We start from the raw sequence: 57,671 nt of genomic DNA, 5'->3' as shown, positions 1-57,671 counted from the left end.
GTCGTTATTATTCATAAAGAAATCGATAAACCCGCCGACAGGCTGAGGTATTACCCAAACGTCTTTTACCGTTACACTTTTTCCGTTTTGATATTTATGGTTTCCCATTAATAACTCGCGCATTCTTGCTTTGTCTTGTGCATAGTTATTGACGGGTAATCCAGATACCAGTAAATCAATATTTTCCTCGCTCATATAAGCCAATGCCCCTCTATACAGGGCAAGATATTGCGGCGTATCGATATAATTAGTTTGCAGGTGTGCAATTCGGTCGTCTCTGGCCGATAACGTGTCAATACTATCTTTACCTACCAAGTAAATACTTTCCCCACTTTCGACTTCGATTAAATCCCTTTTTGTCATTACGCTCGCGCCCCGATCGATACCGGTATGAGCCTTTGCTATAGAAGGAAAATGGCTACACAGCATCTCTTCGTTATCTGTCTCACCGTGGCAAATCTTCACGTTGCCATAACCCACATCGACCGCCTTAACCTTCATTTTGTATACCTCTGTTGATTTCTACTGTTCATTAAGCGCATTTAAGTGACTTAATGGCCTTTCGAATGCCGATGATGGGTACCCTTAAGTTTCTTTAGGCGCTATAGCCTGCACGGGCTCCAAGTGCTTTCAGGTTGATTGGCAGGCCTTTACGTCTCGCCAAGTGCCTTTTTGTGCTCTCGCGGTCCGTGTAATTCGTAAGTCAAAAAGTCCTTGACTCCCCCTTGATGAACTCAAAAGCCCACCAAGTCATTTGAAAGCCCTTCAAGTCACTTGAGAGAACTTTGCCAGAAGCAGAGGCGCTGCATCGGATCGAAAGAGATCGAAAAAGAGCGTCTTTTGATTTTGGATGGTGAGGGGCGTTGACAATGGATTGAATGCCAGTGCAGAATGAAGATTCGTTGATGGGTTTACTGCAACAGGACGCACTAACCCGACAAGAACTGCGACGATCGCAGTATAAAAAGCTTCGAGATCACCCGGACAGCTACGGCGGCAAGGAAGTCACCGGGACTACGGTTTCAGCACAGGCTGAGCTAACTTTCTCCATTTTCTGGGAAACTAATCCAGAAAATCATCGCACCCAAGTTGTGCCTTTTGTCTGCCGCTGAGTGGTCAATCATCCGGCAAAAATGCCTTTTTCTGTAATACAGACCCGCAAATGATCGATCCGTAAGACGGCGATTTCACGGGCGTTTCCCTCTGGTTCCGGGTTGACGAGATCAAGACGTACTCGCAGACGTAACCAATAAAACCATCTAAAGCCGGTCAAAATTTTTTCCCCCGGTCTTTTTTTTAAAACATAGACACTTTAGTCTTAGCCAAAACCGCGCCAGAGTTTCTTTCAAGAACAATGGCTTATCCACTCCAACGCCTCCAGTTCTCAATAGGAAAAGTTGGGGTTGCTTTCAAAATTCACGTTGAAATCGTTCAGAACCAGGCAGCGCCTGTCCATAGAAAATGTATGGCCAGCCCGAGTGACACCCACCTGCTAGACATTTTTTCAGCATATTTTTCGCTTCGCGCGGCGAATTCAGAAGTAGCGCATTGACGTTTGTTTTTCTACACCCTGCTGGGAGGCCAGTCCCAAGCACCTTATGCTCACCGTCGAGAGAAGTGTGTCCGTAGAAAAAGAGGCGTTGGGGAAATCTATTGCGGATTTCTCCATCGGAGCCGGTTATGCCTGCTCTCGACGTAAAAGATATTTAGGACGACCCGGCTCCACCCCAGAACGACCGCTTACGACTGTTCCGGCGTGGGGCTGAATCACAACAATTTGATGTATTGATTTTCCAAGAGGAATCTATGAATGAACAACTGACACCGTTTAGCCAAGAAGACGCTCTTAATCCCCGTTGCCTTTGTAGTAAAGGGAGTAACAGCAAATGACAGATCATGTGGTCTTTTGCTGATGGGCACAGCCTTGTGAAGCCATAAAATGAACAAAACACTTCTGCGTCATAAAACCCGCCTTCATCCGCTGTTCAAGTATGGCGAAACTGAAATCACGCGTGCCTGTTCAGAAGATACCAATACACAAAAACGGCTTATTAACCAATGGCTGAATTTTTGTACTTGGTCGATTACCAAGGATGGTGATCAGATTGAGACGATTAGATCGGTGACGCGTGAACAAATTATCCGTTACGGACAGTATCTAAAATCCGAGTTCGACAACGGAAGATTTGCAAGCACATCGAGCGCGACGAGTTACTTGTCCGGCATAAATACCGTGATGAAATTGATTCATGCTGATTGGGGAAAAGTCAGTGCCGTTAAAGAATGTGGTTTGGAGCCTTTATCCCATATTCCAAACAAGAAACCGGAGCTAGACAAAAATGGCTTGCCGGATATTGAAAGCCTTGCCGGCTATTTACTCGAACTTCAATCTGCATTGGGAGTGGTTATTCGCGAGGCCTTGAGCTTGGATTTAAAGGAAGCGCTTATCGAGGGACGATCGACCGGATTTGTGACGATTACCAACCTTCAAAATGGTGTAAGGAGAAAAGTTCCTTGTCGCTCATCTGCCATTAAAGCCATTGGAAAAGGAATTGCCGCACGGCGATTACAAAAACTATTGCCGAAAAAAAGGGAGTTTGATCATTTTCTAGCAGCCCATAACAAGCTGGCTGCACGAAAAGGATATTCTACTAATACGGCGCGAGGGGTTTATATTCGAGAACGATACCAAGAGATTACCGGTATCGAACCGCCGATTATTTCTGATCATGATTTAACGGATCACCTTGAGAAACTCGCTCAGTTTTCCAACAAGACGCTATCAGAGGCAAAGGGAATGGACAAAAATGCCCGTCATGCCATTGCCAAAGAAATAGGTGTGCTTGGCATTGAATTGCTCAAAGATTATCTGGATAAAAAGATATGAGCCGAAATTATGAAATTGGCAGCCGGGATATGTTTACGGCAGGGAAAATGCTGTTGAAAAACCGCTCGCCGAATGGATTCAAAACCAAAGCTGATTACAGCGACCGCTGGCGATTATTCTGCATGTATGCCGTTGAGCGCGGTGTCAATAAAATGGAAAACGTCACGCCGGAATTTGTGATTGGCTATGGACTGCATTTGCAAAAACAGCTAGAAGCTGGCGTGTATTCCAGCGCGTCTGCGCCGAAGAATTATTTATCCACTGTCAATTGCGTCATGCGCCTGGCAACCGGCGGCCAATGGAAAATGGTGAGGCCTAGTAAAGATTGTGGCATCGAACGCAGAAAATATATTCCCAAAGAATCGAAGGCACTACCTGAATCCAAGCACCAAGAAGTCCAGCAAGCGATCGATGATCGGTTGGCCAAAATCATGGATTTGCAGCGAATCCTGGGGCTACGTTTCAAAGAGAGTTGCTTGTTCGATGCGAAGTCTGCCTTGAAACAACTCGACAAATTCGGTTGTATCACCATCCAGGCCGGTACCAAAGGTGGTCGACCCAGGCGATTGTTCTGTGACGATGACATGCGGAACGTCATTGAATCGGCATCCAGCATTCAAAACGGAAAATCAATGATCCCCAAGGAAATGACCTACATTAAATTCCGAACAGAATGTTACCAGCAGGCCAAGCTCAATGACATTTCCTTTCATCCTGAACGCCATGCCTATGCGCAAAAACGCTATCGTGAACTGGTCAATGCACCTTGCCCGCTCGAAGCGGGATGGGAACACAGGGGGCGGATCGAAAAGCTGGCTGAATATCTTTCGATTTCAGAAGATGAAGCCAAGGAGATTGATCAGAAAGCTCGTCTCAAAATCTCAATGGAATTAGGCCATTCGCGCATGGAGATCAGTAATGCGTATCTGGGCTAGAGAACTCGAATCGTACACCCATGACTATGTGCGTCGTGGTGGAAAGCAGAATCGTCGCAAACAAGTTTCATTGATCATCAACTTCCTGGAGTTCACTGACGCCCAAGAAGGTCTGACTTCACTACATCGATTAGGAAAGCGCCACGTTATCAACTTCTGGAAAGCACATCGCGATATGCCGGAGAAATCGGCTTACGATTACTGGTTAGGGTTGTGCCAATTGTGGAGTTGGCTTGGAAAATCAGAGAAACCACCGCGGCCGCATAATCATTCGAGCGTTATTGCCTGTTCTGTAATGGTCAGTTCTGAACAGCAGAATGACGATCTCAAAACCTTTGGTAGTCTTTCTGAAACGATCAAAGCTGCCCGAGAAGCGCGTGGAATGCCAATTCAAAAGCTGGCCAACATGACGGGCTGTGAAGTGGCAGTGATCGGTGCAATTGAATCCGGTCATTACAGTGATTCTTTTTTGGAAGTACAAAATCTTCTTGAGGCTTTGGGCATACGTTTTCAAATTTAATCGCATGCCAATTTGCTTGGCGTTTTTTGTGGGCTATCCAGCTTTTAATTCATGGAACAGGACTGTCCATGTTGAAATAGCTTGAACGATTAAAAATCTAATGTCCGCACTGTTTCGTTTATTGCACTTGTTTCGATTATTTCGATTGCGTATAATATACCGGTGACTCTTTTACATACGAATTATTGAAATATAAGCTAATTACCAATCTTTAAAATCATACACAACGACATACACATAATAAAGAAACTGAAAAAAACGACATCAAAAATACTGATAAGCAAAAACTGACAAAACTAGAGAAAACAATGAACACTAAAGAAAGTCCAGACCTTCCAACGGAAGCCGAAGTTTCGTTAGCAAAGGAAAGTAGCCGGTTGCTCTCCTTGTACTTGAGCACCAAAGAGGAATCACAATCAATCAGAATTATTGACCAAGCTGGCGAGCATGAGGCGATTCGTATTCCGACTGCCGCATTTCGGCTTTTGATTGATGTACTATCTGAAATGGCTCAAGGCAATGCAGTCAGTATGATTCCTGTGCATGCGGAACTCACAACACAAGAGGCGGCTGACATGCTCAATGTTTCCCGTCCGCATCTGATCAAATTGCTCGACAGTGGTGTGATTCCATTTCACAAAGTAGGTACCCATCGTCGTGTGCGTTATCTCCATTTGGTTGATTACAAAATGAAGGTCGATTCGGAACGATTAACAGCATTGGAGGAACTGTCAGCTCAGGCACAAGAATTAAATATGGGTTATTAATTAATGACAAGCTTTTCCGTAGTCTACGACGCATGCGTGCTTTACCCAGCACCGTTGCGTGATTTACTGATGCACCTTTCGCTGACCGATTTATACCGTGCAAAATGGACGGAGCAGATACACGAAGAATGGATCAGGAATGTCTTGGCAGTTCGCCCGGATTTAACGCATGAACAACTTGAGCGAACACGGCAGTTAATGGATAGCAGTGCTCGTGACTGTTTGGTAACTGGCTACGACTTTCTGATTGCAACTCTGACTTTGCCAGACCCAAATGATCGTCATGTACTCGCTGCGGCGATACGCAGTCAATCGAGCGTTATTTTGACATTCAACCTGAAGGATTTCCCTAAAACAGAACTGGAAAAATACGATGTTGAAGCGCAACATCCTGACGAATTCATTTCGGATTTGATCGACTTGAATGCAGCCAGGGTGTTGGCGGCTATTGCCAGACATCGTCAATCACTGAAAAATCCCCCCAAAACTAGCAAAGAATATTTAGACACCCTGTTGCAACAAGGGATGCCAGAAACCGTTAGCCAGTTAAAGCAATGGGAATTAACTTTTTAAGCAAATGTTCCGCCGAACAGGCTGCTAAATCATAGATTCTTTTAGCACACGGGTGGCAAACCACCCGTGTTTGGATAAGTGAATTTTCATTATTGAATCCGCCCTTCAAATAATTCCTGCGCCTTTTTACGGGCCTTAACATCGTCATCTTGGCTTAGAGGTTGAAGTCTAATGCCCTCTCTGCCATCAACAAACATTGGCCCCCAAATGTCATCGTCGTAGGCCGATCCATCTTCATGAATAGCGTAATAGTCGTCTTGAGTCAGATCGGTGCCTGAAAGTTGAGCGAGGTAAATCTAGGTCCAACAACGCTGCAAATTATCCTGATCAAATTCTTCAATGAGCCTTAGCATTACCTCCGTTTCACCATTTTCAGCCGCGATGGTCAACCAGGAATGGACATCTTGATAGCGATCTAATTTTTCAGCAATTTCTGCTACTCTCAGCGGATCATGATCGAATCTCCTTCTGGATTTCTCAAAAAAGGAGGGATCATCGAAAAAATCTGCCAAATCGAGCAAAAATAGTTGGGGGCTTCTAAAAAAGTTTCTTGCGCATGAACTGCTCGAACTCCAGCAGAAAACTTGAACCTGAAAACTTTTGGCTCGCAATCAGAAAAAATGCACCGCGCACAATCACCTTCCTCTGCCGTTTCTTCAAGACTTTCATAACAGAAAACAACACCAGGTCGATGAGTCGCTTTCCGGTTTTCATCCGTGCTCTGAGTACAGTCAAGATTTGGGCTTAATTCAGCCCCGAAAAATCCATTAGCGATAACATCGTCTGCGTGACTGCATATTCCACTACAAACCAGCCACCCATTCCGATTGAAAACCGCCGCCAGTTCCGATTCAAATCAGGCCATAGATTCCGCCAGTAGTGAATGACAGCTTTTGGATGTAGTGAATTGACGTTATCAACCCTGAGCGGCTGTTCACGATCAAAGAAAGCTGACATTCAAAAAGAGCGACAGTCACTAACAGCTTTAGTTGGTTGGGTCCGCTTGATGAGAGTTAAACCTTGGGTTACGATAACGTCTGCTGGCAAATACTTTAATAAAAGAAACTACATGAGCAGCCTATGCGCTCCCAGTCCTAATCCTTCTGGCTTCGAGCAAGTCAAAAAGAACATCGAGGGATCGCAGCCAATGCCCAGAGGGGGAGATTGATGAGCAACCGATTAGGTATGGATGTCATGCAGACTTCACCGGGAATTGTATTTTGCGACCCATTGAGAAAACTAGGGCTGCTTAAGTGAGTATCAATATGACCGGGACTTCCAGTGACCAATACTCGGCGAGTGAGCAAGGCCTGGGGTACATCTATCAACCTCGCTTTGCTCTGCTCAGACTCTTGCAACTGCCAGAAAGCACGTCAGTTCTGATCGAGAAGGATGACGATCTTGACTTTATTGACAATAACGGTGTCAAGACCCTCGCATCTCTCAAGCACAAGGGTGTCGGTGATCGCCTGACCGATCTCTCAACGGATTTTTGGAAGTCGGTCCGCATCTGGCTGGCGCGCTACAACCGCGATGGGCGTAGCGAAGCCAACATCCGTTTTTTTCTGTTCTCGACAGGCACCGTTTCCAATACCTCTTTCCTGCGTCACTTCTTGGTAGAACCACCAAAGGAAGAGGAAGTGCCAACGTCGTTGTCTCAGCTTGCTACCGATGTCCTTGCCAAGACTAAATCGGAGCTCATTGGTGCAATCGCAACGGAGTTTCAATATCTCAACAAGAACGAGCAAGAGGACTTCCTCTCGCGCATCGTAATATTTGATGGCAGTCCTCGGATCGCTGATGTGCCAGCGATCATCAAGGATCAACACATGCGCAGCGTTCGGCGTGAAAACAGGGATGCCATTTTTGAACGTCTCGAAGGCTGGTGGAACGACACCATCGTGAACCTGCTAGTCGGCAAACGCACAGAACCAATCTTCGGCTACGAAATCTCGGACAAACTCTCCGCATTTTCCGAGGAATACCAATCCGACAACCTCCCCATCACGTTTAGAGGAAAGGAACCCTCAGGCGGGGTCGATGGTGAGAACGACACGCGGCTTTTCGTGGCGCAGTTGCGTGAGATCGGCATAGCCTCCAATCGAATCCGCAACGCTATCCTGGACTACTACAGAGCGTTTGAGCAACGGTCCGCCTGGGCTCGTGAGAACCTCCTTGTATCCGGAGAGATAGAGGAATACGAAGACCGACTTGTCGATGAATGGAGCCGCTATCGTGATGTAGTATTTGAGGAACTTGATGAGGAAAGCGCTGATGCGGTTCTTCTGGACGCAGGCAAAGCACTGTACCGATGGATGGATCTGGAAAGTGGCAACATCAATGCACTTCGTATCCGGGAGCGTGTCACAGAGCCATATGTGGTGCGTGGAGGCTTTCATATTCTTGCGAACACCAAACCAGTTCCTAGGGTCTACTGGCATCCCCGCTTTCTGAGTCGCGTTGGCGAACTGTTGAGGGCTGCGGGATGAAGCGCTGGGACCAACGACCTTTCGAAGTCAGAAACCTGTTCAATCCTGCCTTCTGCGGTCTGATTCTGTTCAGAGCATTGCAGGGATATGAGGAAGAAGATGCGGACGGTATGCCGTTCTCGCTTGCGCTGCTGGTATTGCCCTTGTGCTTGCACAAAGACTCTCGCCAAGTGATTGCGGACAATCCTCGCAGTTATCTCGTGAAGACCATCGAGAAGAATCCGCAATTGCTGGTGGGCTTCGCCGATCGCGTCAAAGACATGCTGCCGTTTGGGCTCGAAGCGTTTGGCATGCTGATGGAGCGAGGTTGCTTTGTCGTGTCGCAGGATGGTCGCTTGCGAACCATGCCGAATCGGGTTCGGAAGTCTATCACAGGGACAAACGAATCAGTTTCGTGCCAGCGTGTCGCACGCATCGTCGGAAAAGAATTTGCCCGCATCGCAGATCGCGTGACGATATACACGACCTTTGGAATACGTCCATGAAGATTAAATCAATTCACATCTACAGTCACGTCGGACAGCGCCGAGATCTTTCGTTCAATTTGGATGGACTGAACGTTATTACTGGTCGCTCGTCTACCGGGAAATCTGCACTATCGGAGATCATCGAGTACTGCATGGGGCGCTCGACCTTCAATGTTCCAGAGGGCGTTATCCGCGATAAGGTGGCATGGTTCGCGGTAATTTATCAGTTTCCACAAGAACAGGTTCTGATCGCAAAGCCCACCCCAACTTCAGGTGGTACGAGTTGCAGTACAGCCATGTACCGAAGGGGAAGTCAACTGGCAGTCCCCGACTTCAAGGACTTGTTAGTTAATGCCGATGATGACACAGTGGTTGCTCTCCTGTCGAGATTGCTTGGCATTCCCGAGAACCGGACTGATGTTGCGATTGAGCACAGCCGAGAGAGCTACGACGCGAACATCAAGCACACGTATTACTACTTGTTCCAGAAACAAGGCATTGTCGCCAACAAGGATCAACTCTTCTATCGCCAGAACGAGGGGTTTCAACCGCAAGCCATCCGCGATACACTGCCGATTCTTCTCGGAGTTTCCTCGAACGATCGATACGAGTTGGAAGCCAAGTTGCGCGCTGCACAGCGGGAACTAAAACTCAAAGCGAAGCTGCTTGAGCAAGCGCGTGATGCCATAGATACGTCTCAGCAGAAAGCCATCGGCCTGTACTCGGAAGCCAAGACGGTCGGCATCATTGCGCCGGCAGATCAACAGGCTGGGGCCGATGGTGTAATCGAGGCCTTGCGTGTTGCTTTGGAATGGAAACCTGCATCGTTTCCCGAGGATGACGGACACAGGATCTTTCGACTCGAAGAGGACCTCAGGCAACTGCGCAAGGATCGCCGTGAAGTTCAATCCAGGATTGATGCCACGCCAGTTTTCGAAGAAGGCCGGCGGCTTTGAAAATGAGGCGGCAGAGCAGAGGGATCGACTTGCTTCCATCAAGGTGCTTCCTAAAAATCCCGATACTGGTGAATGGCAATGGCCGTTTTGCGAAGCGAATCTGGCCCTGGAGCTCCCCATCGCGAAGGTGCTTTTGAACGAGTTGACAACCTTGGATGAGGAGATGCGCATCGTTGCCGGTCAGCGTCCAAAGCTTGAAGCGTACCTGGCAGAGCAGGATGCCAAAGTGCAGGAGATCATGGCTTCCATCAAAAACAAGGAGGCGGAACTGGCCGCAGCGATCGCCACAAATGAAGTTATTGCGCAAATGGGAACGCGCAACAATGCCGCAGCACGCGTCGTTGGCCGCATAAGTTTGTTCTTGGAGAGCCTCATCCCCAATACAGAGCTTGCGTCTCACGAGGCTGAATACCGTCGCCTGAAGTTCAAGGTCGAAGAACTAGAGAAAAAGGTCGGTTCCGACGACAGTCAAGAACGGCTGATGTCCATTTTGAACAACATTTCGGCGCATATTTCGCAGTACATCCGCGACTTTGAGGCGGAGTTCAGCGCCTACCCCGCTCGACTCGATCTCAAACGACTAACCGTCGTCTTTGATCGACCGGACCGTCCAGTGCCTATGGGCCGAACGGGCGGCGGTGAGAATCATCTGGCCTATCACCTTTCGACATTGTTGGCGCTGCATCTGTTTGCTGCGAAGAACCACCGCCCAATTCCTCAATTCCTGCTGATCGATCAACCAACCCAGGTCTATTTCCCTTCGGAAAAGGTCTACCAGGAAGCAGACGGTTCTGTGCAGAAAACCGAAGCAGATGCCGATCTAGAGGCAGTGCGTCGATTGTTTGATTTATTACTGAAATTCACAAAAGTAGAGGTCCCGGGCTTCCAGATCATCGTGACCGAACATGCGAACCTCCGAGATCACTGGTTTCAAGACGCATTAGTTGAGCAACCGTGGAGCAAGCCGCTTGCGCTGGTACCGGAGGATTGGCCAGATCCCGAGCAGACTTTGCCGTAATCCAGCAATTCTCTGCGGAACTCGTTAACAAGTTCACCTTGTAATATCTGTCCTGAATCTTTCGGAGAGTAACCCGGGCACATTGTCTGCTTACGCACGTGACGACAGTAATGATATGCGATACCGGGACCAACAATCTCAATGTCTAGAAATGTTCCAACGTTTTTATCAATAATACTTTGCTATGTCTATTGCCTTCATTTAACACACTTATTTTTCGGATTAACCAGACTTGAATCCGTTTCTGACTTCTAAAACATATTATTCGAAAATGTTAATTGGTGTTTGAGTGCCATTTCGTATATCCATATAAGCCCCCTGATGATTTAATCCACCATGGCGCAACAACGACCAAATCAGCTGCATAGCAACGTTCGCAATCGCTCTGTTGATCGGCAAGTCCTGATTTGCTAGGGCTTCTTCCATACTGCATGACGGTGTGTTGTTATCCGTCATCCCATCCAGTTCGGGATAGTAATCGAAGACCGATGGAAGCTTAATTGGGCTCCGGTCGCCGTGGCACAACCGCCCCAAAATTACTTGTCCATTATGAGAGCCGTTTCCTGTATCAAGCCATAGCGCATTTGAATACATGGTGGCATTCTCCTTTGCCAAGTCAGCCCGGAATTGCGCCACGTCCACGCAGGTAATGACCAAATCAAAACTTCTTCCGGCGTTGTCTTTCTCTATATCGAACATTCTTGGCATGGCCACCCAACCCCGTCCGTACAAATAATTGATACGCTGAATTGTTATGATGGCTTTGTTATGCCCAAGATCAGCCGGGTAGAACGCTTGTCTTCCTATATTGGGGTGTTCTACGACATCGCCATCCCAGGCGGTTACCTGTAAGCCTGGGTGCCCCAGATCGCGGATGGCGTAATCAATTCTGGCCAGACTGGTTAAGATTTCGGAGCCGGTACCACCGACACCGATTAAACAGATTTCGACAGGCTTACGCAGCCAGCGGTCTGGAGTGCAGAATTTGAAGGGTTTGATTGGATTGGCATCCATAGGTCACCGTTAGAAAGATCGTTTAATTACCAGTCTTTCTAACATGACAGATGAATCATGCAAGAAGTAACTTTTCTAAATTTTATTCAGCTCATTTCGTGGATAAAGCATTATTCTAGGATGTGCAAGATTTCCGTCAATCTCATATTCATGAAATCTGACCATTCTGCTATTACCCTTGATCACTCGTAGTGCAGTTATTCTTGAAGAAATAGCCGTATATACACCGCAACTTCTCAAATAACTCTTGTCAGTCTTTCCTAAACGGAATTTTACAAAAGACCTGCTGTCGGCTCTTTTCTTCCTATCTTTAACAAAACCAGCCATCGATTTTTTGCTTTTCCAGTTTGCAAACTGCATTAAACCGCATTCGTGTCCGTCTATCAGAATATCCACATCATTTGGATTTTCACATCCCTTTGCTGTAGAGCCGAACAGCCACATGCGCTTGATTCTAAAAGCCGTGAATTCGCATTCCGGTGTGCCAATAATGCCGTTACACTTTTTCACTCGTTCTGCTATTTCCAAGGCTGTTTTTATCGCTGTCGTCCGTTTCAAGCCAAAATCTCCCGCGACTTCTTTTCCCATGCCTCATCCGTTGGCGTGTCAAGCAAACCAATCCGATGAAAAACCTCTAACTGGAAATCTCGTGCACCACGACACAGATGGTCTTCTTTTTTGCCATGAAGTCTAGGGTGGTGGCATATCTGCGATGCTTCCGTTAAGCATCGACGCCTAACCATATCGGCAATATCCGGCGCAGCTTCACGTCCATTCTCATCCTTGCTGAATGGACACGTCGGGCATTTGCCTTTCATTACTGGCCAGCCGGAAATATTGGTTGAATTGTGCATACTTACCAGCGAGAAAATCCATCAAAGAACTGATCTTGGCGATCGATGAATTCGAACATCTTTTTTCGATTTGACCAAGGATCGCTGCATGCTTTAGCGCACGTCGAAACAACATCCCTGTAGATAGTTGCTGGAATTGATTTTACGCCATCAAAATTCATCAGCATCTTATCCCCAATTTTCTCCGCAGATGCGCTGCCACGCCCAAACATAATGATATTTGGCGATTCGCCGCAGGCTTTGAATATGACATACCGCCAGCTTGGATCGGCATTTCCTTTTTCTGGAATTACCTCAAGCGAGTATGCCAAGTCCCCGCCATGGGTAAGAAGGTTATATACCTCTGAAATTTTAGTCGGTTTGTCGCCGACTAAAATGCAAGGGCCTACAGCATCGAAATCATAGAAGCGCTCGCTTTCTTCAAGCCCTAGCATTTCTTTCAATGCGTCTATTTTCTCGTCAGGCAACTTGGCAACCTTCGAAACAAATCTTTGCAGTTGCTTTGCAGTAATGCCAACGGCTTTTGCGATTTCTGCAGGATTGTTGGGCCAACAATCCATCAGCAATTTTGTTTTCTCAGCACATGCCTGATCCATAGCATCCATCTCAAATTCCGAAGAATCATCACCATCGTAATCATCAAAGTCATCACTTCCGGCGCTCAACCAGGTAACACCGTCATCCTTCCTGAAAGTCCTACGTCCAATCGGAACCGCATTAACTTCCCAGGACGAAAGCCACTGGCCGGGTTCCCAGTCTATTTTGGATGAATCCAAATGGTTTTCCATTTCTTTGACAGGCAAAGTCATCCATTTTTCAGCAGCTTCTCGAACGGATTTGTTGCTATACCAAGTCCACCTTTTATTTTCTACGTGATGATTATGTTCCGTATTGGCATGAGCATTCAGAGCTTCCAGGTTATAGAAATCCTTTTCATTTTTTCGGGCAAGCCAACCAAATCTCATTACTTCGCCTTGAGCAGCTCTTAAAGAACCGGACAACTTTTTGTCCCCTTTTTCAGCAATTACGACATCAACCCCAAGCTTTTTTAAATTCAGCTTGAGATCAGGGCAAGATTCAGCGATAGACCTGTTGATTTTCAAAATATCCGGACATCCTTTCAATCCGGCTCCTTTTGACCATGCTTCGATCAAAAAACCAAGAAATGATCGCGGGTTATCAAGACACGAAAAAGCAAACCATTGGATTTGAGTTCCAGGGACAGTCAACCCATAGAGTATTAGGGGTTTAAAGCTGAATCTAGCGGCATCGGATAATGCAATGGTTTCACCGCTGAATACAACGCCATGCTCAGGATGCTCAAAGACGTGCTTCGCAATCGCAACGTAGAAATGATGCTCGCGCTGTTGATCGGAATTATTTGCTGCCATTCATTACCCCGCTGAACTAAAAAATTTCCGAAAATCCCGACACTCAAAGAAATGCCCATTGACCACGATCCGTGTTGCAAAGGTTGGTTCACCTGAATTGCAGTTACCGACGACACCGGCGATATAGAAACCACCAATATCGGACTTGTCGTCTGCCTTGGAAAAGAACGCAGGCATATTGCCATGCGAATGCAGATCCATGACCAGCTCATATTCATCCGGCAGCACATTCAAATAGGAAATATGCCCAGCACTAAACGAAATCACATCCGGCTCATACAGAGAATATTCTTTTCGGATTTTGTCCCACACCACCAATCCAGCCCACTCGTTCGGGGCGCAAAGGAAAGTTTTCTCGCAAACATCTTGCAAAATCCGTTTCGGAATCTGGCCATATGCCAACCGAACACCGACCGTGCCTATTCGTCCGTAGGGCAACTTGATCGATGACTTTGCCACCGGCAACCGAACTTCCAATACCGGATTGATCGCTTCGATATACACGCCATCACCAGCAATCACGAACCGATGCTTGCCTGTTTCCGGCTTGGGTAATTCTTCTCCATGTAAAGGCTGTATCAAGGTTGGTGTTTCGCCAAAAACAATTTGGTCGCGTTGGTCGGTGAGGTAGCTAGTCATCATTGGCAGTTATTCGTCCATCAAAAATGCAATTCAACTTCTCTTTCAGATACGTTATTTCGAAGCTTTCCATTGGCAATGGATTACCCGTATGCCGGTTACATTCGGTGAAATCAATCCCAGCCTCGTGAGCACGTTGGCATGTCTTGATGTATGCCTGCATGATCCCGGCGAATTCAATGAATGGATGATTGTTAACGCCAATCGCTTGCCGATAAAAATCGTCCACAATGACATCCATTTTCTTTAGCGCAATTTCACGTTCTTCTTTACTAAGCATTTTTCGCCCTCAACACTAATTGTTAGTTGACCATGCCACTATTTCGCTCATTTTGTGTTTACCTTTTAGGAATGATTTTCAATGAAATTTTCTACGCTATAGCGCAAGGTATTCAAATGTTCGTTCGGGAATTTATTTGCCTTATTCTTGGAAAGGGAATGCCAAAACCGATAATGGGCTTTGTTATCAACCGCTTGATCCTTATCCCCATCCAGAGAAAGGGTTGAGGGATTATTGACATGGGAGAAGGCGCTATCGAACATGACCGATTCCCAAGCCTTGATCTGAGCAATGCCGCACTCGTCAGGCAATGTTGCAGAACCCGTGCAGACATTGCCATTGGCATACACGTTCATTAACGGCGCTTGGTAGAGCCTCGTTTTGCTACTGACCCTGCCGTTGGTTTTCAACGCCGCCACCGCCAACTTGCCATTACGATTCGCCATCATCAGTAACCTTGGCCAAGGCACATCGAACTTTTTCATGGGCATCCCGGTGATATTGAACAGCATGGGACGAACCTGGGCCGGCACTGTCCAACCAATATGGGTTTCGGAAATCGACACGACATGTGGCGGCAACAGTCTTACTTTTCGCTTACCCATTTCCAGCATCGACCGCAAAATCGACTCCACATCATCTTTAGACATTAAGCGGCCGGCGCCGATGATGGATTCCCCTTGCTCGTTGATCACGAAATCGTGCATCGACACCAGAAAATCACCTGATCGATACTGGGAATAGCCACTTGAAAGCGCTTTGGCCTGATGAATCAGGATGGCGTGTTTCTGCACGATGCTCGGCTTTTCGCCTTGGTAGAACTGGAAAAAATCGTTAGGCTTCATTTTGGGCATCCAAATCAGCATTGATCACCTCGGCCAATCGAATCAACCCTCTCGACTTGGCTAACAGGGTCAGTCTCTCACCGACTTCCGAACATGCAAGTGGATTCAATCGAATGATGCCTGCCGGATTTTCACCAGCCTGAGCCATATCATTATAAACCTCCGACACAACAGACTCTTCCCAATCAAAGCCGCATCCGATGACATGACCATAGTCCAGATACACATCCCCATGATCGTTATCGCAGGGTGATATTCTACATTCGGAGGCTTTTAGTCCGAACTTTTCAATCCACTTCCAAACCTTGATCGTTTCCCGAACGAACTTGACCCAAGGATTCTGATAGATGGCCTGATTTGATTTTCGCCAACCGGCCAGCATTCGCCTGATTTCACGGATTTCCGGCAACGCTCCGAACATCGATTTGCAGTTATTGGTTAAAACCGATTTCAGATAACCAATGCGATCCTCCAGATACTCCTGATCGTCGGTTATCTCGGTAAACGGATAAACATCGTTTTCCAAAAAGAACTCAGCCAATTCCCCGTTGCTCAGATGGCCTTGAGTTTCCAATGCCTCCTTGAGCGCGTCCAGTTCATCACCCATCATCATCCATGCTTTGGACAGATCATCGACCAAGATGCCTATGCCGCCATTGAAGATTGTCCATTTCAGACAACCAGCCACCGCTTTGGCAAGTTCACGATCAATGTCCAACAAGGAAAACTGGGAAAATCTGGGATAAACGCCCAACATTAAGAAAACACCCTCGTTCTTACTTTGCTGCATTTCAAAGCTCATCGGCTCAAAGTCGCTGTGAACCGAGTCGATACCTGCAATGCTCATCGATTCTTGGTTCAAGTGATCCATGATTTTGGCAACGACCTCCTGATATAGGCGATAGACAGCCTCCCAGCCAGCCGTCACGGCCAGATCGATTTCAGCTTCTTCAACTAGCCCCATTGAATGGGCTAACAAGATCATGCAAGAAACTCCGGGGCGATTGGTTTCAAAATCGGCCTTGTCTTTTCGGTGCCGAATCTCGTTTATCAAACCGTTCAGGTCGGTTTCGATCCTGACTTGACCGAATAATTGACCTACAGCATCGGAAGTTGTTTGGGGTCGATACCCATAATGGTTCGGTTGGGCAGTTTTGGCAGGTTCAGCTTGAACTGAAAGCATGGCGGCTCGTTCTCGGTCTTGACGTTGTTATCAATGGGAGATTGGCTCCCCCATTCTTTCAATTGCGCTATTCCAACGCTATCAGCCTTATCAGCCTTTGGTTTTGACTTCTTGATGCGGCTTGATGGCATAGTGCAATTCCTCGCCTATCAGTTCAGGCTCATTGAGTTCGACATGTGCCAGATGCGGGTATGAGGCCGCATAGAGCTTGATGGCTTCTTCCGGCGATAAATCGGGCGCAGGATCGGCAAGTCGAACAGCCCCCATTTTGAAGACTCTCACCGGGCGAATGACAGTGGTATTGTTATTTTCCATGTTGAATCCTCGAATACTTAAAACAACGATTTATCGGTTACGGCAATTTCCGATAGTTTTTCGCTTGCCTCGTCCTTATGACTCGCTTCTTCAAACCGGGATTTTTCTGTCGGCTTATCCGTCTGCTTGCTCTTGGTCGCCTCGGCCTTTGCTTGCTTTCCAGCTTCTTTGATTCGACTCATGGCATCTTTCAAGTCGTTATGACCGCCTTCGCGCACATCGGCAAAATCGGCCAGTGAACGCGGAAAATCCGCGTCAAGCGATTGAGGATGGGTTACCACGTACAAAGGCATCGCCAAGGCTGCTCTCAGTGACTGGATAGCTTCTGAGACTTTCTCGTCTGCCGCCCCCTGCAACATCGGCTGTACCAGTACCGTCAGTTGATCACCCTTGCGGGTGATCGTGAATTGAATACGCTCATCGTTTTTGAGCATGTCATGGAAGGTTTCAAAAATCATGTTAAGCTGCCTCGCTTTCTGGGTCTTGGGTGTATCCATTGGGGTTTAAAGACATGGCTTCGTCCTCGTCGTCAAACCAATCCGAATCGCTGAGATAATCGGAAGGGTTTGATAATTCTTCCGCATCCAAATCATCGAATTCGCCCGGTTTTGCCATCACAGCGTCCAAGATCGCGCTTTCGTCGTCGCCATTAACGACGTCCGTTCTTGGCAGGTCGGCATCCAAATCGTCATTCAGATCTTCAAAATCGGTTTGATCGCTTGAATCCTCTGCATCAGTTAAAGACTCACTCTCCGGCTCTACTGCCTGTTGAGCACCGTTTTCTTTCGCCACCTCAACATCCGCTTCAACTGCCTGGGATTCAGTGGTTGGCTCGGACGAAACCGGCTCGACAACGGCGTTTGGCGTTTGAGTGTGCGATGTCATGTCTTGATGACTATCGTCACCCATGAACTTAAAAACGCAACTCGGTACAAAACCCGCGAAGTCGTAACCGCACCCAAAAACATCATCCAAGATTTCGTTGTTTTTCTTCTTCATCAGGACGGCAAACTTATTTTTCTCGCTTTGCTTTCCGTAATGCTCGACGAATGACAAACCTTTGCCATTTATGGCTTCGCGCAACACGCCTTCGATACCGGCCTTGGTGAAGGAACCTAAAAATTCCCTGTCCAGCATGAAATGCTCGGCCAATCTTGCTTTCGTCACATTCAACACGGACACAGCGCCTTTCGCCCAGGTCTTGTTCAGAATCGGAGTGGACTTTTCATGCTCTCCCAGTAAATGAGTCAACAGACGGTGATTGAAGGCCAGCGTTTCTTCGATACCCAAAGACGATAGCGCCTTCACGAATCCTTCGATTTCGCTGCCAATTCTTGTCGGGTCTTTTAAGGACTCAGGCATTTTCTCAACAGGCAACGAACTTCTCACCAGCCGATAAAGCGCAAAGGTGTTCACGCACAACACAGCCAGTTTGTTATCCGCAATTTGTTTTGCGCCAAGGTCGCGGTAAAACGCCTCGATCTTCTCAACCACTCTGGTCGGGGGAATCGCCGCGCTTGCATTGCCGGTATCACCCTCTTTTTCATCAGCATCATTATTGGAGGTGTCAGGATTTTTCCCCGTTACTGACTGGATGGGTTTGGTTGATTTCTTGGTCGAAGCTTTGCCTTTATCGTTGCTGGCAGGTGCGGATGCCGTTTTGAAGCTCTCTTGATAACTGGCGACCTTGTCTTTGTGGCAATCCAGATTAAAGCAGCAATCCTCTGTAATCCGACCCAGGCGATCCGGCGATGTGGATAGCAAGGCACCAAAATGAGCGCATTGCTTACAGCCCTGCTCAAACTGGGATTTGCCTACCCCTTCCGCACCGGACTGGCAGATAAGCTTGTAAGAATCCAGCCTTCTTTCGGTGTCGAGGAAAACGACCGCGTATTGTTCGGACAATGACGCCTTTTTCTCTAACATGGCTGCTTCGGTTTTCTGCTCATAGCAGGCCCGATTCGCGCACCGGCCTTCGCTGATATGTTCCTCGAACAGGCTGGATTGCATGCTGGAGTTATGGGGGCATCCATTGCAACCCGTCTTATCGAAAGTGGCTTTCGACAATTCCAGCGCAAACGAGGCCAGTCTGCTTTTCAGTTCCGCAACCGAGTAGCCGTTTTCGAGAATTTTGGCGAGAGTGGCCGTTTGGAAGTCGCTGGGCAGTTGGGAGAGCAATTCAGCATGACCCAATTTGATCTTGCGTTCTGTCAGTGCGTTAAGGACTTCCGAGGCGGCGTGGAGCAGCAATAACCGCGCATCGAACTTAACACCGCTCCAACCTAAAAGCCGTAACGCTTCATTTTTATCACCACCACAATCGGTTAACACATCCCTTGCCGCCACCGCTTCTTCGGCTGGACTCATATCAGCCCTTTGCGAATTTTCGACGGTGGCAATCAATCTGGCTTCCCTGTCGCTCAGCTTACGCACAACGGCTGGAATTTCGATCAAACCAGCCTCATTCGCAGCTCTCCACCGGCGTTCTCCGGCTACCACCCAGTAGCCATTGCCATCAGTCACCGGCCTGACAACGATCGGCTGAATGATGCCCTCAGCCCGTACCGAAACGACCAGTTGCTGAAATTCATGGTTATCAAAGAATTTGCGCGGATTGAATCCCTCTTGAACGCTGACTTGATCGACAGGCAGTTTTGTGAGTTCTGCTTGATTGGTTTGCATGATTTTCTCCATAGCTTTGCCACTTTTTAAGTTTCCCGAAAAGGTAGCACGGTTAATAAAAACTACAGAGTTAAATTCTCACCACATTAAAAAAACGCAAGACCAAAAACTTATTTCCTACACCGTTGATATTCGAGCAACAGCAACAGGCTTTTTGCTTAGATATTTAAGGGGAAAAAGTGAAAATTATTAGAAGCAAAGTAAATCAAAATGAATTCTTCATTACAGGATTCAGAGTGATGTAAGAATGCAAATAGGCCAGAATAATTCCAGACAAAAATGGCGAAGCATTACTGGATTACCCTGAAGAGAAGACAATCTGGCTTTCAGATATTCTAAACGAACTACTTGAAGCAGGATGGATAACTGAAGACGAGTATCAGTATCCCTATATCATTATTTTTAATCGATTGTCCAAATAGAATTACCTGACAGTATTCTATTGAAAAACATGTAGAAATAAACATGAGCCACTTTTTAATTTACATGGAAAGGGCATTAAACGTCTTCACTACGTAAAAATTGATCGTTAAACCAATCGTTTATTAATGTTTTAGATTGAAGAAAACTTATAGCAAACAAAATAAGTGATTTTAATGGTATATTTTCAATTCTGAGCAAGTGAGTTCTAAACGTGGCATCTTCCACTATAATTCCGGAAGCCAAATTGTTTTCATAACGCTTTTTAGCAGAAATGCCCTCGTAAACATTGATAGCCAAATCAAGATGATTGACGAAAGATTCGCAAAATGGCGTACCAATTGGATTATCCGTATCCAGATGAATACATCTTCCAATTGTTAGGTTAGATTCTACATCCTGATCCGAAAGCTCTTCTATCATCATGCTAAGATTGCCGTCATTGTTCCTCTTTGCTATGACGTCCATACGACGAATCCCATTAATCTTGTACTCCCAAAATTCTTGAAGAGAGTCCGTGTTCAGTTCTTTTGGATACAAGATATACGATGCCCCTTCTTTATTTTTCCTGTGGATATTTAAGTTCTTCCACCAGTTAGGATTAGCAGGAATTAAAATTTCTTCATTTAACTGAAACGGGGGCTGTTTATGGTAAGTTTGCGTTGGATCCAACCTAACAAATAGCGGTGACTCCTTGAAATTTTCCTCACAAAATGAATAGATTGACGGATTAAGAAATGGATCCATCTTATAGTAGTATCCGTTTCTATGAAATATCTCCGACCCTTGTATATTTTCGAGCGCACGCGCGTTAATTAATTCGAGGTCTAAGTTCCCAGACAACTTCTTCCTTCTTATACACTCAAAGAGTGTGGCATCACTAGAGAATATCGACTGGTTGATTTCATATTCTTGAAATCGATTTCGCAACATCGTGACCTTGAGCTTCTTTCCCACATCGAACATGAAAGAAAAGAGAGCAAGCCGCTCAGACGAACTAAATTCTGTGAACCATCCTATCTCCAAGTAACCACTATACTTATCATAATCAGTGGAGCATAGCAACTCTTTTCTTGCATCAATGATGCATTTTGCTTTTTCTGGTGAATCAGAAATTAGTCTTTCCACGTACTGTTGGTTTGAAATTGACTCTCCAATACAGCAGGAAACGGCCTGTTCTAATTCATGGAAATATTCGTCAATAGTCATAAATTGCGCCTAAATATGAAAGTAACAGCCAAACATCATTCGCACTATACTCTCGGACACCATAGTATCCTGCCTTTTTTTATCCAAAAATGACAATTACATAGGTCATGCTGATGTATCGAAGGAGAAATACTCGGACGCCCCCAAAAATCAGATTCGATTGACCAACAGGGTCGGCGAGAAGGATTTAGTGAAAGTGAGATTTGAACATCACACCCTCCAGGGCACTTGAAACAAACCCATTTCTTAACACCAGCATCAACTACTAACCATAGCTCGCCTTGCGGAATCATCTTATTGCTTGGATATTGATCTTGTCGCCTTACTAAATAATCGAAGCTGAGCAGCCCTAAGCGACGCAACAAAAACGTTATAGCATGCTTCATCTTCATCAATTCACCCTATCACTCCAAGGAATGGGGTTACGTCACCTCGACCCCATGTTGACTCGCTTCCGCAAACTGGACACGATTGGATCGGTAAGCATGTCATTGCTCGATCTTCGACGCGATCAAATCGTCGGATGCGGTTGTGTGTCATGCCAGTATTTCCTCGAAATGCTGTCAGGCCCTGTATCAACTCATCCACGGCAGCACAAGCTATGCTGGTCGTGAATGTAACGACGGCAGGCGCAGGATCACCGCCACCATCCACATAGGCCTCTGCCTTACGGCGCTCGAATTCTCCAGGATCGTTATGTCGTAGACCTTCTTCTGCGGCACGATGAATGTTCACGACGCCTAGACACATCAGGCATGGACTGCCTGGTTTGATGGTTGATACTCGACCGGTCATGTCATAGTTGGCATCATTTCGAGCGGATCGCATGCGAAGCCCTACGTCAATCACAGGGATTCCATAATAGTGAGCAAGACGATTTAAAGTGAGACGTCCTTGGTGGTCATCGGTACAACCGAAAAGTACGTCACATGAACGCAGCAAATCACGTAGCGATGCATCACCCACCCAAGATTTTCTGGCTACCACTTGAGTACCCAGGTCCGCAGCTTCGATTTCGCGAGCTAGAATGTCGACTTTGGCTTGGTCAGAGAGCACGTCGGAAGTTCGAGCCCCATGTACACGATTGAGGTTGGTGATATCTATCGTGTCATTGTCGATCAACGCCAGGTATCCAACCCCAAGCCTAGTGAGTAATGAGGCCACAGCACTACCAGTGCCACCGCAACCAACTATCCCTACGCGTAGTTCTCGTATGATTGGATTGAAACTGGGGCCGAAAAGCAACGATTGACGAGCGAGAAATGCAGTTTCGACATTATCTTGCTTTGTTCTACGAATCGAAACTTTGTTGCCAATCACTGAAATCGAAGATGCTTCCATTGCTTCTGCTGGGGAACCCCATAAGCGTCCGGCTATGGCGTTGTCACCACCAAACACTAAGCTGGCTAGCCCCAAACGGTCTTTATTGAAAGCTGTCCGTGCAAGCTCTGCTTCGTTGCGATCATCCTGATCGGAAAAGAAGGCCTCAGCATTAGGATGAGTATGTACCAGCCCCGCCACCAGGCCTCTATGTTGAGCCAAACCCAGTAATTTCATAAACCCTTTTGTAGACCAGGTAACATGCATGGAAGACGATGAGACTATGTCATCAGCGGCTATGGGAATAACCTCATGAGAAATTAGCCGGGTGCGTTGTTTTCCAGACCAAGGATCTGAACCAATTTCCGCCTTACCGAACAGTATATAGGCGGCTGCTTCTGAGCCGTTGGCACGATAAAGCAATTCGCGAAGTGTCGTTTCATGCGGCTCCAACAACACAATATCGAGCTGTCCTTTCATTACTTAGCCTCCGCAAGAGCGCGCTCAACCCGTTTGATCATGGTGTGCAGACCATCAGTTCCAGGGCGCCAACTGGCGTTATGACGAGACCAACGCTGCCAGTTGCGTCCAACAAATGGATGCGGCACATCGGCACAGGTTGGGTAACGGCCAATAGAAATAAGAGTCAGCCACGGATCACAGAAAAACATATCAGGAGCCACGTCTGGGTAGCCTGGCGGCAGGATCACCAATATGTCAGCAAAAGGGTGGTTGAACTTACCTATCGGTAGGTGCATTTGCTTTAACACGACACCAATATGTGGTCCGTCACTAGCCAATTCGGCTTCGATCCCATGATCGCTTAGGTAACGCCGATCTACTTCAGGTAGTACCGAAAGACCTTCGGTCGTGTCACAAATAACCGTGATAAATCTTTCAATACCCGGTTTGCTGAGATCGATCAAATCTGTATCACGAACTAAAATATCCTGGCCTCCACGAACCTCAAGATATACGTGATAGGTATCCGCAGGAACATTCGCCAATTTTTTCAGCACGCTGCCGCTGATATTAGGCTTTCCCCACTCCAGTTGACGATCGTCAATGGTGAACTTGAAAGCGCGATCAGTTTGGAAGATTACAAAACGTTCCGCGCTATTTCCGCGCAAATCATAGGTCTCATCAAGTCGAAGATCTTCAAATTCACCAGATGCAAGAATTGCGTAAATGCTGAAATCATCGACTGGATGCAAACTTGCAGCTTGGATAATTTGACGCCCCGTCGGTACAGGATCGTTGATATCCAAATACCGTTCGTTCATTTGATCGTCGGCTACTAAAATACGGTATGCATTGTGTTGATGTCTTTCTTCACCAAGAGCAGCGCCGTTTACTTCATGGGCTTTGCGGTTGTCACCGCTAGGAATAATTTGTTGCATTGAGAATCTTTCCTGTTCGGCCATCTGCGGGATTGCAGTTTTCGCGGCCTTCACTAACTCAATCGCAACGGTTTTCCTAACCGGAAAGCTAAAATCAATTTTTTTTTAAATTTCGCGCAATTTTCACTGTGTCTGATTACGCGAAGGAATGATGGAATTTTTCACTTTTTCAAGAAAGATGAACGCGGTTTGCTACTTGTCAACCAGCTCCTTAAGCATATTTTTTTGAGACTCGGTAAGTTGTGATGACTCAATTGCTTCTTCAAATGATATTTGAGTAACAACCTTTGTTTCAAAGGATGTCCGTAAGCTGTTGTTCAAGGTCAAACTAGGAGAGCTATTAAAGAAGGCTGAAATAGTGTCAGCGGTAACCTGCATTTCGGTAGCAATCCTTTCAATGAAGCGCATCGGAATTGTTATCGGCTCGATAGCTCTGTCACGCAAGCGGATCAAAAACAAATTTGAAATATCGAGTCGTTTTGCGAGCGATTTGAATGAGGTTGGGTTTATTTTGGCAAACGGATTGACGGGAACATTATCGTCAACGTTCATAATAGTCTGAAACCGTTGCCAAGCATTCTCAACGGTCTCTTCCATCGAATCAGCTACACTTTTTCTTTGGTTAGTATCTAGCATCAATTCAATCGAACAATCGACCAAGGCCTCAGAATATTCCGGATATTCTGATAGGTAGCGTTCAAGTGTTTTGCGATCATGAATTGGTTCGACTGCAAAGGCCAAAATTATCTCTTCTTCACTAGGAATAGTATTTTCGTTCATTACACATTCTCCCCTTGAAGAATGGTGTTAAGCGTTTTGAATGCACGATCACGACGATTTCGAACCGTCCTCTCGTCACACTTCAGAATGCGTGAAATAGTCATGATATTTTTATCTTTAGAATCAATTTGAAAACCCTGCATGATTAGCCCGATCACTCGCTTTTGATCATCAGGTAAGGTATCAATCGCAGCAGTTAGCTCTAACCGGAAATCTGGATCGTCAAGAATTGATAAATTCCCATTTAGAAAATCTGCGGCAGCTGACTCAACTTCAGCCGAAATTTCCGATCCATCATCATGTTCCGATTCCAGAGGAACTGTTTCAACGTTAGTTGGACCGATTTGACGTAAAGCTGATATCTTGAAAGCTGACAATGCCTTATCGAAACGTATTTCAAAAAAATCTAAATAAGTTGAATTCCCTTTGCAGTCTTTTGCAATTCGCTCAACGAATCGCCCCGTAATTTCCTCGCGAATCCCATGCGCATCTGTTTTTCTAGAATCTGAGATCGTTGAACGCAACGAATTCTCGATCCGTTTCATAAGAATCCGGAAAATTACCTCGAAATCTGACTTTGCCCCTTCAACCCAAGCTCTTCGAAGAAAGTATATCAATACCTCTGAGGGTACATAACCAGGGTTATTCTTGGATATGATTTCAAATTGGTGAAGGCGTTCCGATGAATTAACTACTTCGAGCTTTTCAAGAAAGGCTTCAATTTCAGGGGGCCGCTCATATGGTGTACCATCTTTCTTTTTTCGCTTCAGTGGTTCTGGCATTCATGGCCTCCAAAATAATTTCTACTTAGAAAAATTGGCAATCTCAAATCAAAACTGGCTGAGCTTCTTCATTGCATCTGATAATCGTTCTGCCCCCGGTATTGGATTGTTATCAAAAATCATCATGTATTTAAACTCAGAGCCACACTTCGATTCCCAAAGTTTTCCGAGTTTCAGTTTGAATTCCGAGTCTGAATTATCTCGATCATCACCCTTAGTTTCAATCATGATGACCTTGCCGCCTTTTGTCTTAACGATGAAATCAGGATAATGATTGATAAAACCATTTATCCTAAACCCTTTACCTCTCGAAAGGTTGCGATGCCACCAATGAATAGTTTCAAGGTTGGCAATATCATTGATAACCCGTGATTCAAAAATCCCCATTGATGCTTCTGTGCCATAGAGACTTTTCGGTAAAGCCGGTGCATTACTTGATGGAGTAATGATTTCTGGAAATTCAAAACTTGGTTGAATCAAGATTTTGTCAATATCCAGAATGTCGATAAATGTTTTGTAAGCATGCGCATCAGCCAAAGTTGTAATTTTTTGCTTTATTTTTCTCACATACGACACATCTCGTTCAAGGCAATCGCGTATCTGAGCCTCACTAAACGATTCAACGATACGCCCTATGTATTTTTTAATTTCTTGATCGGTAATTGGATACATATTCCCAATCAAATCTGTTAACCGTGCAGTCAGGTTCATGACCTGGCTTGATCTATCACCTTTCAAAATAAGTGCGTTAAATTTTCTTCTATCGTTAACATTGACCTTGAATGGCGTGGCTTTGTAATTTTCATCACCAATTTCCTCAAGATCCACACGATACATTTCAGTTTCAACGTCTTCGAAGCTGATGGTGGCATCGGCTTGGGACAATTTGAAATCTTTTAACAATAACTCCCGCTCAAAAATTTGAACAGCGTCATCGTCATCAAACCAAGCGCCAGTCTCAACCTTAGTAAAAAATTGAGGTAGCTTCAGCCCCATTGCTTGTTCTTTGAAGATATCCTTGATTTTGTGTTTGTTCATTTTGTCTTCCAGATCTGCGGGAATATCAGTTTTGGCTGCTACCTCTGCTTGCTCCTCATAAGCTTTATTCTGAACAATCGCTTGCTGCGTTACCTGGTCGACAAAAACCTGGCTACTAGATTCTTCACTGTCGCTATCAGTGCCAGACTTGGTAGCAGCCAAACATTCTTTATCGATCGTATCAAGATCATCGAGCTCGGTTGATCCGGATTCTTTACTTACAAGATTGCTAGACTGATCAGTCTGGTATTGAAACAAACCGAATAAATCATTTGTTTCTGGTTGGGTATTATCTGTTTCTTGATCTTGTTGATCATGCTGTGCAGTAATATCTCGGTAATCCTTGTCTGAAAATCCCGCGCGATTCAATGCTTTTACAACACTTTGCAGTGTATCCATGAAAAGGCTTGATGCCGTGAAGACATAACTCAGGTTCAACAAATCATGACCATGTTGCTGCACATGAGGCATCCGTAGAATCCGACCCAGAATTTGTTCTACATCCACTGCAGATGACTTGTCGGCCAACGAGGCAAGAATGTAAGCAAATGGGCAATCCCATCCTTCCTTGAGCGCATTGACAGTGATGATATAGCGGACAGCACATTCACGGCTCATGAGATCAATACCTTTAAGCTCGTTGATTTCAGCAGTTTTGATTTTGATTTGCTCTTCCGGAATACCTAGCTCAATTAACTTTTGCTTGGTCTTCTCATAAGTCGTATTGTCTTCGCCAGTGCGAGGTTGTGCCTGAAACAATACGATCGGTCGAATATACTTCCCACCCTTTGCTTCTTCCTGGATAGCTATCTCTTCAAGTTGCCTTCTTAAAATTAAGGCACTTTCAATGGCTTCTCCGCGGCTTGGTCGATTAGCGACAATCACCGGCAATTTGACCATATGCTGTTTCTTCAGCGCCATGGCATCCACATAACTAATGATGTTGCTGTTTTTTCTCGGAGTAGCGGTCAAATCAAAAATAAAATGCGGATTCAGATTGACCAACATTTCCACCGATAAGGCGGTTTCCGCATTGTGGCTTTCGTCTACAATCACGACTGGTTTTAGACGGCGAATGACATTGATAAGGGCTGATGGATCGTATTCTGGCAGCAATGCTTTAGAATCATCGATATCGTCTGTAAGGAATGAAGCCAGGTAGCCATTGTCCTGGTAAATCTTTCGATCCTCCTTGTTTTTGGCTCGCAAGCTATCGAAACTCATGACCACAACGGACAGTTGTTCACTTGCTGCATCCGCGGTAAACCCAGCGCCCATCAGCAAATCACGCTTTTCATAGACAGACACGCGATTGCGGAACAGTTGGTTCAATCGCTTTCTGTAGGGATGCTCTGGGTTATCCAGATTGCGAACCGTTTGCTCCAATATCGTTAGCGATGGCACCAGCCAGATTACCAACTTGCTTCGGTTGGGGTCATGAGCGGTAAATGCGTCGAAAATGGTTTTAATTGCATTGACAGCAATGAAAGTTTTACCACCGGCTGTCGGCACTTTGGCGCAAACGTGGGGCACACCAGGTACGTTGTTTTTGTAGGGTTCCATCCCTGTGACTCCTTTTTCATCCCAATAGGCTTTGAAGGCCTTTGCAAGATGTGGATTTTTCTCTAGAACGGCCAAGTATTCTTCGAGGTTATCAATAACGCGTTGCTGATAATCTTTTAATTCCATGATGATTGTTCCTTAAAAGCGCGTAATATCACGAGGTATTTTTTTGAAAATAATTCCATGCTTTGTCATAAACTCCTTGGTCAACAAACATTTGTCGGCATAAATGATGGCTGTTGACGGCTTGTTTCCGCCGAATTTTAAAGCACCAAGGAAATCCAGATCCAAACAAGTTGCTTCATCGGCTTCGTAATAGAAAATCCAAGCCGTTTCTGTGTTCAACCCTAACAAATATTGTGAATAAGCGTTTTCTTGATTAACTCGATATTTGAATGGAATACCTTCACTGTGAGCCACATAATTGCGCATGGGATCAATTCCAACAGCTTCATTCAAGGTTTCATCTTCGTTGAAAATTGGGTCGCCAATGGTGTAGTAATCGAAACCGCCCCCCAGTCCTTCAGTTCGTTTTGAACCTTCACCATAACCTGATATCACTCGGCGAACTCTTTCTGCCGTTATAGATTCGGCATACTCCTCCATTTCGATTAAGATAAAACGACGGTTACCTTTATCTTGGGCATTAAGTTTTAATACAGCATGAGCCGTTGTACCGGAACCGCTAAACGAATCTAATATTAAATCATCAGGTTGTGTTACGAAGCCTAATAGTTCTTCAATTAATGCAGAAGGTTTAGGGTAGTTAAAAGGCCTTTTATTTTCTGGAAAAATTGATTTTATTTCATTAGTTCCCGTTCTACCATCCAATTCAATAACTGAAGCTAACTTTGCCTTATAATCTTTAGCATATAATTTTAGCTCTATTAATTTTGATTCATTATCACCAAAAATTATCTTTCCCTCTGACAGCAATTTATTCATTGTTTCTTCAGGAAAGCGATATCCCATTAATGGTTCTTTACATGGTTTTTGGGTATTTGGATGAATTACGTCATATCGATAACCTTCTTTACCAGGGTTGTGTACGCTTTGGCTACCGGTATATATACCCCCTTTATCAATAAATTTATATCGGTCGAGAGGCCATAATTCTGACTTGTGCTCTCTAAACCATTTGGTATAAGCATCTTGCAGTTCCTCAGGATCGCTATATTGCGATTTAAGCTCTTCACCTATTTCAATTAACTTTTGCTTAATATCGATATATGTTGATTTCCAGATTGGATTAAGTAGCGCCTTGTTCTTTGCGTAACAAAGAATGTATTCATGTTCAAGACTAATATTTGTTGGATTGTTGTCTGTTACGTTTCGCCAAACAATCTCACCAACCCAATTATTAGCCCCAAATATCTCTTCAAATAACAACTTTATGTTTGCGAATTCAGTCTTATCAATGCTAATTAAAACAACTCCATCTTTCGCTAATAATCTATGCAACAGCTTTAATCTAGGGTAAATCATGCATAGCCATTTGTCATGTCGTGACAAATCTTCACCCTCTTTCCCAACAACTTGACCAAGCCATTTCTTAATTTTAGGGTCATTAACAGCATCGTTATAAATCCACCCTTCGTTTCCCGTGTTATAGGGCGGATCAATATAGATACATTTAATTTTACCTTCGAACTCAGGCAATAAACTTTTCAACGCCTCAAGATTATCGCCATGTATAATCTTATTTGCTCTGCTATTTTTGGGCATGCCTTCTAGTGCTTCAAAATGACTTTCATGACGTAAAACACGAAAAGGCACATCATGATGGTGATTGACGACTTTATCCTTTCCGACCCAGGTAAGTGTTGGCATGGGCAATTAATTCCTTGAGTTATACTCGTATTGGCAGTGAAACTTGCGGTTGAATTGGCATCAAAATTGACTGGTACGTTTTTAAAATTTCGTTATATAAATCGGCATGTTTGGGCGCTTCCACCGTAATGACCAAGGCATACTTAATTTTATCGGCTCTCGTCGTTGCGGCTCCTGCTTCTCTAGCGTTGTAATGAATATCAAACACTGGAGCATTTAACGTTTTTCCCAGCATGCTTTTTTCTTGATGCAATACGGTTTCCCATTTCCCCATATCTGCTCGCTTTTCTTCCTCTGTAGCGTATTTTTTCATATCGAAAAAACCTTTCGACTCGGCATTGCTCTTCTTTTCTTTGACGCGAGACTCGTTTGGCCGAAATACGATATCAAGTCCGGCTCGGGTGTAAGCCGAAGCATCTTGCGGGTCGACTGGTGATGCATAGCAAAAAGTAGCTTTAAGTCGAATTCGACCTGAAAGCCCATCTTTTGGAATAGGTAGTGATGCGCGCAGATATTTCCCAGGCTTTAATTCGCCTTGATAAACAACTCTGGCAACACCGGATGGACAGGTAATAATATCCATGAGATTTTCTGGGACTTTGCCCCAACCCACTTCAAACTTATTATGATTCGCGTGATCGGAACCATGTACAAGCAAAGCTTTAATTGCAAGAGCCGACAACTCCGAACCGAGAATCGCGCGAATACCCACTGCGCTCCTTAAAAGGTAGGGAGAGGCAAAGCTTGTCCCTAATTGCGGCACAAGCGAAGGCTTTTTTCCTTGAGATAACACATGAAAATAACGCAGCGCATCGCCACCAAAAGCCATCAAATCTGGCTTTACGATTCCCGGACTTCTTCCAGGGCCGAATGCACTATATGAAGCTCGCCTCCAGGAAGATTCTGTGTCGTTCGCGGCTCCCACAGCCACGGCATTGACACTGTCCGAAGGAACTTGGATTCTGGCATTACCCGATTCTCGATCTCTTTCGCCATTATTACCAATCGCGATAGCCATAAAGGTTTCACCATCGCTTAAAAGATCGTCTATCACTGATGTCCAGGCATGAACATCAGCATCTTCAATAGGCATGTCCGGTCCCAAACTCAGGTTTATGAATTCATACTGACGAGACAACAAAACCTGCTCTATAAGACCTAATGTTCGGTATAGCTCTAGAGGATCTTCAGTTTCAGCATCGTTATCGAGCACTCGAAGATGATCAACATAAGCAAAAGGACGTGGAGCGACACTTTCAGGCTGGATAGGGCCAAACAAAAATGCAGAGGTCACTGCTAATCCGTGATCTAGACCGTCTGGATCGTCTTTTGCGTCGGGATCGAGCACTTTGTATGATCGCACCCATTTTTCAATCGGGTGAGTTTTGGGCAAGCCGCCATCAAGAATGGCAACTTTTGGAGTGTCTGATAAAGGCTGCGCATCGGGCAACTGACACTTCACCGAAACTTCCTTGGTTCGCTGCATTGGGCGCAAACCTCGAAATTTGGGAACGGGCCTAATGACACGAACAAAAGAATAATTCGCAACGTCTCTGATGTTATCGCAAGATCCTTCTACTGGGACAAACCAAAGATTTCCAGCCTGAAAACTGAGTTTACGGTGCAATTTAATTTGATGTTTCTTTGCGAATTTCTCAAACCCATCTTTGATGAATGCGTTGTCTTCGTCGGGAAGTAGGTGAATACCTACCTCGAAAAATCGCTCATTTTTTGAGCCGTAGTCACGGACCCGATCTTCAACGGATAAACCATCAAATTGTTCGACATGAGCGAGATCAACCGCTTCATCACTTCCTTGCTCAACCTGATCTACCCATTGGATCATATGCCGAAAGGAACTTCGCTTGCCTGCCACAAAAAGCTCGGTTGTAGTGCATTTGATAGGTGAATCTTTTTTGGACCATCGTTCGGGCACAATCTCAACCGTTCGACTCCCAATCGACTCCAAACCAGCCGATCTCAACAGATTTGTAGGAAAATACGATTTGGCGATGAATGATGGATTTAGCGTAAGCCGTGCAACAGCGAAATCACGAGGGCACGCTTCCTGAGGCAAATCATCAAGCATGGATGATGCGTGAGAAAACTGGGGGATCATTCGGCTTTTTGCTTCATCGAAAGAGTAAATTTCTACCTTTTCCCCGCCACGCTTCGGCGCTTTAATATCAAATGTTAACAATTCGCCGCGACCAATCAGAAAATTTGTTTGAGTCATTTTTCTTGCCTTTCTTTTGAGGGCGCTTTGCCGCCAGTATATTTACGAATCGTATCGCGGCTTACGCCCGTTATTTCTGAAATTTTATGCTGCGAAATTTTGGTTTTATTGGCAAGTTCTACCGCTACATCAATACGCTGTTGATGCTCAAGGGTAAGCGCCTTGGTTTTAACGAGCTCTTCAATAACGTCCGAGTCTGAGGCGTCGCTTAGCGCCAATGTCCGCCGAAATCGTTGAATTGATCTCTCTATGTCGCTAAACGATTCACCGTTAAAAATTAGCACCAATATGTCTACCCAGCGTTTGAACACAGGCAGGTCTGGACCGAGAAATTGAATTACAGCCTCTTTTATTTGGGTGATCGCAGGCAGCTTGAATTCAATAATAAGATCAAAACGCCTCCATAGCGCAGGATCGATTAGTTCAGGATGATTTGTTGCAGCTAACAACAATCCTGATGACGGCCACTCGTCGACCTCCTGAAGCATTACGGTCACCAACCTTTTTAATTCACCAATATCGGTATCGTCGTTACGTTTTTTTGCAATGGCATCAATTTCGTCAAGTAGGAGAACGCAAGGCGCCTGCTTAGAAAAGTCCAAGGCTGCCCGCAGATTTGAACCCGTTTTTCCCAGCAAACTACTCATCACGGTTGTCAGGTCCAGCACATAAAGTGGTAAGCCCAACTTGGAAGCCAGCCATCGTGCAGTCAGTGTTTTACCCACTCCAGGCTTACCAACAAAGATTGCAGATCGGGTTGGAAGCAAACCTAATGCCGCCAAACGCTCTGACTGCTTGCGTTCTTGGATGATTTGGCTAAAGCTCTCTTCCAGGTCTAGGGACAGCAAAGGTTGTACGGTGCCAGACTCATCATGAAATACCTTTAGCAATGACATCCGCGACTCGTTATCGACTGGCACAGGATTCGAAGGCTCTTCCTTTCGGCTGGATTTACGCATAACTCCGCCACTTCTTGTAGGTTTGCTCCGTAAATACTGATCCATTTGTTCTGCAAGGTCAGGTTTGATGCCACGATACTTACGAACCAAACGAGCTACAAACAAGCGTACATCTTCTGTTTGCTCGTTGATAGCCAGCCTTGCAAGCTGGGCTAAATCTTCAGATGTATCAACTAGTTCGCCCATTTATTTACCAAGTTAATGATTTTATTTGTAATTTTTTTATTAAAATTCGGACTACATATTATTGCATATTTTTCTCGAACGTAAAAGAAAGAACTTGACATCCCAGAATGATTTTGATCCTTAGCCTCTGATTTTATGAACAAATTTGTGAACGCTATGCACCTAAAAGTCATAAATTGCATTTGATATCGCGGCAATCATCACTCTTTTAGCTGATCATTATCCTTATGACTGAATACAAACCTAATTAAAGATCAGATATCCTGATTTTCATCAAAAAACATAGATTGAGAAATGTATCCGGTGAAATACTGGCTTAATCAAGGTATCTGCTATAGACTTTAGGACATAGAAAGATAATTCCGTTCTCTATCGTAATTGGCAAATACAAGAGGGCGATGTGGTCTGTAAAGGCTAATCTATGAGGAGAAATGCCAATGTCGCAACACCCGCAACAAGGTGGTGCGTCCGTTCATGCGCGCGGACAAATACCATCAACTGATCTTGCTTCCCTGGTCCAATTTTTGGTGAAGGCCTATCCGCCGGATAGGAATGCTACCAATTCAGTCTATGCTTGGCCCGTTCTAACATTCGATGCAAAAAATAATCGTTTGGGTATCAATACCTACGGGATACTACGACGGTTTCTCGCACAAAAAGACTTGCAAGCCTTATTCAAACAGAGCTCTGACACAGGATTCTTACGAGATATAGCCAGTCCTCCTAAAGGCTTTTCTGCAAAACTGGGCGGGCGGCTTTTCAAAGACAATATCATGGAGGTGTCGCAGCACTTGATCCAGCTGAAACGGCTCATTGAGGCCGAAATCGCTAACCTGGATGTCTCGATCAATAATCTGTTGATCAACGATCCGGTATCAGTAATTGAGACCTTATCTACCAACACCAAATGCAAAAACTTCCTCAAGCCATGGCCTGCGCAAATGGTATCTATGGAGTTTACTAAGATCGATCGTAGTAAAGACGGCCGCGAAAAAGAGGTCGCACGCGTTTTATCGGCTCAAGAGGAAATCCAAGCGGAAGATTGGCTTGATCGGATGGCTAGCAGTATCTCGGAGGCTCAGTCCCATCGGGACGATGAGTTTGATACCTTGCAGCGTGAAAAGCTCATTGCCACCTTACGACAAGATTTCGATAAACAGGATAGTCAGGTCACCCGCTTCCTGAATTTCCTTGAGGATGAGGCTCTATCACGGGTCCGCTTACGTGTCAGTTTTGCCATTATGGAGAGTTTGGCAGCCCAGAAATCCAAATCTACCAAGACAACTGATCAGAAATTTATCGATTATGTTCGACGCGTCACCCTGCTATTTGGATACTTCGGCGCTCCCGAATCGCAGCATTCAATTCATCTTGATCTAACGCAGGCCTTTGGATTGGCTGCCGAGTTTTCAATTTCCCAGGAATTGACAAAGGCCTTGTTCTACAACTGCTTGCCGGTATGGGCGGAATGGAACACCCAATTATTTGAATCGCGCAAAATTGATTCGCAAACCCGCGGCGTATCGGTCGTTCGGGAAGTCAGTTACCGGTTCCGAGTCAATGGCAAAGATCCTCTCAATGAGATGGAACCAGCGTTTGATGCCCGGCTTAACCGCTTGCGAGCCATTCTCCTGGAGGATTCTGATTTCGAAATACCGCCCTCCAAATTGCGCAGAAACCTGAGCGAAGTGGTGTTTTTATGGCTGGTCTTGAATCCAGGGATTCAGTCTTCTGAACTGCTAACTGCAGCCTCACAGCTGACTCATGATTTGAAGGAACAAGGCCGATTAGGACTAGCCACCTTGCTGTGTGACCTACAATTATGGAGCGGCGATGTCAAAGAACTGAGTAAAACCCTAGTCGCTTTGCTCACCACCCAATCTGAAAACATCATCAATCGCGCACAGCGCTCTGTGGATGATTTATACCTCGTCGTTCAGCAAGGCGTCGTGGATTGGACATCAATCGAACGCTCCAAAGGCCGCGTCCGTGATCCTCTGATTAAGCCACCATCGGGACAAGCCGAAAATATCGAGTGGTTCAAGCACATCCAAATTGCTAATAATCCTGATGAAGTGGTTGATCCCTTGTTCTCTGTTCGTGTTCGCACGCAACTTCATGAAAGGACACTCTCCGTCCGAGCCGATAATAATACCGCGATTACAACCCGGCGAGATTTACCGCCACAGTTACTGAATATTACTTGGCGGCCCTTCCGGGTTGATGAAAATCAATCCCCTATACAAAGAACCCACCGGGTTGTTATGGATCGCGTCTGGTTCATGGATTCAGGTATCGATATCTGGTACGACCCTGAGCGTTTGAAATTACGCAAGCATCCGAAGTTCTCTGACGAAGACCAGCGCCAATATCGCGCGGCCGCAGCCACGGCCATGGCCGTTCTAACCTATGTCGTACTCCAAATTGTCAGTGAAAAAATGGATTCTCATTCCGATACACATTTGCCAGCGTTGATGATCCGCTTTCAAGAACAAGGAAAAAACGCTGCCAAAGAGGAAGGTGATCGCTGGATTTATGCCATCTCGCAAGCCGTTGAATCTGCCTTGATGCGTGACTTACCGATTCGCATGCAAGGATTGGTTGCCGATGGCAATAAGACGGATTACAAAGCCAGGGGGGCTGCTTTTGCACTGTCAGCTGCTTTTCCGATGATCATGACTACCAATCGCCAGTTAACAGTGAGTAAGGTCGCCGCAATTATCTATACGACGCGACCTTGTGACGATCATCCGATCACCAATGATACCGATGGCTTTATATTCCGAGCTAAAACGTATTTGGCAGAATCCGTAGATCAATCAGATGTCGGCTACCGCATGGTCTTCGATCGCATGCAAACCCATGTTGTTGAAACCCGGGATGAGATTAAAAGTCCAAAATTGATCGTTGAAGAAGTCTCAAGATTACAAGCCCTCGGCTTTGAACATATTGTCCTGATATCCAGTCATTTCGGTAATCGCCGCATAAACCGCTCGGCACAACGGCATTCGCCCCACACGCAAACCGTCACGCTTGACGAAATCGCCAGTAAATTTCCGCATGTCTGCGTATACACCTTGCGGCGAGACGTGTTCCCGGCAACCCGTTTGCATACCCGCACCAAAGAAGAATCAGCATTTGAAGCGGTACAGATTTCCGACCATGATGAATTCGCCCTGAATTCTGGTGATGGGGTGCTAAAACAACTGATCCCCATTTACACTTTTGCCACGTTGGCGATTGTGGGCAATGACGATGCGGCTCGGCCACAATCTGGCTTTTGCACCTATTTTTGGGATGCCGATTATCAAGTGAAAAATAGTGAATGGCGAGAGCGTGTTCGTGCCAATTTGATGGGTTCCAACCCAGGTGTGCGTGAGTGTTTGTTGAATATACTCCGGGGACTTCACTTCTTGGAAGCTGAGAAGCAACCGGACGGAGGGGTATTTAAACCCGTGTTGGATCCCTTCGGCTGGATGCAACCATCATCCAATGAGGCGGCCGGGGAAATAGAGGTACTGCCCTCCAGCCGACGCAAAGGTAGTGTCTTGCTTTCGCTGCCTGCCTTGCTATCCCATGTTACAGACAGTCTGCATAGTCGATAAGCTTTATGCTCGAACCCAATCAACGACAGGCACTTTGGGGACAAGCGTTCGAAATCGCCGTCAAAAGAGGTGTGCTGACAGCTCTGCTGGCCAGTGGCGTGCATGACATTGATCCTGTCAATTTAACGCCCTGGACCGCCAAAGATACCGCTGATGTGTATGACGCCATGACTAAGGTGCTACAAGAAGTTGATCAAAACCTTAGAAACAGAACGCGAGAAAGCGTCAGACATCTATTCGAATTAGGTATGGGCCTTGGGCAAACGGCCATGCGCGAATACCTACGCAAATTAAAATCTGATGCAGAAGATTACAGCATCAAAGCCTTGTGGTGCCCATTGCAATTGCCTCGATTACAAGCTGATTTCGATGCCGAAACGGCTGAAGCGTTGTCGTCTTTTTCAGTCGTCTTCAGTCAGGATCGTTGCGTCGAATCCATCATGGCGCATAAAGGCTTTCCCGCCAGGGCAGATTTTCTGCTCTGGCTAGAACCGCGTTACGACGCTTTGGATCGAGAATTTTTATGCCTGGAATTTTCACTGAACGGTTTACCCGAATCAGCCGATTACCTGAAACCCGAAGCGCACCTAGACGAGCTACGGCGCTTTGCTTGGTTTATGGACACACGTAGCGTTTTTTCCAGAGTTTGCGCTGAAGTGTCTGGCGAAGAATTCGTTCTGTCGCCTGATATCAAAAAACACTTGCCCGCTTTCACGGGGCGCGACAAACCCTTATACAAGCTATGTCAGGCAGCATCGTATGTGCACACCTCGTTACGCTGGCTAAAAAGCAATGGCTTTGATGATAAGCCCTGCAAAGCCAGAGCGCTTTCCATCACTCAAAATGGTTTTGAAAGTTTAAGTGCGCACTATTTTACTGAACCGGATATCGATCCACGCATTGCGCTGATCGATACTCTTGGCCGGGCTTATCGCAACAGCGAAAAATTACCGGACTGTGATGATGAAGCGCTGAACGACTATATTCACCACGCGTTCGACACGATCAGAAAATCTCTGCCACAGGCGCTTCGTAAGCAACTGCTGAAAATGCATGAGTTGCCCGAGCTGGGTAAAAGCCTGAACTACGATTTCTCAGAAGATGTGGATGGTTTTTTGAATCCCATGGCGACGATGTCATGGAATGAGGCCATACATTGGGTGGATTCCAATCCTGCTCTGGCCGAATTTTTCGAGAAGGATTCTACGGCAGCGATAGCCGAAACCCTGGCAGAACGGGTTGGGCACAATCAGCCAGTTCCTTTGCGCGATTTACATTCAGCAGCTGTCATGGCAGGAATGCGTGCGTCAGCGCTGGGGAAAGTAACTACGCTGGGACTTGAGGGAAATCCTGGCATAGGAAAAACCACGGCAGTCGTCAGTTTCCTTAAAGAATCCAAGTCAGGTTATTTGTTTTTATATGTCAGCCCTCGGGTCATTATCAATGACGATGTCAGCGAAAACTTGGCTAGAAATAAGAGCACTAACATGCCTACCGGAACCCTAACGGTCACGACCAACTCAAAATTGATCGGTGCCGCCAAGGCTTGGTATGACGAACAAATGCGTAATGGCACCGCCCACCAACGGAAAATCGACAGTGCCGTGGTAGCCGATGGGATTGATAATCTGCGGTCGCCGGATGGCAGCATCTGGATTCTATCCCCCGACCAGAAAGAAGAGCTTGAACGTATGCATATTGGTTCAAGCCATCGTAAGCGTGCCGTCACCGAACGGCAGGATCAAATGGAAGACATCAATCGACCCGGTGTCTTGAAGGTATTGTCGCTCGCTACACGGCAATTGTTAGCCGAAAATTCCACGATCAATCAAGTCGTGCTTACCGCAGCCATACAAGGATACCGGGAGCTTGGTGGAGATAAAAGCACCTTGTCCGCACTCGATAACCTATTCAAAAATCCAGTGAATGGTCAGCCTGGCAAACAGGAGCGGCGACTATTTGCGCAACGAATCCAAACCATTGTGGTGATGGTTGACGAATTAACCGGTGATGGGGCGGGAGCACCGTTTATTCACGCAATAGCCAAATGGTTGGATCAACAATTTATCCGCCCCTTTGCTCAGGAACCGCTATTCCGGGTTATTTTCATTATTTCCGATGCCTCATTAGGTAATGAAATCGTTCTGGATCGTTATCTCAATAGCGGTCAACGTACCCCTGATAAAGTTTTGGTGTCAAAAAGCGCTGGGCAACGCCCTTTTCGTTTAGCCGCCATGCCGGTCAAAATTGGTGGGAAACGCTTGCCGGTGCTCCACATCATGACCAATAGCTATCCGGCAGCAAAACTATCCATTGATTATCGTGTCCGGTTGGACGTGATAAAGCCGGGTGAGTTAGCCAACGGGAAAACGCAAACTGTCCGCCAAGCCATTGCAGAACAGCAAGGTGAAGCGATTATCGGTAACGTGATCCAGGAAATCAGTAGAGCCATCAATGAGGGTGCAGATCAAATCATTTTTTTTGCGCAAGACAAGGCTTTTCTGCGATCTGTTGAAACCTTATTAGTTACCAATGAAGATAGCGAGCCGCTTTTAAACCCAAGTCAGGTGGCGATTCTCGATTCCAGTGTGACGGCCTCCCGAAGGAAGGCGCTCATTGCCGATGATCGTCGGGATACGGTGAAAGTGTTTCTGATGACGTCCAGCGGGGCTAGGGGTGTATCCTTTCCTAAAACCGATTGGATCATCGCCTTGATACCTCGCTTTGGCATTGAAGCGGCCTTAATGGAAGTTGCCCAATTGATCTACCGGGGACGCGGGAAAAACTATACCGCTGACGATGGCACACCTAAAGATGATGGTGATTGGAAAAATCGTCGATTAGTGATGCTGCTTCAGGATTTCATACCTCAAGACAAAGAGCCAGAGCCACGGCAATGGCTACGTCAAGTCAGTGACTTGCTGACCTATCTGGTCATGTTGAGATCAACGATTTATACACGGATTATTGGCGATGCCGGTCTGGACAAACAAAATCTGGCCATGGTCCCCGTTGGAGGTATTGGCAGCGATGAAATGCTGTCATTGATGAGCTCATATGTTAGGGAGTTTTTGAAGGAAGCAGACGTATTCCTCAGGGATTTCGCAGCCGACCAAAATCGGCGGGGCTTGGTCTTTAATGCCCAGCAAAACATCCATCAGCTGTTTTCAAAATTCGCATTAGATGCAACCGCCCAAGTGGCTAACTTTAAAAGTGTTGCTCGACTGGAGGATATTCAGGCATTTTCCAGCCGAGCTAGCGCCGAAAATGCGCCCCTTTTAATATTACCAACCGATGATCAAGGCTGTTTGCTGCCTGATTATCTTTATTGCGTAGGCCCTTTCTGGTTGGAACATTGGGACAAACTCGATAAGCAAGAGCGATTCAACGTAGAAGGTTGGTCAACAGATGTCGATCATCAGAATTCCAACCTATTTGGTGAGCTAACGCATATCTTCCGTGATGAAACGCTGCCATTCAAGTTGAGGAAACCCGCTGAAGAACTCTACCGAATTCTTGCAAGGAAGAAAGAAGAAGCGACACGGGAGTTTTCAACGGTCAAGACTTTGCAATCTCCTTCGACTTGGCTGGTTGTGCCATTGGACTATTCACGTTTTTGGAAAAAAGACCCAAGCGGTCGATTGCCCTCTCTTGGCAATGATGAGAGTGCCTGGCGAGACGCGTTAGGGGCTTGCCTACCTACTTCATCCGCTGAAATACTGCCTGTCATACCTCGCTATGCCGACATTCCTTATGTGGCAGTGATTGGTGAACAAGATCCTGCCAGACTGGATTTGATTTTCGATAATCGGTACTTGGCCGCATCAAATGAGCTGAATCTGCTAAATACGATCCTCTTGGCTGAATCAAGCGAATAGATTAATAACAATCAGAGTTTTTATCTTGAAAACAGAATCTTATATCATCACAAAATTATTGGACGGTGGCATTGGGGAAAACAAGCCTGTTGTATGGCAGCATGCGATGACTCACGATAATAGGAAAGTGACATTCTGGGGAAGACTAGAATCAATGAGGAATATAAAAAGTATAGAAAACCAGGAAATTCCCTTTATTGTAGGCGCGGAAGAAAATCTTGAGTTCAAACGCAAATACGGATATTTCCGTCAATGATGGTTGTTACGTAACAATTAATCCTCTTTCCTCCCAAATGATCAGAATATTGATGTCTGATAACCCCAAAAAATTGCTTGAACAGATTTCATTAATACACGAAGGTTGTAGTGAAAAATAACGGGGGATCAAAATTTAGCCAATGCCTTTGCACACGATTGAGCATACTTAGCAATGACTATTTTGAAGCGATGATTCCATATCTTGCGTTTTCTCAAATACCAGGAAAATAGCAGATTATTTACTATTTTCTCAGGCCACAATGTATAAAAATAGCTCTGATCAATTGATATTTTCCCCATCTGATCTCGTTCTTGCCATGCGTTCTCCCTTCGCATCCTGGATGGAGCGTCTGGCCATTGAATCGCCCGCCATGATAGCCGGCATCGAAAAAGATCATGATCCCATGATGGCTTTGCTGGCTGCCAAGGGTAATACTCATGAATCGAACTTTCTCAAATTCCTGCAGGATACTCACGGTGAAAAAAACATCGCGATCGTCAAAAGCAAATCCCATTACGACAAGGCACTTGAAACCCTTCAATACATGAAGGACGGGTATCCGTTCATCTACCAAGCTTATTTATCGCGGGACGGATTCGCCGGTAGCGCTGATTTCCTGGTCAAGCTCGAAGGAAAATCCAGTTTGGGCGATTACCATTACGAGGCATGGGATACCAAGCTCTCTCAAACAACTCGCCCGTATTTCCTGATCCAGCTTTGTTGCTACAGCTGGATGCTGGAATCGATCCAAGGCATCATCCCAAACGAGGCCGCCATTGTTCTGGGTGATTTAACTGAAGATCGTTTTCGTATCGCCCGTTATTCCAGCTTTTTCGACCGCTTGAAACGCGACTTTCTCAATGCGCAATACGCATTCACCGCGGATTTCGTCTGTATGCCTGATCCGGCCTATTACAGTGATCATGGCGCTTGGGCGTCTTTCGCCAAAGACTGGATCAAGAGAACCGATAGCTTGGCGCAGATCGCAGGTATCCGCAAAAGCCATATCCGCAAACTCCGTTCGGTCGGCGTTGAAACCATGACGGATTTTGCCGTAACGACATTGAACCGATCAAGGGAATTCCTAGCGCGACAATAGCAAAACTGAAAGCCCAAGTCGAAATTCAACACGCATCCCGAGGCCTTGAAAAACCGCTGTTCAAGATCCTCCAAAACGATAACGGCAAGGGTTTGTCCTTTTTACCGCCGGCGTCTGCTCTCGACGTGTTTTTCGACATCGAGGGACATCCGTTGTATGACGGTGGTTTGGAATACCTTTGGGGCTGCAGTTACCGTTGCCCGGATGCGGCACAAGGGAAGCTCTATGCTTTCAAGGATTGGTGGGCACATACCCCTGAACAAGAAAAAGCCGCATTCGAAGGCTTTATTGATTGGGTCTATGATCGATGGAAACGTGACAACACCCTGCATGTCTACCACTATGCCAATTACGAAGTGGCAGCTATGCGCAAACTCTCCACCCGGTATGAAACCCGAATCAAAGAAGTTGCCGAAATGCTGGCAACGGCGTATTCGTCGATCTGTACAAGATTGTCCTGAATGGTGTTCTCATTGGCGAGCCTCGTTACAGCATCAAAAACGTCGAACACCTTTTCAGAAGCAAACGGACTACTCAAGTTGCTAATGGCGGCGAATCAGTCATTTTCTATGAAATGTGGCGTGAACAAGGCGGTGTTGCCCACTGGAGTGACAACGCCAATGGCTATCAATCTTGGCTTGCCGATCCAGCCACTTTTGATTGGGCACAATGGCCCGAATTGAAAGACATTCGCGACTACAACATCGACGACTGTGAAAGTACACTGGAGCTGGTGGATTGGCTGCGTGAACAACAATCCATCGCAGGCATCGCTTATGCCCCAAAATCGGATGCAGCAACACCTGACCAGGAAAAAACCGATCGACAAATACAGGCTGCTGACAAAAAGCAGGCGCTCCGAGACTGGCAGCAACATCTGTTCGAACGCTTCGAGGCGAGTGAATCACTTAAAAACGATCCCATCGCACAATTGGTCATGGATCTGCTGGGGTTTCATAACAGGGAACGCAAACCCAAAATCTGGGCCTATTTCGAACGACTGGAAAAGCCAGAAGAGGAATTGTTCGACGATGATACCTGCCTGCACAATGCGGTCATCATCGGCCAATTGCCATCTGATGATGGCGTGCTTTTCCGTTGCCAGTTCGACATCAAGCAACCGGTCAGAAAGGACAAGTTTGCTACTGGAACCGTGAGAGGCACCGACATTCGAGTGAAAGGCATTCGTTTCCCTGAATCCGAAACAGATGTACTGGTTGAATTCATCGCTGATCAGGATCAAATATCAAAGCTTGGTACCGATCGCATGACCTTGTTCGCCGACGAACCGTTTATTAACACCGAGACTTTGGAAACCCGGCTATGCGAAGTGGCGGAAGCCTTGTTTGATGGCCGGCTGCCAGGCGCAATTCAATCGATATTGAATCGAGAAACCCCGATTTTCAACATGGACGCTGAACCCACTTGCAATTACTTGCCGATCACCCGCTCAAGGTTCCCCGAAGACGACTTGTATTTGGAAGCCATCATTTCAGCGGTCGAGGCTATGGATAACAGTACGATGTGCATTCAGGGCCCGCCCGGTGCTGGCAAAACGTTCACCGCCAAGCACATCATCACGTCTTTGGTGAAAGCAGGGAAACGTGTCGGCGTCATGAGCAATAGCCATGCTGCGATCCTGAATCTCCTGGATACCCTCCACGAACCCACCGAGCATGCCCGAATTGCTAAAGTCGGTGGCTTTGGTTCTAAACAGGACGCATTCAAGGAGAAATATTCTGAGGAAGATTTCCCTAATTACGTGTACCGGACCTCCATGAATTTCACTAAACGCGATCCTTATCATTCGTTTGCGGTGGTCGGGGGAACCGCCTATGCCTTTGCATCAAGTACCGCTTTTGAAGCCCCGCTCGATTATCTTTTCGTGGATGAAGCTTCTCAGGTGGCCTTGGCCAACCTGATCGCGGTGGCCGGCTGCGCAAGAAACATCGTCCTGATGGGTGATCAAATGCAATTGGAGCAACCCATTCAAGGAAGTCATCCAGGGAACTCAGGTTTGTCAGCTTTGGATTACATGCTCGGTGGGCACGGCGTCATCCCTGACGATATGGGAATCTTCCTGGAAAGGACGTACCGCATGCACCCGGCTGTTTGTCATCCACTTTCCGAGGTAGTTTATGAAGGCAAACTAAAGGCTGCTAAACACAATGATCGCCAACTTGTTTCGGTACCGGATTCGAAGCTGATCAAGCAGTCCCATGGGGTCATGGTGATCAACGTTGAGCACGATGGCAACCGGCAAAGCAGCGAAGAGGAAGTGGATGTCATCCAGCGAATCATCGACGATCTCAAAACAGGCCGTTGTACCGCTAAAAATGGTGAAGCTCGCTCAATTGCCAATCAGGACATCCTGGTTGTGGCGCCTTACAACATGCAGGTGAATTTGCTCAAAGATCGTTTAGGCGACCAAATCGCCATCGGCACGATAGATAAGTTCCAGGGCCAAGAAGCGCCAGTGGTGATCATTTCCATGGCCGTCAGCGACGTAGAGGAAAGTAGTCGAGGCCTTGATTTCCTGTTCGACATCAACCGTCTAAATGTCGCTGTTTCGCGTGCCCAAGCTTTGGCTATTATCGTTGCCAATCCGGGCTTGGAACGCTGCCGGGTTTCATCGCTTGAGCAAATGGAAAAGGCGAGTTTTTATTCTCGGCTGGTGTCCTGATGAACGGTGAATCTATCAGCGTCGCTTGCAAACACAACTGGTATTCTGCGCCGTGCGGGTGTTTGGGCAAGCCATACCCGTACAGCAAATGTCTGCATTTTCAAGATGATATACCTGCCGTCGTAGAAAAACGGGTGGGCTGTGACGGAACTAAAAGTCCGCGCTGGATTCGCAGTGAGGTGCCGGCGGATTGTCCGAAGTTTTCAGGGAGCCAGAAGCAATGATCAAAATCCCATCACTTTGGGCAAATCTTTTATTGACCGCTGGCAAACCTGAGATTCTTGATGCTATTGCTGAAATTGAGAGCATTCTTGATGGTCTTTCAAAACAAGCTGTGATTTTGCCCACTGCCGATCACCGATATAGAGCTCTTTCAATCGATCCGGAAAAGATAAGATGCGTGATCGTTGGCCAAGATCCTTACCACGGCATTGCAGAAATATGCCTTGAATCCGGAGAAACACACTCAGTACCGGAGGCAATGGGCCTGAGCTTTTCGGTACCCAAGGGAATAAAAATCCCGCCTTCTTTACGCAATATTTTCAAGGAACTGAATCAAGATGTTGGCTATCCGGCGCCGGATCACGGCGATTTAACCGCTTGGGCCGATAGAGGGGTTTTGCTTTTAAATCGCATGCTCAGCGTCCAGAAAGATAAACCCGGTTCTCATAGCAAACTTGGCTGGCAACAGGTAACAGAAGCATTGGTATCAGCTCTGTCTCAACAGCATTCGGGCATTGTGTTCATTCTTTGGGGAAACCATGCCAAGTCGGTTCGACCGTTCATCGCTAATAATGAGCATACAATCATCGAATCGAGCCATCCCTCGCCGATCGGCGGCTCATGCATGCAATAAAGGCTTTTTTGGTTCGAGGCCGTTTAGCCGTGCAAATGAGGCTTTAGCAAACCTTGGAAAACAAACAATCGATTGGAGTCTATCGTGAACTACTACTTTGCAGCTTTCAGAAAATACGCCGTATTCAAAGGCCGTGCTACCCGTAGTGAATACTGGTACTTCACGCTGTTCAATATCCTCGCCGTCTTGGGATTTGGCCTAATTGATCAACTAATGGGCACTTTTAACTTTGACGCCGGCTATGGGCCATTGAGCGCTATTTATACGCTGGCAATGATTCTCCCTGGTCTGAGCGTTTCGATAAGACGCTTACATGACACGGGACGTTCTGGAGGGTGGTTTTTGATTACTGCCATCCCTGTGTTAGGTCTACTGGTCTTTTTGTATTTTGCTTTGCTAGATAGTGATCCGAACCCAAACCAATACGGCGAATCGCCATCTTGGAAGTATAACATCCAAAATTTTTCTCGATGATCGTTCGAGAATGATCGAACTGTTTTTCTTCGAAAGTGAATCCGAAGCCATAGCAACTGCTCATGCACTTGAAAAGCTTGGCGGGCGGGCGAAAAAACTTTTGGCTGAATGCATCGAACATCAAGGTATCACTAGAAAATCCGCTTCGGCTGCAGCTCGGGCGTTGGAAAGCGAAGGCTTTTTGTTCATTACTGAAAGTGATGATATTTTCGACAAATCGGTCGAAATGAAACCCTCTCTTTGGGGCGAGGAAGCTATGGACTTGCTTGAGTTTCTTTCTCAGAATTCGACTTAACAAAAACCGCGAAATTCTTCATCCATACTGTATTGACCGATTTGAACTCAACGCCAAACGCTGCCATGCCTGCGAGCTTTTCGTCGACAAGCGGTCCTTGTCGGTGCGGATGAGGGATTGTCCACAATGCGGCACCCGGCACGATCGCGATATCAATGCTGCCAACCCACTCGAAAATCTCATCAACTTCCTGATTTTCAATTCACCAATGTTGACTTGGTGTTATTCTTTCATGCTTTTTAGAAAAGGTATTGAGGTAGGTTCACCTCATGCCCATGCGTCGATATCCGCATATTGTGGTTTCAATTCCGAAAAGGCGCTAATTGATTGCGGGCCCGACACTGAAGACAAAAATCTCATTCTCGCTATAACGTCAGACTTGCCAAAGCTTGCTGAGTGCGTTTCTGAGATGAAGGAAACACCCTTGAAGTCAGTTCCAAATGATCATTTGGGGAATCTGATCAGCACGGCATTGACTCCTGAATGCGAATGCTGCGGGATCAAGAAAAAGAAAAACCAGCCAATTGGCGATCCCGATGAGCTCTATTTTCAGCCAGATGGATGGGTATGCCCGAACTGTGCGTCATCTGAAGATGAGTACGACACATGCCTATTTTGTGGTCCGGATGTTATATACCGCGCCGACCAGATCAATGATCGCGGAGAGTACACGGAGCACGATGGCGGATCTGTGATGGACGATGAAGAAAAACAAGATTGGGATGACTATATCGAAAACTTGAACAAGGATCTTTGACATCTTCCCCCGGCTTAAAGGCCGGGGATTCCTCTACCTGAAGGGGCGTTTTACGCCGCTTTTGGATAAATTCAGTGGTTACTTGTTGACGGATGCCGGATTAAGAAAGGTTCTTGGCGAAAATTTCTGATCAAGCTATTGAAATTGCGTCAGAAAATCATCCAGATACATCCATAACAAAATACCGGAAGTCAGGATAAATATCAGAGGATCAGTGAATACCGCCCCGAACACAGACCTTCCGAATGAGGCGACAAAATCTAAACTTGTAGCGGTATATTTCCAAATTTGAGTGATAAGGCTGGGCAATGAAATTGTCTCGATGAAAAAATGCCCCATCATCGAAAAAAACTTTCTCATTGCCCGATCGCTAATGGACTAAGCGTTTACCGCATCCCGTAATACTTTTGCAGGTGTGATTTTAACCACCTTTTTGGCCGGCGATTTAAACATCTCACCAGTTCTAGGATTGCGGCGTTCCATTTCCGGCTTGTCGTTTACTTTGAATTTGCCGACATCCTGAAGAGTAAACTCGCCTGAACTAATCACTTCACTTTTGATGGTTTCAGCCAGGCTTTTTAAAACGTCTTCAACCTGTTTCTTGTTCAGACTGGTGTCTTGTGCAATTTTAGCTATCAATTCGCTCTTGTTCATGTTTTTCCTCACGGTTAAAAAAATTGGTTTTTTGAAGCTTTATTTTGTGCGACCTCTTCGAAAGAAGTCACGTTGAAGAACGCTATTTTCTGGCTGTTTCGAATTTAAAGATAACCAAATCTCGACTCTCTGGACCAAAATCCCTGCCAAGCATTACAGCCGATCGATCGGGCAAAGCTGAGATGCCAGCTGGTTTCGATATGCTCTGCTACCACTGTCATTTTCTTCGTAGAAAAATGGCTGATCATGTGCTGAAGGATTTCCCGGTTTTCAATGCTAGCCATCGCCAGCTTTAGGAAATTGCCGTCGATCTTGAGTACATCAGGCTGAGTGAGGGTTGTTCGAAGTAATCCGTCCATGCCGGCGCCAACATCATCAACAGAAATCAGCACGCTATGCTCTTTTCGCCATTCGATAAACCGTTCAGCAGCGTTGTGAAGATCAGCATTTGACGCAAAATCTTCTGTCCATTCGAGGCACAACTTCCAATTCAATGCAGCTGCTTTCATAACTTTATCAGAAATACCCAGAACCGAGCCGTGGACAGGTTGACAGCAATCGTTTTGCGTTTCCATTTGTCCGGCGCATGGTTGTTGGCCAAATACTTAAATGGCTTTCGGTCGACCTCCATCCATGTTTCGTCTGCAGATCTTTGTCCTTGAAACAAAGCCTCCCAGAATAAAACAGGGCGACGATGCTTGACGGCTAAGATTGGTTCGCAGGTGTAATTGGGTATTGGGCAACTAAACATGCTCTTCCATGATGAAGTTCAAAAAGTATAGACAACCGCAGCCAGCCGGCAACGAGCTAAAACAGCCATCGCCCGACACCGATCGAGCTGGTCACGGTAAAGCCCATTTGCATGGCAACCATCGACCATGTTCTGGTTTTTACACCGTAGGTAAGCCAAGCAGCGTTCGATAGCAGAAAGGCCACAAATCCCCATCCAGAGAATGAGGTGTTGAGCCCCAGGATCAAGCTTCCAAGAAGCCCAGTAATCGAGCCAAACCATTCAACGAATTTGAGCATTTGCTTACCTGCGCACCTTTGAAAGTTGATTGAATCGATCCAAAAAGGATTTTCTCGCCTGTTCTGGGGATTGAGGCTTTATTCTGAACGGCGCATGCGGTATATCAGCGGACGCCCCATTCTTCATCATCGTTTTTGCATTCATCAAATCCATTTGCTCGGTGACCAACATTATCAAATCGGCTTTTTTTACCGACACTGGCATTCCGTCATAAAGGCCGAATTTTTCAAACAGAGAAGTCTCTATCCGCTTTTCGATGATCTTAAATTCCGGCAACAACTGCTTTAGCGGCGTAGGAACGTCACCAACATAAGCTTCTGCAGCATCGTGCATCAACGCTGCAAATTGATCGCATTCGGGTACCAGATAGCTCACCAAAACCGAATGCTGCACCACTGAGTAGAACGACCTTGTGAGCCCGCCAAATCGACAGGTATGTGACAAGGCATCAGCAATGTCGTGAATGCAAAATACGCTTGGATCAAGCGCTACAAAATTAATGTACCGTCCGGAACGTGCTTAGCTTGAGGGGGTGATTTCTGGAGTCACGCTGCCTTCCGTTTTGCCTCGCCATCAAACACGGCGACCAGCTTTTCGATCAGTTCTGCCATCCCGCTGGCAAATAGAGTCAGATCAGCCTCGAACAAAGCGGCGGCTGACTCGTATTCTTCATCCCGGTTTTCATTGCATAGATCGAGCAGCCGGATTCGCTTGATTCCAAGGCTCGCATCGAGGTCGAACGCTACTTTGTCTTCCTACGTCAGAGCGATTTTTGTTACCCGACCACCGGCATCGATATGTGATCTGACATCTTGCGAGAGCAAATCGATGTTTTTGAGTTTGATCACTCCACCTTCGTCCGTCGAAATCGAAGCGCTATTGCCGGGCACAAATCCTTCGGGAAAGTGGTCGCTGACCCAGCCGGTGATTGTGCCAGGCACGTTGTTTTCGACAGCCAACGGCACAACCGGCCGGAAGCGATCCTATGGCTTTCCGCAAATGTGACAGCAGCTTTTCAGCAGCACTTGCCGACGAAGCATTAACGACGATCTGATGCTTCATGCGATCAACGTAAGCCATCGTCACCGATTCTTTACTGAAAGCACGCGGCAACAACTCGTGAATGATCTGGTCTTTCAGATCGGCCCGCTCACGGCCTTTGACTCGACGCTGTTCTCTGGACTCGATTTCGGTAATTTTCTCGATGAGAATTTTGTTGATCGAAGCAGCAGGAAGCACCTTGGACTCGGTTTTCAGTGCGATAAGATCGTACTGGCCAATCCTGTAAACCAGGTTATTTTCCTGAAGGAATTCCGCAGGCTTCGCCCAATCGACGGACATTGAATCTGTCGCAGCACAAGGTTTGAATTCTCTCTCATTCAGCTTATCTGCAAGCTGGTGTAAATCGAGTGGCTGGGTTAGTGAATAGACCAAAACATTTTTGAATGGCACCTGCCATATCTCCTTATGAATAAGCACGTTTACTGATCTTTCTCGATCAAAAATTCATCCTTACTTCGGCCGGAATCGATCAATTCCTGCATCCATTTCGGCACAACGCCGCGTCCTGTCCACGTCTCATCAGGATTGGCTGGGTTTTGATATTTCGGTGCCACTTTGCCTTGTGGGCCGCCGCTCTTTCTGCTTGCCTGTTCGTCGAACTTGATATTGACTGATGCGCCAATTGATGCCGCCAATTCTTTGATTTGTGCAATCACTTCTTTGCGCATACTCTTTTGCTTTTCAGCCAGTTTTTGTTCTGCTTCGGCTATGAGCGCTTATAGTTCGGCCGGGGTTTTATTTTCCAGGTCTAACATGGGTTCAACTCCATTGGGTTAAAAAATAGTTCATTGTCACATTCATATTCGCATCGGCATCACGACATACCGAAACAACGATTTAGTCGGCGCTTCGAGAAAACAGGCGCTCGCATTGGCGGCAATGGTCATTTCCACCGTATCGCCGTCGACGTTATTCACGGCATCCAACACATATTGAGCATTGAAGGAAATTGAAACGGAATCTCCCAGATAGTTGATCACAATATCTTCTTCTGCCTCATCATTTTCCGGATTATTGCCGCTTAGTTTCATCGAGCAGCTATTGATTTCGAAATTCACGCCTTTGTATTTCTCGTTGCAAAGCACCTCAACTCGCATCAATGCTTCTTTTAGCGACACTCTATCCACTCTCAGCGGATCCAGAAATGACTGGTTGAAACTTCGACTAAAATCAGGAAAACGAGCATCAACCAGCTTTGATGAAAACACCGAGTTTTTATACAAAACCTCGATGGAATTATTTGAAATCCGGATCTCCGCGTCCGCCTCCGAATCGTCTAGCAATCGCACCAGTTCTTGTACTGCTTTTCTGGGCAGGATGATTTTGGCATCGTGATCAGTTTTTGCCCCAATGTCATCCTCATACAGACCGAGCCGATGCCCATCAGACGCAACCAGCTTGATTTTTGAATTCTTGATGCTTAGCTCCAAGCCGTTGAGGTAGTGCCGGGTATCATTGACCGCCATGCAGAACGCTGTTTTATCCAGACCTTCTCTCAGCTTTCCGGCATTGACCTTGAAGCTGGATTTCGTCTCGCTGCGGCTAAATTCGGGAAAACTATCGGCTGGCAAGGTATTCAATGTATAACGACCGCGCCCCGAAGAAACCTTGACCTTATCGTTATCCAGGTCGAATTTGATCACGCTGTCAGCTGGCAGTAGCTTGCAAATATCCAATAGCTTTCGTGCTGGCATCGTGATACTGCCTTCATCACGAATGTCATCCAGATTCAAATGACTGACGATTTGAACCTCTAAATCGGTGCCTGTCAGGATTAGCCGATTATCGCAGCACTGAACCAGTACATTTGAAAGAATGGGCAATGTTTGGCGCCTATCAATGACACGGGCAATTTGTTGCAGCGGGCCCAGTATTTGTTCGCGGTTAATTGAAAATCTCATCGTCTTATCCATGTAAAAATCCTTGATAATTCCATTTTATGTGCCGCAAAAATAATGCAAATTAATATCCGACTGTGTTTGAGGCGCGGCTAAGCTCGCTGACATAACAACCAGAAATCGAGAATCCGCTTTCCCATTGATCATTCAGAAAGCATTCGAACAAATTCTCATGCGGTTTATGAATCAATCGATCGAGCAGCATGTAAACGATATTCCCCTTGTCGTCCTTTTTGAAATCCAGTGCTTTCGTTTCGATTGCTGAGGAATTTCCCCGAAACAGAATCACCAGATTGCGGGTTTCTTCGTTGAGACTGATGTGTTTAATGACGCGGTTATTTGCCATATTAAAACCAATTTTGAATGGATTATTTTTGAAATGCCTGGCTAAAAGGCGCTATTTTTAGACGCCTTTTGATGATTTGTTGGTTTTTTACGCAGCCTTTTTTCGGAGAAAATCCAGTTTTTCTTTCAACTCGGGGATAGAGTTGATGAAACGATACACAAACGCATCAAAATGCACGAAATCTTCATCGTCGGCTTGTTCGCCATAGTCCAGGCCTACTCCACTGGCCAGGGTTTTCCATTTGATCAACTGCCCCATGTATTCGTCGATCGAGCCTTTCAGATGCAGAAAATGACAGGACACTTCGCTTTTTTGCTGTGGACGGATTAGTCGATAAATAGCCTGGAATTCTTCCCGCGATTTGTAGGATCGATTGTAAAAAATCACCGAATTGAGCATCGGCAGATTCAAGCCGTCTTGTGTCACGCCGAGGCTGGCCAGCATGACTTGATCACTTCCGTTGCGGATACGCTCATTCAGCTTTGCCGTCCGTTTCGCAATGGTGTCCTCGCCGGAGAAAACCAGGTTTATGATATTTCGTTTTCTCAACTCTTCAGAGAGACGCCGCAATACCACGGGGTTTTTCGCAAATACGATCGGTCTTAGTCCCTTGTTGATTTCGCTTTCGATCAGATCAAGACAAACCTTTTCCTTACTGGTCAGGGATTGAAACCCTCGACCGTAGCCACTAACCGCGCTGGGCACATTCGCCGCCTTGAAACAGGCTTCAAGCCTGGCCAGGATCATCGTCAAGTTAAGCGCCTTGCCTTCCTCGCCGCGCTCTTTGGCATATTGCTTGTACCAATTGGCGAACTCTTCCGCAGTTTTCACATAGAGCAGCAAATGATCCATATTCCAATCGACTTCAATCGGATCGCATAAGGTAGGTACCGGGAATTTTACATAGCGACTGACGGCCGGTTCCTGCTGGACACGGCGTTTGATCATCGGTGCCACCCATGCCCTGTAATCCTGAAGAAATGCAGGCTTGATCTTGGGTACTTCCCGTTTTGCCCCGCGTTCGTGGTTATCTAAAAATTCATTCGTTGCCCATTCCAGGGTCACGTAACGACGGGTAAACTCATCCCGGCCTGTTGGCTGGAATTCGGCGCTTTTGAACAGCCGCTTTTCAATGAAGCCGCCATTCATCGAGTATGGTTGATAAGCTCTTTCTTGACCGGCCACAAAAGCCGCCAGATTTTGCATTTCGCGGGGATAGTTAGGGCTTGGCGTACCGTCCAGGATATACCGGCGTTTAGCACCCAGCGCCCATACTGCGCGAGTCTGCTGAGAAAAATGATTGGCCAGCAAACCACCTTCATCGCACAGCACGTTTTTTATTTTCTTACGCAGAAATTTAGCCAATGTCAGTTTGGGAAACCGCGGATCAATGGCCATTTTCAGTCGTTCGTAACTGATGATATTGACCTTGCCGAGCTGTTTGGTATCACTCAAGGTTTTGATCACCTTGTAATCCGTGACGCCAAGCGATTTCAATTCATTGGCCATTTCTGGCACCAACCTCGATTTCAACACCAACAGCGATTTTCCATTGAGAAGCAGAGCGAGCGATAACGCGAGCCTGGATTTACCCAAAGCCATTTGCCAGCCACAAATGGCCCCATTGGGCTTAAACGCTAACTCGCAAAGATCTTCGAGCTGATAGTCCCAAGTCAGCCACTGGTCGATCCCAAGTAGCGTGGCCTTTGCTTTTAAGCGGTCTATCTCCTTTGGAAAACAGTTCTTGATTGGCGGGTAAATATCCTCCCAGTAACCGGCGTCAACAACCGTCTTCTCTGGGGCGAACAACGCGAAAAATGTGTCGTGGTCACAGGCAAATTCACCGCGTCCGGTTTGGACAATAAATCCAGTATCAACCCGTTTGGCCGTGACAGTTTCATTTTTCGATATCGCTGCCCCTTTTTGCGTCCGGTTGATCAAGGCCATCTTGTTTGCCGTTGCTTTAAATTCCGGTGTGCCTTTCCGAAAAACCGTGCGTCCGAATGGAATCCTCATTTTTTTATTTTCAACAACGATCGATTTAATGCCGTCGATCAGTTGGCGATTGACGACCGGTTCACCACCAGCCGACCGGATGACATTGCACACTGAATTTAACGCCTTAAAAGGATCGTCCTGCATGCTGATGGCATCCAGATTCAATTGGAATTGCCCTGCATAACGCGTCTTCGCTGGGTACTTATGCAGGCGATCGGAATACAAGCGGGATCGATAAAGCGCATTCTTCACGCAGCCTTCTGTGGCGCCGTCGAAGAAATCCAGTTTTATCCAGCGACCAGCTCTTTTCAGAATAACCGTATTATCACCGGTCGCCTCCGTGGTAATCACAGGCTTTGATTCCTCAATGCCTATGACGCTAATAGGATTCCTGCTATGCCCCAGTTCATCTACCGAACGGCAGCTCAGTTGAAACAGTGTTGGCGGTATCAAGCTTTCGTTGATCGAGCCAGTTTTGATTCGGATGCTTTCCGGCGCATTGGCCGCTGGGCCTTGAAGCTTTCGACCGAACACCATTAAAACGGTGTTGACCGACTCGACATTTTCTTCTTTGAATGCGTTGCTTGGCAGATCAAATATTGCTCGCAACCTGCCAGCCATAACGGACGATTGCTTCACTATCGCTTGGGTCGATGCCGGTACGACAGCCGCCACAATATCGCTATGGTTTAAGGCTTGCGCCAAGGCGTATTCGTGAGACACGGCCGACGTGTTAGGGCCGTATTTCCCGTAATGGGTAACGCCAGGGTAAGCATTGAGGAATGGACTCGATAGCGGAATAGAGAACGGTGGATTGATGAGTGCAGCACTATATTTAACCAATTCGACCGATTCCATGCCGGCATGAACCAAGTCGAACATGTATCCGTTTCCGTCAAGGATTTCAGATACTATTTCAACCAACTGGCCGTCGACATCCAGTCCACACAAATGAAACCGCTTAGGATCGGCATAGCGGAACATACCGGCATTCCCGATGCTGTTATCCAGCAGCCGGTACCGGCCGTCATCGCGATCAAATGCAGGCGATATAGCCTGCCAAATAAAACGAACCAACCATTCGGGTGTAAAGAACTGGGACAGGGTTTCTTTGCGCTTTTCATGCAAGGCTGCCAAGGAACCTGCCTTTGACGCCGCGCTGCCTTTAGACTGAATCTGATCGAGTTCTGCAGGAAGATAACGCGTTAACATTACGCTGCCTCCAGCAAACCGGTTTTCTCAATGATTCTATCCGCTGCGTCTGCTTCGCCGTTGATCATGAGGAAAGCAATCAACGCATCGAACGCTTGAACGCTGAATCGGTATTCGTGTTTATCTTTGAAGCAGTGGATTTCAAGGTGCCCCCCTTTGCCAAAAACCGTCCTGGAAGCGATTTTTTCCCGAGACCAACTGAGATCCTTGATCGCCGAAATATAATTACTGATCGCGATACCCAATGACAGCCCGGATTCTTTTTCTATGATGCTGAAAGCATCCTGTAAGGCTGTTAGTTCTTGTATTTTCGAATAGACATCGTGGTAACCAACCGACCAGGTTTGGCAAATGACGCGTCCTGCCTTTTTGTACGGCTCGTAATATCCCCGCTCGCACTTCAAATTCAAGCGATCGATGATTTTACATGCCAGCATATTGAGGCCTTTTTCCTCCAGGCTTTCGGCTTGTTCACCAATCGAATCAGCAATCGCATCAAAATTTACTTCGGACAAATAGGCTTCAATCAGCGCCTTGTCTGCTTCCAGGTCTCCATCAGCATGCGACCAAAACCGTTCGGCGAAACTTTCCCGGCGGCTTCGTCTTGATATAACCTTATACAGACCAGAATCCAACGAAACCCTTGCCGGCGTCCCATTGGAATATTGGCTACTCAGTTTCGCGCAGAGATTTTCAAGATAGCTCTCGGCAATTGCTTCAAAGCATTCGCCGATATAAAGCCTGTAATCCCTGACGGAAATACCCAGGTCAGATAAGAACTGCGCGTGCTTGATTAACTCATGGCGCGATTCCACCATTTCAAGCAGGCGAGATTGAATAGTTGATTTGATTGATTCGACGGTAATAGTCATTTCGGCTTCCTGTTTTTGTGTTTTGAAAACACGTTAAAACAGGTTGCCGGTAATGCAACACATTAAAACAAGTACAAATAACCAGCGCACGCGTGGGAAAGTCCTCCGACATATAGTTACAAGGACCATGAAACTATACTGCCGGCTGTGTTTTTTGCATTCGTGACCATTCAACGATTAGTTGGAACAAATTGGCATAACGCTCCAATTGCAGTAGTTCTGCATCGTTAGGCGGATTTTGATAGTCCTGATAAAGCGCAAAAATTCCCAGCGTCTCCTCGCGGTTATTCTTGACAGGGTATGACCAACACGATTTGAAGCCAACTCCTTTGGCCGACATTTCCATCTTTCTTTCAAGAAAACCGACAATGTTATCGTTTGCTCCGGAAGCAAATTCTTCATGAAACATCGGGCATAGCATTGATTCGGGATAAGCAGCCGGTGCTTTTTCAAAAATCTGAAAACGACACTCGGAGTCTTCATGGATCCTTTCTATGTCTCGACACAGGCAGTCAATCAACACGCTTAAAGGTTTCTCTTTGTTTAGAAGCTCGACAATGCGGCCATACATCTCAAGCTCTTTGTTTCCAAGCACGCAAGATAATTGTTCACAACATCCCATACCTTAGAACTAAAATAATTCGTCGAAAAATTTATCGATTTTTTGGCTCAGTTTTTCTTTTCCGAAAAAAATGAGGGTGGTCGCACCAAAACAGACCAGCAAAAACATTGAGCCCGCGAGAAAAACCAGCATGGAACAACCGATCAGAACAATAAGCTCAAATTTCGTAGAGAACGCTAACGATTTTTTGAGAAGCATGAGGGTCCTGGATTTGTTTGGGTAACTAGTGTTTGAATGAAAATTAATTAATCTCATATTCATCAATAGGTTATAATGATTTTCCAACACGAAGATGTGTTGCCCTGACCCCGGTTTTGTCTTATTTCCAGCGAAAATCGGCCCGTAACCGCCTAAAAGCCAAAATCTTCATCCCTCGAATTCGCATGCGCACCGTCATTCAGCCTCAACTCAAATTCGGTGAAACCGATATTGCCGCCATTGTCATTGATCCTAAATCACGTGATGACATTCCCCAACTACTGCGTGGACTGCAATACATTTATACCGAGGTCAGCTTGCGTCAGCGGATATTT

Annotated in this window: 55 protein-coding genes and 2 pseudogenes (1 of these 57 running past the window's edge); 21 read left to right on the top strand and 36 right to left on the bottom strand. The window is 46.2% G+C overall.

Features of this window, described 5'->3' with window-relative positions:
* A protein-coding gene (locus EK22_RS09200; protein ID WP_036250268.1) for a PRTRC system protein D crosses the window boundary here: on the bottom strand, positions 1-501 show its 5' portion. The gene continues 498 nt to the left of window position 1, outside the view; only the first 501 of its 999 coding nucleotides appear in the window; its start codon is at positions 499-501; its stop codon lies beyond the left edge, outside the window.
* A gap of 383 nt (positions 502-884) precedes the next feature.
* Here EK22_RS09200 and EK22_RS24210 point away from each other — a divergent pair, with 383 nt between their 5' ends.
* The 6 genes from EK22_RS24210 (at position 885) to EK22_RS09175 (ending at position 5,682) form a co-directional block, all read left to right on the top strand.
* Entirely contained in the window at positions 885-1,112 is a 228-nt protein-coding gene (locus tag EK22_RS24210) for a hypothetical protein (protein ID WP_152565057.1), read from the top strand.
* Positions 1,113-1,939: 827 nt separating this feature from the next.
* Entirely contained in the window at positions 1,940-2,887 is a 948-nt protein-coding gene (locus EK22_RS09195; protein ID WP_036250266.1) for a hypothetical protein, read from the top strand.
* Between the two features lie 47 nt (positions 2,888-2,934).
* Entirely contained in the window at positions 2,935-3,822 is an 888-nt protein-coding gene (locus EK22_RS09190) for an integrase domain-containing protein (RefSeq protein ID WP_161786412.1), read from the top strand.
* The gene (locus EK22_RS09185) at positions 3,806-4,342 is read left to right on the top strand and encodes a helix-turn-helix domain-containing protein (protein ID WP_036250261.1); all 537 of its coding nucleotides are present in this window, start codon (positions 3,806-3,808) and stop codon (positions 4,340-4,342) included. The genes EK22_RS09190 and EK22_RS09185 overlap by 17 nt, the downstream gene beginning before the upstream one ends.
* 308 nt (positions 4,343-4,650) lie before the next feature.
* Positions 4,651-5,109 carry a helix-turn-helix domain-containing protein gene (locus EK22_RS09180; protein WP_036250259.1) on the top strand — a complete coding sequence of 153 codons (459 nt, stop codon included), beginning with the start codon at positions 4,651-4,653 and terminating at the stop codon, positions 5,107-5,109.
* Between the two features lie 3 nt (positions 5,110-5,112).
* The gene (locus tag EK22_RS09175; RefSeq protein ID WP_036250256.1) at positions 5,113-5,682 is read left to right on the top strand and encodes a PIN domain-containing protein; all 570 of its coding nucleotides are present in this window, start codon (positions 5,113-5,115) and stop codon (positions 5,680-5,682) included.
* A 296-nt stretch (positions 5,683-5,978) separates the two neighbouring features.
* Here the strand turns inward: EK22_RS09175 and EK22_RS23125 are convergent, their stop codons facing one another.
* Positions 5,979-6,203 (bottom strand): hypothetical protein, encoded by a 225-nt coding sequence (locus EK22_RS23125; protein WP_051961825.1) that lies wholly within the window; start codon positions 6,201-6,203, stop codon positions 5,979-5,981.
* 16 nt (positions 6,204-6,219) lie between these two features.
* Positions 6,220-6,396: a hypothetical protein gene (locus EK22_RS24680; protein WP_161786410.1), complete on the bottom strand. Its 177-nt coding sequence runs from the start codon at positions 6,394-6,396 to the stop codon at positions 6,220-6,222.
* A 539-nt stretch (positions 6,397-6,935) separates the two neighbouring features.
* Here EK22_RS24680 and EK22_RS09165 point away from each other — a divergent pair.
* From EK22_RS09165 to EK22_RS24910, 4 genes are read left to right on the top strand one after another with little or no spacing between them, the layout of a single operon-like run.
* Positions 6,936-8,171 carry an ABC-three component system protein gene (locus EK22_RS09165; protein ID WP_235209263.1) on the top strand — a complete coding sequence of 412 codons (1,236 nt, stop codon included), beginning with the start codon at positions 6,936-6,938 and terminating at the stop codon, positions 8,169-8,171.
* Entirely contained in the window at positions 8,168-8,656 is a 489-nt protein-coding gene (locus tag EK22_RS09160) for a three component ABC system middle component (RefSeq protein ID WP_036250252.1), read from the top strand. Before EK22_RS09165 ends, EK22_RS09160 begins: the two co-directional genes overlap by 4 nt.
* A complete protein-coding gene (locus EK22_RS24915; RefSeq protein WP_200882585.1) occupies positions 8,653-9,594 on the top strand; it encodes a hypothetical protein in 942 nt (313 codons plus the stop codon). Before EK22_RS09160 ends, EK22_RS24915 begins: the two co-directional genes overlap by 4 nt.
* Positions 9,536-10,612, top strand: coding sequence for a DUF3732 domain-containing protein (locus EK22_RS24910; RefSeq protein ID WP_200882584.1), 1,077 nt, complete (start codon positions 9,536-9,538; stop codon positions 10,610-10,612). Before EK22_RS24915 ends, EK22_RS24910 begins: the two co-directional genes overlap by 59 nt.
* A gap of 261 nt (positions 10,613-10,873) precedes the next feature.
* Here the strand turns inward: EK22_RS24910 and EK22_RS09150 are convergent, their stop codons facing one another.
* The 21 genes from EK22_RS09150 to EK22_RS09060 form a co-directional block, all read right to left on the bottom strand.
* Positions 10,874-11,626, bottom strand: a complete 753-nt coding sequence (locus EK22_RS09150; protein ID WP_051961824.1) for a PRTRC system ThiF family protein — start codon at positions 11,624-11,626, stop codon at positions 10,874-10,876.
* A 75-nt stretch (positions 11,627-11,701) separates the two neighbouring features.
* The gene (locus EK22_RS09145) at positions 11,702-12,214 is read right to left on the bottom strand and encodes a nucleotidyltransferase domain-containing protein (protein ID WP_036250249.1); all 513 of its coding nucleotides are present in this window, start codon (positions 12,212-12,214) and stop codon (positions 11,702-11,704) included.
* Positions 12,181-12,480, bottom strand: coding sequence for a hypothetical protein (locus EK22_RS24205; protein ID WP_152565056.1), 300 nt, complete (start codon positions 12,478-12,480; stop codon positions 12,181-12,183). The genes EK22_RS09145 and EK22_RS24205 overlap by 34 nt, the downstream gene beginning before the upstream one ends.
* A gap of 2 nt (positions 12,481-12,482) precedes the next feature.
* Positions 12,483-13,871, bottom strand: a complete 1,389-nt coding sequence (locus tag EK22_RS09140) for a hypothetical protein (RefSeq protein ID WP_036250247.1) — start codon at positions 13,869-13,871, stop codon at positions 12,483-12,485.
* 3 nt (positions 13,872-13,874) lie between these two features.
* Entirely contained in the window at positions 13,875-14,513 is a 639-nt protein-coding gene (locus EK22_RS09135) for a PRTRC system protein A (RefSeq protein WP_081917824.1), read from the bottom strand.
* Positions 14,503-14,790 carry a hypothetical protein gene (locus tag EK22_RS09130; protein ID WP_036250243.1) on the bottom strand — a complete coding sequence of 96 codons (288 nt, stop codon included), beginning with the start codon at positions 14,788-14,790 and terminating at the stop codon, positions 14,503-14,505. Before EK22_RS09130 ends, EK22_RS09135 begins: the two co-directional genes overlap by 11 nt.
* Before the next feature lie 65 nt (positions 14,791-14,855).
* On the bottom strand, positions 14,856-15,635 hold the full coding sequence (locus EK22_RS09125) for a PRTRC system protein B (RefSeq protein ID WP_161786408.1): 780 nt from the start codon (positions 15,633-15,635) through the stop codon (positions 14,856-14,858).
* On the bottom strand, positions 15,625-16,818 hold the full coding sequence (locus tag EK22_RS09120) for a hypothetical protein (protein WP_036250237.1): 1,194 nt from the start codon (positions 16,816-16,818) through the stop codon (positions 15,625-15,627). The genes EK22_RS09125 and EK22_RS09120 overlap by 11 nt, the downstream gene beginning before the upstream one ends.
* A gap of 90 nt (positions 16,819-16,908) precedes the next feature.
* Complete coding sequence (locus EK22_RS09115) at positions 16,909-17,133, bottom strand: PRTRC system protein C (RefSeq protein WP_036250235.1); 225 nt, start codon at positions 17,131-17,133, stop codon at positions 16,909-16,911.
* A gap of 17 nt (positions 17,134-17,150) precedes the next feature.
* On the bottom strand, positions 17,151-17,591 hold the full coding sequence (locus EK22_RS09110) for a PRTRC system protein E (RefSeq protein ID WP_036250232.1): 441 nt from the start codon (positions 17,589-17,591) through the stop codon (positions 17,151-17,153).
* Position 17,592: 1 nt separating this feature from the next.
* Complete coding sequence (locus EK22_RS23120) at positions 17,593-19,815, bottom strand: PRTRC system ParB family protein (protein WP_161786407.1); 2,223 nt, start codon at positions 19,813-19,815, stop codon at positions 17,593-17,595.
* A gap of 498 nt (positions 19,816-20,313) precedes the next feature.
* Positions 20,314-21,444: a hypothetical protein gene (locus tag EK22_RS09100; RefSeq protein ID WP_036250229.1), complete on the bottom strand. Its 1,131-nt coding sequence runs from the start codon at positions 21,442-21,444 to the stop codon at positions 20,314-20,316.
* Positions 21,445-21,488: 44 nt separating this feature from the next.
* The gene (locus tag EK22_RS25560; RefSeq protein ID WP_369798204.1) at positions 21,489-21,737 is read right to left on the bottom strand and encodes a ubiquitination-like system serine protease family protein; all 249 of its coding nucleotides are present in this window, start codon (positions 21,735-21,737) and stop codon (positions 21,489-21,491) included.
* A 103-nt stretch (positions 21,738-21,840) separates the two neighbouring features.
* On the bottom strand, positions 21,841-23,244 hold the full coding sequence (locus EK22_RS09095) for a ThiF family adenylyltransferase (RefSeq protein WP_036250227.1): 1,404 nt from the start codon (positions 23,242-23,244) through the stop codon (positions 21,841-21,843).
* Positions 23,244-24,164 carry a multiubiquitin domain-containing protein gene (locus EK22_RS09090; RefSeq protein WP_036250400.1) on the bottom strand — a complete coding sequence of 307 codons (921 nt, stop codon included), beginning with the start codon at positions 24,162-24,164 and terminating at the stop codon, positions 23,244-23,246. The genes EK22_RS09095 and EK22_RS09090 overlap by 1 nt, the downstream gene beginning before the upstream one ends.
* 192 nt (positions 24,165-24,356) lie before the next feature.
* Positions 24,357-24,944, bottom strand: coding sequence for a hypothetical protein (locus EK22_RS09085; protein ID WP_036250224.1), 588 nt, complete (start codon positions 24,942-24,944; stop codon positions 24,357-24,359).
* Positions 24,944-25,726, bottom strand: coding sequence for an RNA polymerase subunit sigma-24 (locus EK22_RS09080; protein WP_036250221.1), 783 nt, complete (start codon positions 25,724-25,726; stop codon positions 24,944-24,946). Before EK22_RS09080 ends, EK22_RS09085 begins: the two co-directional genes overlap by 1 nt.
* Positions 25,727-25,774: 48 nt before the next feature.
* The gene (locus tag EK22_RS09075) at positions 25,775-28,453 is read right to left on the bottom strand and encodes a DEAD/DEAH box helicase (protein ID WP_036250219.1); all 2,679 of its coding nucleotides are present in this window, start codon (positions 28,451-28,453) and stop codon (positions 25,775-25,777) included.
* A gap of 12 nt (positions 28,454-28,465) precedes the next feature.
* Positions 28,466-30,157: a site-specific DNA-methyltransferase gene (locus tag EK22_RS09070; protein WP_036250218.1), complete on the bottom strand. Its 1,692-nt coding sequence runs from the start codon at positions 30,155-30,157 to the stop codon at positions 28,466-28,468.
* 19 nt (positions 30,158-30,176) lie between these two features.
* The gene (locus EK22_RS09065) at positions 30,177-32,393 is read right to left on the bottom strand and encodes a S8 family peptidase (RefSeq protein WP_036250216.1); all 2,217 of its coding nucleotides are present in this window, start codon (positions 32,391-32,393) and stop codon (positions 30,177-30,179) included.
* Positions 32,390-33,538, bottom strand: a complete 1,149-nt coding sequence (locus EK22_RS09060) for an AAA family ATPase (protein WP_036250214.1) — start codon at positions 33,536-33,538, stop codon at positions 32,390-32,392. Before EK22_RS09060 ends, EK22_RS09065 begins: the two co-directional genes overlap by 4 nt.
* Positions 33,539-33,975: 437 nt before the next feature.
* Here EK22_RS09060 and EK22_RS09055 point away from each other — a divergent pair, with 437 nt between their 5' ends.
* From EK22_RS09055 to EK22_RS09020, 10 genes are all read left to right on the top strand, one after another.
* On the top strand, positions 33,976-37,143 hold the full coding sequence (locus tag EK22_RS09055; protein WP_036250213.1) for a hypothetical protein: 3,168 nt from the start codon (positions 33,976-33,978) through the stop codon (positions 37,141-37,143).
* A 5-nt stretch (positions 37,144-37,148) separates the two neighbouring features.
* Positions 37,149-41,021 carry a helicase-related protein gene (locus EK22_RS09050; RefSeq protein WP_036250212.1) on the top strand — a complete coding sequence of 1,291 codons (3,873 nt, stop codon included), beginning with the start codon at positions 37,149-37,151 and terminating at the stop codon, positions 41,019-41,021.
* Between the two features lie 25 nt (positions 41,022-41,046).
* Entirely contained in the window at positions 41,047-41,277 is a 231-nt protein-coding gene (locus EK22_RS09045) for a hypothetical protein (RefSeq protein WP_036250211.1), read from the top strand.
* A 319-nt stretch (positions 41,278-41,596) separates the two neighbouring features.
* Positions 41,597-42,379, top strand: coding sequence for a hypothetical protein (locus EK22_RS23110; RefSeq protein WP_152565055.1), 783 nt, complete (start codon positions 41,597-41,599; stop codon positions 42,377-42,379).
* A gap of 92 nt (positions 42,380-42,471) precedes the next feature.
* Positions 42,472-42,840 (top strand): ribonuclease H-like domain-containing protein, encoded by a 369-nt coding sequence (locus EK22_RS25435; protein ID WP_051961820.1) that lies wholly within the window; start codon positions 42,472-42,474, stop codon positions 42,838-42,840.
* Positions 42,822-45,062, top strand: a complete 2,241-nt coding sequence (locus EK22_RS25430; protein ID WP_369798203.1) for a DEAD/DEAH box helicase — start codon at positions 42,822-42,824, stop codon at positions 45,060-45,062. Before EK22_RS25435 ends, EK22_RS25430 begins: the two co-directional genes overlap by 19 nt.
* 220 nt (positions 45,063-45,282) lie before the next feature.
* Positions 45,283-45,918 (top strand): uracil-DNA glycosylase, encoded by a 636-nt coding sequence (locus EK22_RS09035; protein WP_051961818.1) that lies wholly within the window; start codon positions 45,283-45,285, stop codon positions 45,916-45,918.
* A gap of 84 nt (positions 45,919-46,002) precedes the next feature.
* Positions 46,003-46,392 carry a DUF805 domain-containing protein gene (locus tag EK22_RS09030; RefSeq protein WP_036250395.1) on the top strand — a complete coding sequence of 130 codons (390 nt, stop codon included), beginning with the start codon at positions 46,003-46,005 and terminating at the stop codon, positions 46,390-46,392.
* 10 nt (positions 46,393-46,402) lie between these two features.
* Positions 46,403-46,687: a hypothetical protein gene (locus EK22_RS09025; RefSeq protein ID WP_036250210.1), complete on the top strand. Its 285-nt coding sequence runs from the start codon at positions 46,403-46,405 to the stop codon at positions 46,685-46,687.
* Positions 46,659-47,444: a zinc ribbon domain-containing protein gene (locus EK22_RS09020; RefSeq protein WP_152565054.1), complete on the top strand. Its 786-nt coding sequence runs from the start codon at positions 46,659-46,661 to the stop codon at positions 47,442-47,444. The genes EK22_RS09025 and EK22_RS09020 overlap by 29 nt, the downstream gene beginning before the upstream one ends.
* A 378-nt stretch (positions 47,445-47,822) precedes the next feature.
* Here the strand turns inward: EK22_RS09020 and EK22_RS09010 are convergent, their stop codons facing one another.
* The 12 genes and pseudogenes from EK22_RS09010 to EK22_RS08960 form a co-directional block, all read right to left on the bottom strand.
* Positions 47,823-48,098, bottom strand: a complete 276-nt coding sequence (locus EK22_RS09010; RefSeq protein WP_036250208.1) for an HU family DNA-binding protein — start codon at positions 48,096-48,098, stop codon at positions 47,823-47,825.
* Positions 48,099-48,202: 104 nt separating this feature from the next.
* Complete coding sequence (locus EK22_RS09005; protein ID WP_081917821.1) at positions 48,203-48,673, bottom strand: EAL domain-containing protein; 471 nt, start codon at positions 48,671-48,673, stop codon at positions 48,203-48,205.
* Between the two features lie 232 nt (positions 48,674-48,905).
* Positions 48,906-49,127: a hypothetical protein gene (locus tag EK22_RS09000; protein WP_036250206.1), complete on the bottom strand. Its 222-nt coding sequence runs from the start codon at positions 49,125-49,127 to the stop codon at positions 48,906-48,908.
* 4 nt (positions 49,128-49,131) lie between these two features.
* Complete coding sequence (locus EK22_RS08995; protein WP_200882583.1) at positions 49,132-49,503, bottom strand: YfbR-like 5'-deoxynucleotidase; 372 nt, start codon at positions 49,501-49,503, stop codon at positions 49,132-49,134.
* A gap of 170 nt (positions 49,504-49,673) precedes the next feature.
* Positions 49,674-50,069 (bottom strand): annotated as a pseudogene (gene rdgC / locus EK22_RS25555) (recombination-associated protein RdgC).
* On the bottom strand, positions 50,005-50,580 hold the full coding sequence (rdgC, locus tag EK22_RS08990; protein ID WP_161786405.1) for a recombination-associated protein RdgC: 576 nt from the start codon (positions 50,578-50,580) through the stop codon (positions 50,005-50,007). Before rdgC (EK22_RS08990) ends, rdgC (EK22_RS25555) begins: the two are co-directional and overlap by 65 nt.
* A gap of 29 nt (positions 50,581-50,609) precedes the next feature.
* Positions 50,610-50,900, bottom strand: coding sequence for an H-NS histone family protein (locus EK22_RS08985; protein ID WP_255360578.1), 291 nt, complete (start codon positions 50,898-50,900; stop codon positions 50,610-50,612).
* Positions 50,901-50,987: 87 nt separating this feature from the next.
* Positions 50,988-52,103, bottom strand: coding sequence for a DNA polymerase III subunit beta (gene dnaN, locus EK22_RS08980; RefSeq protein WP_235209261.1), 1,116 nt, complete (start codon positions 52,101-52,103; stop codon positions 50,988-50,990).
* A 49-nt stretch (positions 52,104-52,152) separates the two neighbouring features.
* Positions 52,153-52,434, bottom strand: a complete 282-nt coding sequence (locus tag EK22_RS08975; RefSeq protein ID WP_036250196.1) for a hypothetical protein — start codon at positions 52,432-52,434, stop codon at positions 52,153-52,155.
* A gap of 87 nt (positions 52,435-52,521) precedes the next feature.
* Positions 52,522-55,644, bottom strand: a complete 3,123-nt coding sequence (locus EK22_RS08970) for an SNF2-related protein (protein WP_036250194.1) — start codon at positions 55,642-55,644, stop codon at positions 52,522-52,524.
* On the bottom strand, positions 55,644-56,516 hold the full coding sequence (locus EK22_RS08965; RefSeq protein WP_036250193.1) for a hypothetical protein: 873 nt from the start codon (positions 56,514-56,516) through the stop codon (positions 55,644-55,646). Before EK22_RS08965 ends, EK22_RS08970 begins: the two co-directional genes overlap by 1 nt.
* A gap of 133 nt (positions 56,517-56,649) precedes the next feature.
* Positions 56,650-57,087, bottom strand: a complete 438-nt coding sequence (locus EK22_RS08960) for a GAF domain-containing protein (RefSeq protein WP_036250192.1) — start codon at positions 57,085-57,087, stop codon at positions 56,650-56,652.
* Between the two features lie 434 nt (positions 57,088-57,521).
* On the opposite strand from EK22_RS08960, the pseudogene EK22_RS24200 reads away from it, so the two are divergent.
* A pseudogene (locus EK22_RS24200) lies at positions 57,522-57,671 on the top strand (ISNCY family transposase); the annotation flags it as partial.

This window comes from Methylobacter sp. BBA5.1, from assembly GCF_000746145.1.
In the GTDB taxonomy this organism is placed as follows: domain Bacteria; phylum Pseudomonadota; class Gammaproteobacteria; order Methylococcales; family Methylomonadaceae; genus Methylobacter; species Methylobacter marinus.
Note: the sequence above shows the minus strand (reverse complement) of the source record. Positions and strands in the feature narration are given on the sequence as shown.

What these genes read in the sequence shown, in the direction of transcription:
- EK22_RS09195 (WP_036250266.1), top strand. Translation starts at nt 1,940, where the DNA reads ATGAACAAAACACTTCTGCGTCATAAAACCCGCCTTCATCCGCTGTTC.
- EK22_RS09190 (WP_161786412.1), top strand. Translation starts at nt 2,935, where the DNA reads ATGCTGTTGAAAAACCGCTCGCCGAATGGATTCAAAACCAAAGCTGAT.
- EK22_RS09185 (WP_036250261.1), top strand. Translation starts at nt 3,806, where the DNA reads ATGCGTATCTGGGCTAGAGAACTCGAATCGTACACCCATGACTATGTG.
- EK22_RS09180 (WP_036250259.1), top strand. Translation starts at nt 4,651, where the DNA reads ATGAACACTAAAGAAAGTCCAGACCTTCCAACGGAAGCCGAAGTTTCG.
- EK22_RS09175 (WP_036250256.1), top strand. Translation starts at nt 5,113, where the DNA reads ATGACAAGCTTTTCCGTAGTCTACGACGCATGCGTGCTTTACCCAGCA.
- EK22_RS24680 (WP_161786410.1), bottom strand. Translation starts at nt 6,396, where the DNA reads ATGAAAACCGGAAAGCGACTCATCGACCTGGTGTTGTTTTCTGTTATG.
- EK22_RS09160 (WP_036250252.1), top strand. Translation starts at nt 8,168, where the DNA reads ATGAAGCGCTGGGACCAACGACCTTTCGAAGTCAGAAACCTGTTCAAT.
- EK22_RS24915 (WP_200882585.1), top strand. Translation starts at nt 8,653, where the DNA reads ATGAAGATTAAATCAATTCACATCTACAGTCACGTCGGACAGCGCCGA.
- EK22_RS09150 (WP_051961824.1), bottom strand. Translation starts at nt 11,626, where the DNA reads ATGGATGCCAATCCAATCAAACCCTTCAAATTCTGCACTCCAGACCGC.
- EK22_RS09145 (WP_036250249.1), bottom strand. Translation starts at nt 12,214, where the DNA reads ATGGGAAAAGAAGTCGCGGGAGATTTTGGCTTGAAACGGACGACAGCG.
- EK22_RS24205 (WP_152565056.1), bottom strand. Translation starts at nt 12,480, where the DNA reads ATGCACAATTCAACCAATATTTCCGGCTGGCCAGTAATGAAAGGCAAA.
- EK22_RS09140 (WP_036250247.1), bottom strand. Translation starts at nt 13,871, where the DNA reads ATGGCAGCAAATAATTCCGATCAACAGCGCGAGCATCATTTCTACGTT.
- EK22_RS09135 (WP_081917824.1), bottom strand. Translation starts at nt 14,513, where the DNA reads ATGATGACTAGCTACCTCACCGACCAACGCGACCAAATTGTTTTTGGC.
- EK22_RS09130 (WP_036250243.1), bottom strand. Translation starts at nt 14,790, where the DNA reads ATGCTTAGTAAAGAAGAACGTGAAATTGCGCTAAAGAAAATGGATGTC.
- EK22_RS09125 (WP_161786408.1), bottom strand. Translation starts at nt 15,635, where the DNA reads ATGAAGCCTAACGATTTTTTCCAGTTCTACCAAGGCGAAAAGCCGAGC.
- EK22_RS09120 (WP_036250237.1), bottom strand. Translation starts at nt 16,818, where the DNA reads ATGCTTTCAGTTCAAGCTGAACCTGCCAAAACTGCCCAACCGAACCAT.
- EK22_RS09115 (WP_036250235.1), bottom strand. Translation starts at nt 17,133, where the DNA reads ATGGAAAATAACAATACCACTGTCATTCGCCCGGTGAGAGTCTTCAAA.
- EK22_RS09110 (WP_036250232.1), bottom strand. Translation starts at nt 17,591, where the DNA reads ATGATTTTTGAAACCTTCCATGACATGCTCAAAAACGATGAGCGTATT.
- EK22_RS23120 (WP_161786407.1), bottom strand. Translation starts at nt 19,815, where the DNA reads ATGCAAACCAATCAAGCAGAACTCACAAAACTGCCTGTCGATCAAGTC.
- EK22_RS09100 (WP_036250229.1), bottom strand. Translation starts at nt 21,444, where the DNA reads ATGACTATTGACGAATATTTCCATGAATTAGAACAGGCCGTTTCCTGC.
- EK22_RS25560 (WP_369798204.1), bottom strand. Translation starts at nt 21,737, where the DNA reads ATGATTCCGCAAGGCGAGCTATGGTTAGTAGTTGATGCTGGTGTTAAG.
- EK22_RS09095 (WP_036250227.1), bottom strand. Translation starts at nt 23,244, where the DNA reads ATGAAAGGACAGCTCGATATTGTGTTGTTGGAGCCGCATGAAACGACA.
- EK22_RS09090 (WP_036250400.1), bottom strand. Translation starts at nt 24,164, where the DNA reads ATGCAACAAATTATTCCTAGCGGTGACAACCGCAAAGCCCATGAAGTA.
- EK22_RS09085 (WP_036250224.1), bottom strand. Translation starts at nt 24,944, where the DNA reads ATGAACGAAAATACTATTCCTAGTGAAGAAGAGATAATTTTGGCCTTT.
- EK22_RS09080 (WP_036250221.1), bottom strand. Translation starts at nt 25,726, where the DNA reads ATGCCAGAACCACTGAAGCGAAAAAAGAAAGATGGTACACCATATGAG.
- EK22_RS09075 (WP_036250219.1), bottom strand. Translation starts at nt 28,453, where the DNA reads ATGGAATTAAAAGATTATCAGCAACGCGTTATTGATAACCTCGAAGAA.
- EK22_RS09070 (WP_036250218.1), bottom strand. Translation starts at nt 30,157, where the DNA reads ATGCCAACACTTACCTGGGTCGGAAAGGATAAAGTCGTCAATCACCAT.
- EK22_RS09065 (WP_036250216.1), bottom strand. Translation starts at nt 32,393, where the DNA reads ATGACTCAAACAAATTTTCTGATTGGTCGCGGCGAATTGTTAACATTT.
- EK22_RS09060 (WP_036250214.1), bottom strand. Translation starts at nt 33,538, where the DNA reads ATGGGCGAACTAGTTGATACATCTGAAGATTTAGCCCAGCTTGCAAGG.
- EK22_RS09055 (WP_036250213.1), top strand. Translation starts at nt 33,976, where the DNA reads ATGTCGCAACACCCGCAACAAGGTGGTGCGTCCGTTCATGCGCGCGGA.
- EK22_RS09050 (WP_036250212.1), top strand. Translation starts at nt 37,149, where the DNA reads ATGCTCGAACCCAATCAACGACAGGCACTTTGGGGACAAGCGTTCGAA.
- EK22_RS23110 (WP_152565055.1), top strand. Translation starts at nt 41,597, where the DNA reads ATGCGTTCTCCCTTCGCATCCTGGATGGAGCGTCTGGCCATTGAATCG.
- EK22_RS09035 (WP_051961818.1), top strand. Translation starts at nt 45,283, where the DNA reads ATGATCAAAATCCCATCACTTTGGGCAAATCTTTTATTGACCGCTGGC.
- EK22_RS09025 (WP_036250210.1), top strand. Translation starts at nt 46,403, where the DNA reads ATGATCGAACTGTTTTTCTTCGAAAGTGAATCCGAAGCCATAGCAACT.
- EK22_RS09010 (WP_036250208.1), bottom strand. Translation starts at nt 48,098, where the DNA reads ATGAACAAGAGCGAATTGATAGCTAAAATTGCACAAGACACCAGTCTG.
- EK22_RS09005 (WP_081917821.1), bottom strand. Translation starts at nt 48,673, where the DNA reads ATGGAAACGCAAAACGATTGCTGTCAACCTGTCCACGGCTCGGTTCTG.
- EK22_RS09000 (WP_036250206.1), bottom strand. Translation starts at nt 49,127, where the DNA reads ATGCTCAAATTCGTTGAATGGTTTGGCTCGATTACTGGGCTTCTTGGA.
- dnaN (WP_235209261.1), bottom strand. Translation starts at nt 52,103, where the DNA reads ATGGATAAGACGATGAGATTTTCAATTAACCGCGAACAAATACTGGGC.
- EK22_RS08975 (WP_036250196.1), bottom strand. Translation starts at nt 52,434, where the DNA reads ATGGCAAATAACCGCGTCATTAAACACATCAGTCTCAACGAAGAAACC.
- EK22_RS08970 (WP_036250194.1), bottom strand. Translation starts at nt 55,644, where the DNA reads ATGTTAACGCGTTATCTTCCTGCAGAACTCGATCAGATTCAGTCTAAA.
- EK22_RS08965 (WP_036250193.1), bottom strand. Translation starts at nt 56,516, where the DNA reads ATGACTATTACCGTCGAATCAATCAAATCAACTATTCAATCTCGCCTG.
- EK22_RS08960 (WP_036250192.1), bottom strand. Translation starts at nt 57,087, where the DNA reads ATGTATGGCCGCATTGTCGAGCTTCTAAACAAAGAGAAACCTTTAAGC.